This is a genomic window from Streptomyces sp. NPDC037401, from assembly GCF_055602345.1.
Genome location: NZ_JBVJWO010000003.1, coordinates 216,476 through 274,146 on the forward strand (window position 1 = coordinate 216,476; position 57,671 = coordinate 274,146).

At 73.8% G+C, this 57,671-nt stretch carries 34 protein-coding genes (1 of these 34 cut by a window edge); 19 read left to right on the forward strand and 15 right to left on the reverse strand.

Translation table 11 applies throughout. The features are described 5' to 3' along the window. Positions 1–211: 211 nt before the first annotated feature. Positions 212–1,105: a LysR family transcriptional regulator gene (locus ACZ7H1_RS03875; RefSeq protein ID WP_470783452.1), complete on the reverse strand. Its 894-nt coding sequence runs from the start codon at positions 1,103–1,105 to the stop codon at positions 212–214. Between the two features lie 550 nt (positions 1,106–1,655). Here ACZ7H1_RS03875 and ACZ7H1_RS03880 point away from each other — a divergent pair. The 10 genes from ACZ7H1_RS03880 (at position 1,656) to ACZ7H1_RS03925 (ending at position 21,909) form a co-directional block, all read left to right on the forward strand. Then, positions 1,656–8,669, forward strand: a complete 7,014-nt coding sequence (locus ACZ7H1_RS03880) for an SDR family NAD(P)-dependent oxidoreductase (protein WP_470783453.1) — start codon at positions 1,656–1,658, stop codon at positions 8,667–8,669. Further along, complete coding sequence (locus tag ACZ7H1_RS03885) at positions 8,662–13,221, forward strand: beta-ketoacyl synthase N-terminal-like domain-containing protein (RefSeq protein ID WP_470783455.1); 4,560 nt, start codon at positions 8,662–8,664, stop codon at positions 13,219–13,221. Before ACZ7H1_RS03880 ends, ACZ7H1_RS03885 begins: the two co-directional genes overlap by 8 nt. Then, positions 13,211–13,525, forward strand: a complete 315-nt coding sequence (locus ACZ7H1_RS03890; RefSeq protein WP_470783457.1) for an acyl carrier protein — start codon at positions 13,211–13,213, stop codon at positions 13,523–13,525. The genes ACZ7H1_RS03885 and ACZ7H1_RS03890 overlap by 11 nt, the downstream gene beginning before the upstream one ends. 7 nt (positions 13,526–13,532) lie before the next feature. Further along, positions 13,533–14,411 carry an alpha/beta fold hydrolase gene (locus ACZ7H1_RS03895; protein ID WP_470783459.1) on the forward strand — a complete coding sequence of 293 codons (879 nt, stop codon included), beginning with the start codon at positions 13,533–13,535 and terminating at the stop codon, positions 14,409–14,411. Beyond that, on the forward strand, positions 14,408–15,580 hold the full coding sequence (locus ACZ7H1_RS03900; RefSeq protein WP_470783460.1) for a glycosyltransferase: 1,173 nt from the start codon (positions 14,408–14,410) through the stop codon (positions 15,578–15,580). Before ACZ7H1_RS03895 ends, ACZ7H1_RS03900 begins: the two co-directional genes overlap by 4 nt. Next, positions 15,577–17,397 (forward strand): methyltransferase domain-containing protein, encoded by a 1,821-nt coding sequence (locus ACZ7H1_RS03905; RefSeq protein WP_470783462.1) that lies wholly within the window; start codon positions 15,577–15,579, stop codon positions 17,395–17,397. The genes ACZ7H1_RS03900 and ACZ7H1_RS03905 overlap by 4 nt, the downstream gene beginning before the upstream one ends. Next, a complete protein-coding gene (locus tag ACZ7H1_RS03910; RefSeq protein ID WP_470783463.1) occupies positions 17,394–18,302 on the forward strand; it encodes a galactokinase in 909 nt (302 codons plus the stop codon). Before ACZ7H1_RS03905 ends, ACZ7H1_RS03910 begins: the two co-directional genes overlap by 4 nt. A gap of 26 nt (positions 18,303–18,328) precedes the next feature. Then, positions 18,329–19,549, forward strand: coding sequence for an alkaline phosphatase family protein (locus ACZ7H1_RS03915; RefSeq protein ID WP_470783465.1), 1,221 nt, complete (start codon positions 18,329–18,331; stop codon positions 19,547–19,549). Between the two features lie 84 nt (positions 19,550–19,633). After that, the gene (locus ACZ7H1_RS03920; protein WP_470783466.1) at positions 19,634–20,890 is read left to right on the forward strand and encodes an MFS transporter; all 1,257 of its coding nucleotides are present in this window, start codon (positions 19,634–19,636) and stop codon (positions 20,888–20,890) included. Next, positions 20,887–21,909 carry a TolB family protein gene (locus tag ACZ7H1_RS03925; RefSeq protein WP_470783467.1) on the forward strand — a complete coding sequence of 341 codons (1,023 nt, stop codon included), beginning with the start codon at positions 20,887–20,889 and terminating at the stop codon, positions 21,907–21,909. Before ACZ7H1_RS03920 ends, ACZ7H1_RS03925 begins: the two co-directional genes overlap by 4 nt. 31 nt (positions 21,910–21,940) lie before the next feature. Here ACZ7H1_RS03925 and ACZ7H1_RS03930 read toward each other — a convergent pair whose 3' ends face one another. Continuing rightward, on the reverse strand, positions 21,941–23,518 hold the full coding sequence (locus ACZ7H1_RS03930) for an amidohydrolase (protein WP_470783468.1): 1,578 nt from the start codon (positions 23,516–23,518) through the stop codon (positions 21,941–21,943). A gap of 40 nt (positions 23,519–23,558) precedes the next feature. Next, the gene (locus tag ACZ7H1_RS03935; protein WP_470783470.1) at positions 23,559–23,771 is read right to left on the reverse strand and encodes an MbtH family protein; all 213 of its coding nucleotides are present in this window, start codon (positions 23,769–23,771) and stop codon (positions 23,559–23,561) included. A gap of 94 nt (positions 23,772–23,865) precedes the next feature. Here ACZ7H1_RS03935 and ACZ7H1_RS03940 point away from each other — a divergent pair, with 94 nt between their 5' ends. Then, positions 23,866–25,002: an alpha/beta hydrolase-fold protein gene (locus ACZ7H1_RS03940; protein ID WP_470783472.1), complete on the forward strand. Its 1,137-nt coding sequence runs from the start codon at positions 23,866–23,868 to the stop codon at positions 25,000–25,002. A 46-nt stretch (positions 25,003–25,048) separates the two neighbouring features. On the opposite strand, the gene ACZ7H1_RS03945 is transcribed toward ACZ7H1_RS03940, so the two are convergent. From ACZ7H1_RS03945 to ACZ7H1_RS03980, 8 genes are all read right to left on the reverse strand, one after another. Then, positions 25,049–26,749 carry an ABC transporter ATP-binding protein gene (locus tag ACZ7H1_RS03945; protein ID WP_470783475.1) on the reverse strand — a complete coding sequence of 567 codons (1,701 nt, stop codon included), beginning with the start codon at positions 26,747–26,749 and terminating at the stop codon, positions 25,049–25,051. Next, positions 26,736–37,685, reverse strand: coding sequence for a non-ribosomal peptide synthetase (locus ACZ7H1_RS03950; RefSeq protein ID WP_470783477.1), 10,950 nt, complete (start codon positions 37,683–37,685; stop codon positions 26,736–26,738). Before ACZ7H1_RS03950 ends, ACZ7H1_RS03945 begins: the two co-directional genes overlap by 14 nt. Positions 37,686–37,744: 59 nt before the next feature. After that, entirely contained in the window at positions 37,745–39,532 is a 1,788-nt protein-coding gene (locus ACZ7H1_RS03955) for an ABC transporter ATP-binding protein (protein WP_470783479.1), read from the reverse strand. Positions 39,533–39,534: 2 nt separating this feature from the next. Further along, complete coding sequence (locus ACZ7H1_RS03960; protein WP_470783481.1) at positions 39,535–40,593, reverse strand: iron-siderophore ABC transporter substrate-binding protein; 1,059 nt, start codon at positions 40,591–40,593, stop codon at positions 39,535–39,537. Between the two features lie 113 nt (positions 40,594–40,706). Then, a complete protein-coding gene (locus ACZ7H1_RS03965; protein ID WP_470783483.1) occupies positions 40,707–41,546 on the reverse strand; it encodes an ABC transporter ATP-binding protein in 840 nt (279 codons plus the stop codon). A 38-nt stretch (positions 41,547–41,584) separates the two neighbouring features. Next, a complete protein-coding gene (locus tag ACZ7H1_RS03970) occupies positions 41,585–42,646 on the reverse strand; it encodes a FecCD family ABC transporter permease (protein WP_470783485.1) in 1,062 nt (353 codons plus the stop codon). Next, positions 42,643–43,704, reverse strand: a complete 1,062-nt coding sequence (locus tag ACZ7H1_RS03975) for a FecCD family ABC transporter permease (RefSeq protein ID WP_470783487.1) — start codon at positions 43,702–43,704, stop codon at positions 42,643–42,645. Before ACZ7H1_RS03975 ends, ACZ7H1_RS03970 begins: the two co-directional genes overlap by 4 nt. Before the next feature lie 110 nt (positions 43,705–43,814). Next, positions 43,815–45,170 carry a lysine N(6)-hydroxylase/L-ornithine N(5)-oxygenase family protein gene (locus ACZ7H1_RS03980; RefSeq protein WP_470783488.1) on the reverse strand — a complete coding sequence of 452 codons (1,356 nt, stop codon included), beginning with the start codon at positions 45,168–45,170 and terminating at the stop codon, positions 43,815–43,817. 284 nt (positions 45,171–45,454) lie between these two features. Here ACZ7H1_RS03980 and ACZ7H1_RS03985 point away from each other — a divergent pair, with 284 nt between their 5' ends. Continuing rightward, entirely contained in the window at positions 45,455–46,402 is a 948-nt protein-coding gene (locus ACZ7H1_RS03985) for a methionyl-tRNA formyltransferase (protein ID WP_470783489.1), read from the forward strand. 81 nt (positions 46,403–46,483) lie between these two features. On the opposite strand, the gene ACZ7H1_RS03990 is transcribed toward ACZ7H1_RS03985, so the two are convergent. From ACZ7H1_RS03990 to ACZ7H1_RS04000, 3 genes are read right to left on the reverse strand one after another with little or no spacing between them, the layout of a single operon-like run. Continuing rightward, positions 46,484–48,550 (reverse strand): iron ABC transporter permease, encoded by a 2,067-nt coding sequence (locus tag ACZ7H1_RS03990; protein ID WP_470783490.1) that lies wholly within the window; start codon positions 48,548–48,550, stop codon positions 46,484–46,486. Between the two features lie 4 nt (positions 48,551–48,554). Next, complete coding sequence (locus ACZ7H1_RS03995) at positions 48,555–49,541, reverse strand: iron-siderophore ABC transporter substrate-binding protein (protein ID WP_470783491.1); 987 nt, start codon at positions 49,539–49,541, stop codon at positions 48,555–48,557. Beyond that, the gene (locus ACZ7H1_RS04000; RefSeq protein WP_470783492.1) at positions 49,538–50,398 is read right to left on the reverse strand and encodes an ABC transporter ATP-binding protein; all 861 of its coding nucleotides are present in this window, start codon (positions 50,396–50,398) and stop codon (positions 49,538–49,540) included. Before ACZ7H1_RS04000 ends, ACZ7H1_RS03995 begins: the two co-directional genes overlap by 4 nt. A 381-nt stretch (positions 50,399–50,779) precedes the next feature. On the opposite strand from ACZ7H1_RS04000, the gene ACZ7H1_RS04005 reads away from it, so the two are divergent. Together ACZ7H1_RS04005 and ACZ7H1_RS04010 are read left to right on the forward strand one after the other, a co-directional pair. After that, a complete protein-coding gene (locus ACZ7H1_RS04005; protein ID WP_470783493.1) occupies positions 50,780–51,010 on the forward strand; it encodes a hypothetical protein in 231 nt (76 codons plus the stop codon). Then, on the forward strand, positions 50,991–52,463 hold the full coding sequence (locus ACZ7H1_RS04010; protein WP_470783495.1) for an amino acid permease: 1,473 nt from the start codon (positions 50,991–50,993) through the stop codon (positions 52,461–52,463). The genes ACZ7H1_RS04005 and ACZ7H1_RS04010 overlap by 20 nt, the downstream gene beginning before the upstream one ends. 108 nt (positions 52,464–52,571) lie before the next feature. On the opposite strand, the gene recQ is transcribed toward ACZ7H1_RS04010, so the two are convergent. Further along, on the reverse strand, positions 52,572–54,563 hold the full coding sequence (gene recQ / locus ACZ7H1_RS04015) for a DNA helicase RecQ (protein WP_470783496.1): 1,992 nt from the start codon (positions 54,561–54,563) through the stop codon (positions 52,572–52,574). A 468-nt stretch (positions 54,564–55,031) separates the two neighbouring features. Between recQ and ACZ7H1_RS04020 the strand changes: the two genes are divergently transcribed. The 5 genes in view from ACZ7H1_RS04020 to ACZ7H1_RS04040 are tightly spaced (at most 8 nt apart) and all read left to right on the forward strand, a layout consistent with a single transcriptional unit that may run on beyond the window. Continuing rightward, positions 55,032–56,198 carry an ATP-binding protein gene (locus tag ACZ7H1_RS04020; RefSeq protein WP_470783497.1) on the forward strand — a complete coding sequence of 389 codons (1,167 nt, stop codon included), beginning with the start codon at positions 55,032–55,034 and terminating at the stop codon, positions 56,196–56,198. Beyond that, positions 56,195–56,596, forward strand: coding sequence for a roadblock/LC7 domain-containing protein (locus tag ACZ7H1_RS04025; RefSeq protein WP_470783498.1), 402 nt, complete (start codon positions 56,195–56,197; stop codon positions 56,594–56,596). The genes ACZ7H1_RS04020 and ACZ7H1_RS04025 overlap by 4 nt, the downstream gene beginning before the upstream one ends. After that, positions 56,593–56,970 carry a DUF742 domain-containing protein gene (locus tag ACZ7H1_RS04030; RefSeq protein ID WP_470783500.1) on the forward strand — a complete coding sequence of 126 codons (378 nt, stop codon included), beginning with the start codon at positions 56,593–56,595 and terminating at the stop codon, positions 56,968–56,970. Before ACZ7H1_RS04025 ends, ACZ7H1_RS04030 begins: the two co-directional genes overlap by 4 nt. Further along, positions 56,945–57,538 (forward strand): GTP-binding protein, encoded by a 594-nt coding sequence (locus ACZ7H1_RS04035; RefSeq protein WP_470783501.1) that lies wholly within the window; start codon positions 56,945–56,947, stop codon positions 57,536–57,538. The genes ACZ7H1_RS04030 and ACZ7H1_RS04035 overlap by 26 nt, the downstream gene beginning before the upstream one ends. 8 nt (positions 57,539–57,546) lie before the next feature. Continuing rightward, positions 57,547–57,671, forward strand: the beginning of a protein-coding gene (locus ACZ7H1_RS04040) for a cytochrome P450 (RefSeq protein WP_470783502.1). 1,222 nt of this gene lie beyond the right edge of the window; only the first 125 of its 1,347 coding nucleotides appear in the window; its start codon is at positions 57,547–57,549; its stop codon lies beyond the right edge, outside the window.

Below are 57,671 nucleotides of genomic sequence, written 5' to 3' on the forward strand. Positions count from 1 at the left end.
GGGGTGGGGGGTAGTGTTCTGTTCCCTCCCCTCCCCCCCCCCCCCCCCCCCCCCCCCCCCCCCCCCCCCCCCCCCCCCCCCCCCCCCCCCCCGGCGCGGGGGAATGCGAGGAGTCGGGACATGCGCACAATGTGGCGGGGGCGGACTCAGTGTCCAAGCGGCAGACACCCCCGCGTTGGGCATGGATTCGATGCCGGGCGGGCATGGCGGGTCAGCGACTGGGCTCCCGTACGGGCGAGTTGTGTCGCGCGTGGGCCAGGAAGGCCCGTGCGGCGCGGCTCAGGGGGCGCCTGGCGTGCACGATTCCCACGGGTCGCAGCAGCGGCGGGGTGAAGGAGCGGACCTCGGCGCGGCGGCCGAACGCCCTTAAGACGACGTCCCGGTACCAGATGAGCGAGCCCCGGCCGTCGGTCACGCCGGTCACCCAGGCCAGACGTTCGTTGACCTCCAGGGCGGGCACGGGCCGTACCCCCAGGCAGCTGAACATCGCCTCCAGCTCCGTGCGGCGGCCCGTGCCCGGCGCCGGCAGCACCATGTCCAGACCGTCCAGCATCCGGAAGGGCAGCGGGTCGGGCAGCCGCGAGCCGAGCGGCGAGATCAGGACAACCTCCCGCTCCTGGATGTGGTGCGCCGACAGCTCCTTGTCCACCGGCAGGTCGACCAGCCCCAACTCGGCCGTGCCGTCGACGAGTTCCTGCACGAGCACCTCCCGGCTGTCGTGCTGGTGCAGCCGTACGTCGATCCCAGGGCTGCGCGCGGTGAAGGCGGGCACGAGATCCACGGCCAGGTCGAGCGCCAGGGTAGGCGTGGCCACGACGTGCAGGGTGGCCCGGGTGTTCGGCGCGTGCGACGTGCCGACGTCGTCGATCGCGTCCACCGCGTCGAGCACCGTACGGGCGAGCCGTACCACCCGGGTGCCCTCGGGGGTCAGGTCCACGCCGCGCCCGCGGCGGGCGAGCAGTTCCACTCCGAGGTCGCGCTCCATGGCCTGAACGGCCCGGGAGAGGGCGGACTGGGCGACGAACACCGAGGCCGCCGCGCCGGTGATGGAGCGGCAGTCCGCGACGGCGACGAGGTACCGAAGCTGCGCGAGTGTGGGGGTCATGACCGGACGGTAACTCCAGGATCGTCCAGGTGTAAGGGGCAGCAGAGTGAACAACCGACCGATTCCGGAGGGCCTCATACCGGGTCGGCCGCGAGCCATACCGACACGGCATGCCCGGTCGCGCGGCCGGGCCGTGCCGCCGGTCGGAACGGGTTGTTCCGGTGTGGGGAATTGCGCAGGCAGAGGCGGTGGGAGCGGTTCCACGCTGCGGATTTCGCAGCGATCTCCGGGAGTCCGGAAGCGAATGGACCGTGCCTGCACGGCCGTTGACACTCAGAGGCGACCACCGCACGATGCAACGCGTCATGAAGGCGTTACCGGCGGTCACCCCTGGCGGGTGCGCCTCCGGAGCGGCGTGAGCGGACCCTCGCCACCCCCCTTGACCTGCCCGGGCCCGCACTGCGCCGTCCGTCGCCACCCTTCTGCGCCCGCTCTGCGCTCGGTCTGTTCCGTCTGCTCGCGCTGCCGTTCACCAGCACGTTCTCCAGCACGTTGCCGCCGCCAGCTCGCTGCCCGTTCGCCCTGCCCGCTCGGCCTGTCAGGAGCGCCTGTGACCCCCCAGCCGGCCCACCCCGCCGTCCGCGACCTCGTCGTCGCGATCAGCCCCTTCGAGGAGCCCAATCCCAGGATCGTCGTGGCCGCCGAGCGCGCCGGTGCGCTCGGTCTGCTCGACCTCGGCAGAGACGCCGGCCTCGCCCGCCGGGCACTGGCCGAGGCGACACGGACCCTGCGCCGGCCCTACGGCGTACGCGTGCCGGTCGGCTGCCCGGTCTGGCCGGACGAGCTGCCGCCCGAGGTGGACACCGTCCTCCTGGCCGATCCCGCCCAGCAGCCACGCCCGGCCGCCTGGGCGGACGGCGGCTCCCGCCGGGTGTGGGCCGAGGTGACCAGCCCCCGGGAGGCGGCGGCCGCCGTGGCCGCCGGAGCGGACGCGGTCGTCGCGAAGGGACACGAGGCGGGCGGGCGGGTCGGCGAACTGACGGCGTTCGTCCTGCTGCAGCGGCTGCTGGCCGACCCGGACGTGACGGTCCCGGTCCTCGCCCAGGGCGGCATCGGCCCGCACACCGCGGCCGCCGCCGTCGCGGGCGGCGCCGCCGGGGTGGTGCTCGACGCCCAACTCGCCCTCACCACCGAGGGCGAGGCCGCCCTCCCCGGGGAGGTCGCCGCCGCCCTCCGCGCGATGGACGGCAGCGAGACCCGAATCGTCGCGGACCACCGGATCTACACGCGCCCCGACCTCGACCCGCCGGACCCCGCAGACCTGGTCCACCGGCTCGGCGCCCGCGGACTGCGCACGCACGCCCTGCCCCTCGGCCAGGACGCCGCCTTCGCCGCCCGGCTCGCGGCCCGCCACCGCACCACGGGCGGCGTGGTGCAGGCCGTGCGCGAGGCGGTCGCGGCCCATCTCGACGCGGCCGTGGAGAGCGCTGCGCTCCGGCCGCGGGCCCAGGCCCCGCACCTCCCCGTGGCCCAGGGCCCGATGACCCGGGTCAGCGACCAGGCGGCGTTCGCCGAGGCCGTCGCGGCCGCGAGCGGGGTCCCGTACCTGGCGCTCGCGGTCATGCCCGGCGAGGAGGTCCGCACCCTGCTCGCCGAGACCGCACGGCGCCTGGGCGACCGGCCCTGGGGCGTGGGCCTGCTCGGCTTCGCGCCGCCGGAGCTGCGGACCGAGCAGCTGGCCGCCGTGGCCGCGGTCCGCCCGCCGTACGCAATCATCGCGGGCGGACAGCCGGCCCAGGCGGCCCCGCTGGAGGCCGGGGGCACGCGCACGTACCTGCACGTCCCCTCCCCCGGGCTGCTCGAGCGGTACCTCTCCGAGGGCGCCCGGCGGTTCGTCTTCGAGGGCCTGGAATGCGGCGGCCACATCGGTCCCCGCACCTCCTTCGCCCTGTGGGAGGAGCAGATCGACCGGCTGCTGGCCTGCGAGGACGTACCTGCCCTCGACGTGCTCTTCGCCGGCGGCATCCACGACGAGCGGTCCGCCGCCATGGCCGCCGTCGCCGCCGCGCCGCTCGCCGCGCGCGGGGCCCGGATCGGCGTCCTGATGGGCACCGCCTACCTGTTCACCACGGAGGCGGTGACCGCCGGGGCCGTACTGCCCGGCTTCCAGGCCGCGGCCCTCGACTGCGAGAGCACCGTCCTGCTGCGGACCGCGCCCGGACACGCCACGCGCTGCGCGGCGACGGAGTACGCCGGGACCTTCGAGACGGCCCGGCTGCGCCTCGCGGAGGACGGAGCGAGCCCGCGCGAGGTGTGGGAGGAGCTGGAGCGGCTCAATCTCGGGCGGCTGCGTATCGCCAGCAAGGGGCTGCGGCACGGGAGTTCGGGCCCGGTGCCGGCGACCGAGGAGGAGCAGCGGCGCGACGGCCTCTTCATGCTCGGCCAGGCCGCGACCGCACGGTCCGCCACGACCACGGTCGCCGCCCTGCACGCACAGGTGACGGAGGGGGCGAGCGCCTTCCTGGAGCGCCGGGCGCGGGAGCTCGCCCCGGCCGCGCCGCGCGTGGCGGAGCCCGCCGAACCGCTGGACATCGCGATCGTCGGCATGGCCTGCGCGTATCCGGGTGCGGAGGACCTGGCCGCCTTCTGGGCGAACGTCGTCGCGGGCCGGGACGCCGTCACCGAGGTGCCGGCCGACCGGTGGGACCCGGCGCTCTACTACGACGCCGACCCGGCGCGGGCCGGGGAGCGCACGCCCTCGCGGTGGGGCGGCTTCCTGTCCCCGGTCCCCTTCGACGCGCTCGCCCACGGCATCCCGCCGGCCTCGCTGTCCGGGATCGAACCGGTGCAGCTGCTCGCCCTGGAGATCGCCGCCCGCGCCCTGGCGGACGCCGGCTACGGCAGCGGACGCGCGTACGACCGCTCGCGCACGTCGGTGGTCTTCGGAGCGGAGGCGGGCACGGACCTGGCGGGCGCCTACGGCTTCCGCGCCCTCTACCCCGGCTACCTCGGCGAACTGCCCCCGGAGCTGGACGGCCAACTGCCGAAGCTGACCGAGGACTCCTTCCCGGGCGTGCTGGCCAATGTCATCGCCGGCCGGATCGCCAACCGGCTCGACCTCGGCGGCGCGAACTGCACGGTCGACGCCGCCTGCGCCTCGTCGCTCGCCGCACTGGACCTGGCGTGCCGCCAACTGCGCTCCGGGGACAGCGACATGGTGCTGTGCGGCGGGGCCGACGTACACAACGGCATCAACGACTACCTGATGTTCGCCTCCGTGCGGGCCCTGTCGCCCACCGGCCGGTGCCGCCCCTTCGACGCGGCCGCCGACGGCATCGCGCTGGGCGAGGGGGTCGCCGCGGTCGTCCTCAAGCGGCTGGAGGACGCGCAGCGGGACGGCGACCGGGTGTACGCGGTCGTCAAGGCCGTCGGCGCCGCCGGCGACGGGCGCTCCCTCGGGCTGACCGCGCCCCGGCCCGACGGCCAGCGGCGCGCGCTGGAGCGGGCGTACGAGCGGGCGGGCATCGCACCGGCCGAGGTGGGGCTCGTCGAGGCGCACGGCACCGGCACGGTGGTCGGAGACGGCACCGAACTGGCCGTGCTGACCGCGCTGTTCGACGCCTCCGGCAGTGCCGGGTGCTCCCTCGGCTCGGTCAAGTCCCAGATCGGCCACACCAAGTGCGCGGCCGGGCTGGCGGGGCTGATCAAGGCCGCGCGGGCGGTGCACTCCGGCGTGCGGCCGCCGACGCTGCACCTGGAGCGCCCGCACCCGGACTGGCGGGCGGGGGCGGGCCCGTTCGTCTTCGACACCGAGGCCAGGCCGTGGGCGGCGCCCGTGCGGCAGCGGATCGCCGGTGTGAGCGCCTTCGGCTTCGGCGGGACGAACTACCACGCCGTGCTGGCGGGTTGCGAGGAAGAGCCCGCGCACGGGCTCGACGCCTGGCCCGCGGAGCTGTTCTGCTTCCGGGGCGCCGACCACCGTGCGGCGGCGAGGGCGATGGACCGGCTGGCCGCCCGACTGGAGGAGAACGACGGCGCGGGACGGCCCTGGCCGCTGCGCGACCTCGCCGCCGAGACGGCCGCCTCGGCAGCCGGCCCCGTACAGGTCTCGGTGATCGCCGGGGACCTGGACGACCTCGCCGCCAAGCTGGAGCGGGCCCGCGGCTTCACCGCGGGCGACGGGGTGCACGTACGGGCCCCGGAGGCGGACCCGGGGCAGGTGGCGTTCCTCTTCCCCGGACAGGGCAGCCAGCGCCCGGGGATGCTGGGGGACCTCTACGTCGCCTTCCCGCGGCTGCGGAGCCTGCTGGACGAGGCTCCGGCGCAGGTGGTGGCGGCGATGTTCCCGCCGGCCGCCTTCACCCCGCAGGAGCGGACGCAGCAGCGGGCCGCGGTCACCGACACCCGCGTCGCACAGCCCGCGCTGGGCCTGGCGGGCGCGGCCGCGCACCTGCTGCTCGGCTCGCTCGGCGTCCGGCCGGACTGCACCGCCGGACACTCGTACGGCGAGCTGACCGCGCTCTGGGCCGCCGGCTCCCTCGACACCGCGGCGCTGCTGCGGCTGAGCGGCCGCCGGGCGTCGGCCATCCTGGAGGCCGCCGGGGAGGACCCCGGGGCGATGGCCGCCGTGACGGCCGCCCCCGAGCAGGTCCGGGAGATCGCGGCGCGGGCGGGCTGCGTGATCGCCAACCACAACGCGCCGTCCCAGTGCGTGGTTTCGGGTCCGGCACCGGCCGTCGAGGCCGTTCTGGCCGACCTGGCCGCAGCCGGGCTGCACGGCGAGCGCATCCCGGTGGCCTGCGCCTTCCACAGCGGGATCGTGGCCGGCGCCGTGGACGCCCTCGCCGCCGAGCTGGCCGGGACGGCGGTGGTGGGGCCCGCCGTCCCGGTCTGGTCCACGGCCACGGCCCGGCCGTACCCCGCGGATCCCGCCGGGGTGCGCGAGGTGCTCGCCCGGCAGGTCGCCGAGCCCGTGCGCTTCGTGGACCAGATCGAGGCCATGTACGCCTCCGGGGTACGGACGTTCGTCGAGGCGGGGCCCGGCCGGGTGCTGACGGGGCTGATCGGCAGGATCCTGGGCGACCGCCCGCACACGGCCGTCGCCTGCGACGTTCCCGGGGAGCCGGGGCTGCCGCGGCTGCTGGCCGCGCTAGCCGAACTGGCCGCGGCGGGGGTGCCGGTCGATCCGGAGGCGCTCTTCAAGGGGCGTACGGCCCTGCTGCCCGAGCGGGCGCCCCGGCGGCCCGGCTGGCTGGTCGACGGCCATCTCGTGCGGACGGCGGACGGCTCGCCGGTGGCGGGCGGGCTGCGGCCGGCCCGGCGCGTCGCCCTGCCGCAACCCGCCGGTGCGGCGGACCGCCGCGAGGAAGCGGTACTGGAGTACCTGCGCGGCGCGCGGGAGCTGGTGGCGGCCCAACGCGAGGTCCTGCTCGGCTACCTGGGCACGGCTGCCTGCGCCGCCGCGGCGCCCGGGGGGCCCGCGGAGCTGCCGTCCGCGCCGCCGCAGCGCGCCGCCGCGCACGCGTCCGCGGCCGAAGTGCCCGCCGGGCGGGCGGAGGCCGCCGCGGCTCCCGCCGCCCGGGGGCCGCTCACCGCGGACGAGGTCATGGACGCCGTCCTGGAGATCGTCCACACCCGCACCGGCTACCCGCGGGACATGCTGGACCCCGACCTCGACCTGGAGGCGGACCTCTCGGTCGACTCGATCAAGCGCGTGGAGATCGTCGGAGCCCTGGCCGACCGCATCGGCCTGCCGCGGCAGCTCGGCGCCGCGGGGGCCGGCGCGGGATCGGCCGCCGAGTCGGCCGTCGAGGAGCTGTCCCGGATCAAGACGCTCCGCGGGATCGTGGACTGGATCGCCGCCCGGGAACCGGCAGCGCCGGCCGCTGCGCCGGCTTCCCCTTCCGCTCCCCCGTCCGGGCCGGCCGCGCTCCCGGACCCGCACCCGGTCCCGCACCCGGTCCCGGCCCCGGCCGGGACCGGCGGGGCGCTCGTACGCCGCCCGGTCCGGCTCCGCGTCGAGGCGGCGCCCGCCGGGCCGCCCGTCGCGGGCGACCCCGGAGAGGTCCTGGCCGGGCGGACGTTCGCCGTGGTGGAGGACGGGCTCGGGGTGGCGCCCGCGCTCGCCGCGCTGCTGGAGTCCCACGGCGCCCGGGTGCACACCGTCCCGGCCGACCGGCCGGAGGCCGGCTCGGCGGCGGACGGCCTCGTCGATCTCAGCGCCCTGCGCCCCGGGCCGGATCCGGTGCTGCCCGGAGCGTTCGCACGGCTGCGGTCGGCCCTGGTCGGTGGAGCCCGGTGGCTGGTGGTCGCCACCCCGGGGGGCGGGGCGTTCGGACACGGTCCGGCCGCGCCCGACCCGGTTCCGGGTCTCGGGCTGGGCGGGTTCGCCCGCAGCGCCGCGCTCGAGTGCCCGGGTGCCGTCGTGCGGGCCGTGGACGTCGATCCCAAGGACCGCCCGGAGCGCATCGCCGCCCACCTGCTCGCCGAACTGTGCTCCCCGGACGGGCCGGTGGCCGTCGGGTACGCCAACGGCACCCGCACCACCGTGCGCACCGTGCCCGCGCCGCTCCCGGACTCCTCGCCCCCGCGGGTGCACCTGGACCGCGACTGCGTGGTCCTGGTCACCGGCGGGGCCCGCGGCATCACCGCCCGCGCCGCCCTCGCCCTGGCCCGCGCCACGGGCTGCCACATCGAGCTGATCGGCCGTACTCCCCTGCCCGAGGACGCCGGGAACGCCGAGGACCCCGCGCTCGCCTCGGCACACGACCGGGTCGCGCTGCGCGCCGCACTGATCGCCACAGGGCTGCGCACCCCGGCGGAGATCGAGGCGGCCGCGTCCGGGATCCTGGCCGCCCGGGAGGTACGGGCCACCCTGCGCGCCCTCGACGGCGCGGCGGCGTCGGTCCGCTACCACTGCGCCGACGTCACCGACGAGGCCGCCGTGCGCACGGTCGTGGCCGGCGTCCGGGCCCGTCACGGCCGGCTCGACGGGATCGTGCACGGCGCGGGCCTGCTCCGCGACTCCCTCCTGCGCGACAAGGACCCGGAGGCGTTCGCCGCGGTCTTCGCCACCAAGGTGGACGGCGCCCGCCACCTCGCCGCAGCCGTCGCCGCCACCGACGGGTCGTCGGCGGCGTCGCCCGCGCCGGCCTTCCTGGTCCTCTTCGGCAGCGTCGCCGGCGTGTACGGCAACCGCGGCCAGAGCGACTACGCGGCCGCCAACGACGCCCTGGACACCCTGGCCCACACCTGGGCCGCGGCCTCCCCGGGCCGCGTCCTCGCCATCGACTGGGGTCCGTGGGCCGCGGAGGCGGGCGGGATGGTCACCCCGGAGCTGGAGCGCGCGTACGCACGACGCGGAATCGCGCTGATCGGGCCGGACGCGGGCGCCGACGCCTTCCTGGCGGAACTGCTCCACGGCACGGACCCGCAGGTCGTCCTGATGGCGGACGGCACGGACGGCACGGACAGTGCGGACAGTGCGGACGGAGCGGACAGCGCCGACGGCCCGGAGGGCGCAGACGGAGCAGACGGAGCGGACGCAGCCGGGCCGGAGGGGACGGACGCACGGCCCGTTCCGCAGCGGGCCGGCGCGGCGCACCGGGAGGCCCGCCATGGGTGACCCCCGTCCGACCGATGCCGCGATCGTCGGCATGGGCGCCGTGTTCCCCGGCGCCGGCGACCTCGCCGCCTACCGGCACAACCTGTTCGCCGGCGTCGACGCGATCACCGACGTGCCGCCCGGGCGCTGGGATCCGCAGGTGTATTACGCCCCCGGCGGGCCTCCCGGGAGCGACCGCTTCTACTGCCGGCGCGGCGGCTTCGTCGACGACCTCGCCGCCTTCGACCCCACCCGCTTCGGCATCATGCCCGCCGCCGTTTCCGGGGCCGAGCCCGACCAGCTGCTGGCCCTGCACGCGACCGCCGAGGCCATCGCCGATGCGGGCGGCGAGGACCGGCTCCCCGCCGACCGGTCCCGGATCGGCGTGGTGCTGGGCCGGGGTGGATTCATGGGCGTGGCGACCGCCCGCCTCGACCAACGGGTCCGTACGGCACACCAGTTGAGCACCACGCTGCGCGAGCTGGCACCGGAGCTGGGCGACGACCGGATCGCCGCGATCCGGCAGGCCTTCCAGGGCGCCCTGGGCCCGGAGCAGCCGGAGGCGTCCATCGGCCTGGTCCCGAGCTTCACCGCCGCCCGTACCGCCAACCGGCTCGATCTGCGCGGCCCCGCCTACACCCTGGACGCGGCCTGCGCGTCCTCGCTGCTGGCCGTGGACCAGGCGGTCGCGCTGCTGGCCGCCGACCGGTGCGACATGGTCGTCGCGGGCGCCGTCCACCACTGCCACATCGCCACGCTCTGGAGCGTGTTCACCCAGCTGGGCGCGCTCAGCCCCAGCGAGGCCATCCGCCCCTTCGACCGGCGGGCCGACGGCACGCTCCTGTCCGAGGGGACCGGCGTGGTCCTGCTCAAGCGGCTCGCGGACGCGAGGCGGGACGGCGACCGGGTGTACGCGGTGATCCGCGGGGTCGGCGTGGCGGGCGACGGGCGCGCGGCGAGCCTGATGAGCCCGCTGGTGGACGGCCAGGTCCAGGCGCTGGAGCGGGCCTGGACGATGGCGGGCCTCGAGCCGGCGGCCGCCGGCTCGATCGGCCTCCTGGAGGCCCACGGAACCGGCACCCCGGTGGGTGACGCGGCAGAACTGACCACCCTGGCCCGGGTCTTCGGACCGCCCGACATCCCCGGCCCCATCGCGCTGGGCTCGGTCAAGTCCATGCTCGGGCACACCATGCAGGCCTCCGGCATGGCCGGGCTGATCAAGGCGGCGCTCGCCGTGCACGAGGGCGTGCTGCCCCCGACCCTCCACCTCGACGATCCCCACGAGGGCCTGGCCCGGACCCGGATGCGCCCGGTCCGCACGGCCGAGCCGTGGGAGGCCGGCGGCGTACCCCGCCGGGCCGCGGTGAACGCCTTCGGATTCGGCGGCATCAACGCCCACGTGATCCTGGAGGAGGCTCCCCGCGCCCGCGTGGCCCGGCTTCCCGTACGCCGCTTCCTGCCGCTGCCGCCCGCGCGCGGCCCGGTCCGCACCCGGGAGAGCGCCGATCCCGCGTCCGTGCTCCTGCTGTCGGCCGAGACCCCCGAGGCCCTGGCCGGGCTGCTGGCCGCGCCCGACCCGGCGGGCACGGCGGGCACAACAGACGGGACGGGCACGGCGGGCACGGCGCACGCTGCGGGTGCCGAGCACGGCGGCCCCTGCCGGCTGGCGATCGCCGGCCCGACCGCGGAGCGCCTGGCACTCGCCGCGAAGGTCCTGGCGCGCGGCCGCCCCTGGCGCGGGCGGGGCGGGGTGTGGTTCACGCCCCGGCCGCTGCTGGGACCGTACGCCGCCGGGCCGGGCGGCCGGCTCGCGCTCCTCTTCCCGGGCCTGGAGCCGGAGTTCGCGCCCGCCCTGGACGACGTGGCCGCCCGCCTGGGGCTCGCGGCCCCCGTGCTCACGGGCGGCGGCGAGCTCGTCGAGCGCGCCCTCGACGCCCTCGCGACCGGCCGGTTCTTCGCCCGGGTCCTGGCCGAACTGGACCTCCTGCCGGACCTGTTGGCGGGGCACAGTCTCGGCGAGTGGGCCGCCATGGTGACCGCCGGGATGTACCCGACGGAAGCGGTCGACACCTTCCTCGGGTCGCTGCGCCCCGGCTCGCTCGCGGTGCCGGACCTCGTGTACGCGGCCCTGGGCTGCGGCGCACCGCAGGCGTCCGCGGCCCTGCACGGCCTGGAGGGCGTGGCCGTCAGCCACGACAACTGCCCCCACCAGTCGGTGGTCTGCGGGCCGCCGGAGCAGATCGCGTCGGTGCTGCGCCGGCTGGCCGACGAGGGCGTGGTGGGGCAGGAGTTGCCCTTCCGGTCCGGTTTCCACACTCCCATGTGGGAGCCGTACCTCGGCCAGGTGCGGGCCGCCTTCGCGCGCCTGCCGCTCCAGGCGGCCGGGCTCCCCGTCTGGTCGGCCACCACGGCCGCTCCGTACCCGTCCGACGCGGACGGCGTCCGGGAGCTGGTGGTCCGGCACCTGCTGGAGCCGGTGGACTTCCGCGCCCTGACGCTGCGCCTGCACGAGGAAGGCGTACGGGCCTTCGTCTCGGCCGGGCCGGGCAGCCTGACCGGCTTCGTGGACGACACCCTGCGCGGGTCCCGGTCCGGGCACCTCGCCGTCGCCGCCACCACCCCGCGACTGCCGGGCATGGAGGCCCTGCGCCACCTGGCGGCGGCGCTGTGGACGGAGGGCCTGCAACCGCGCTGGGACCGGCTCACCGGCCGGACCGCACCGGACCGCGCCCGGCCCGCCGGGCCCACCCGGCCCGCCCGGCCCGCCATCCGGCTCGACCTCGGATCCCCGCTGGTGCACCTGAACGGCGCCGTCGAGCCGCTCCGCACGCGCGGCCCCCTCCCCGCCCCGGGCCGCCCTGTGGCCTCCGGACGGCCGGTGCTCCTGTCGGCGCTGGACGCCGTCCTCGACGAGACCCGGGAGAGCGCCCGCGCCGTCACCGAAGCCCTGGCCGCCACCCCTTCGGGCTCCGCCCCGCCGCCGTCCGCCGCCGGGGCGCCGCGCACTCACCCCCGCACACACACGCGCCGGCTCTCCCTCGACACCCTCCCGTCCGTCCGCGACCACTGCGTCTACCTGCAGCCCGACGACTGGCCGGAGGACTCCGACCGCTTCCCCGTCGTCCCCATGACCACCATGCTGGAGCTGGCCGCCGAGGCCGCCCTCGCCGCCGGACCCGGGCAGCTCGTCACCGGCTTCGACGACATGCGCGCCCTGCGCTGGCTCCCCGTCGCGCCCGCCGCCGACGTCGGGTTCACCACCCACCCGGCCGGCGACGGCCGCGTCCGGGTGGACATCGGCGACTGCGCTTCGGTCACCGTGCTCCTCGGGGCGGGCCACGGCGCACCGCCCGCACCCGACCCGGCGCCCCTCACCGCCGAACGCCCCGCGCCGGTCTCCGCCGAGGCGCTCTACCGGGACCGCTGGATGTTCCACGGACCCCGCTTCGCCGGCGTCCACGAGGTCACCGCCGTCGCCGACGACGGGATCCGCGGAGTGCTCCGTGCCCTGCCCGCCCCGGGCGCCCTCCTCGACGCCGCCGGGCAGCTCCTCGGCCACTGGATGCAGCTGCGCCTGGACGCGGACCGCCTGGTGTTCCCGGCCGTCCTCGGACGGATCCGCCTGTACGGGCCCCCGCCCGCGGCGGGCACGCTGCTCGCGGCGACCGCCCGCATCCGCGAGGTGCGGCACACGTCCGTACGCGGAGACGTCGAGCTCCGTACCCCCGACGGCGCGGTCTGGGCGCGGCTGGAGGACTGGACGTACCGCCGGTTCGCCGCCGACGAGCGGGTATGGCCGATGAAGTTCACCCCGGAGGTGTCCGGGATCGGCGAGCCGCAGTCCGGGGGCTGGTGCTCGGCCACGCGCCGCTGGAGCGATCCCGCCTCGCAGGAACTGGTCATGCGCCGCTACCTGGGCGCCGCCGAACGCGAGGCGTACGAGCAGCTCGCGCCGCGCGCCCGCGCCCCCTGGCTGCTGGGCCGGATCGCGGCCAAGGACGCGCTGCGGCAGCTGCTGTGGGACCGGGGCGCCGGGCCGGTCTTCCCCGCGGAGGTCACCGTCGGCCGCGACGAGACCGGCCGCCCGGTGCCCGGCGGGCTGGCGGCCGGCCTGCACGTGTCCCTGGCCCACAAGGACCGGATCGCCGTCGCCTTCGCGCACGCCGGAGCCCCCGTGGGCATCGACGTCGAGCCGGTGACCGGGGACCCCGGCGCCCTGCTCCGCATCGCGCTCACCGCCGGCGAACACCGCCTCGCCGAGCGGCTCGCGGCCCGGGACGGCACCGGCCTCGCCGCGGCCGTCACCACGCTGTGGTGTGCCAAGGAGGCCGCGGCGAAGGCGGAGGGCACGGGGCTCGGCGGCCGGCTCGTGCGCTGGCAGGTGAGCGAGGACCCCGCCGGCGGGCTGCGGGTCCTGTCCCCTGCGGGCCGGACCCACCACGTGCGCACGACGGCGTACGAGGGCCACGAGGTCGCCTGGACCGTCCCGGACGCCCCTCGCAGCCCGACCGTTCCGAACGACACGCTCCCGACCGCGACCCCGACCCCGACGGAGACCAGCCATGGCATCTGACATCCTCGCCGAGATCACCGACATGCTCGTCCGGATCGTCGGCGACGACTTCCTCCTCGCCGACGAGGTCACCATGAAGACCACGTTCAACGAGGACCTGGCGCTGGAGAGCATCGAGTTCGTCGCTCTCGCCGAGCAGCTGCACGAGCGCTACGGATCCCGGGTCGACCTCATGGGCTTCCTCGCGGAGAAGGACATGGACGCCATCCTGGCGATGTCGGTCGGCGAGCTGGTCGACCACATCGCGCGGATCACCCGTACCGAACTCGCCTCCCGGCCCGTGCGCCGTGCCCCGGCGGCCTGAGTCCGCCATGGCCGAGATCCTCGCCAACGCGCTGCGGTTCCACGTACAGCGGCTGCCCGCGGCCGAAATCCCCTCGTCCGACGGCCCCGCACCCGGCGGCCCCGCACCCGACGGCCCCGCGTCCGGCATTCCGCGGGGCGGCTGCGGCACCCCGGTCGTCTTCCTGCACGGGCTCGTCGTCGACAACCTCTCCAGCTTCTACTGCCCGCTGGGCGTGCCGCTGGCCCGGGCCGGGCACGAGGTGGTCCTCTACGACCTGCGCGGCCACGGCCTCAGCGAGCGTCCGCCGGACGGGTACGACAGCCGCAGCGCCGTCCGGGACCTGGTCGCCCTCCTGTCCGCCCTGGGGCTCGACGGCCGGCCGGTCCACCTGGTCGGCAACAGCTACGGCGGCACGCTCGCCCTGCACGCCGCCCTCGCCCGCCCCGACCTCGTCGCGGGCCTGACCCTGCTCGAACCGCCGCTCAGCGGCCCCTGGGTGGAGAACATGGTCGACACCCTGTCGGTCGCCGCGCTCAGCCTGGAGGACAGCGGGGTGCCCGCCGAACTGTCCTCGCTGCGGCTGCGCAAGGCGGCGAAGCTGACGCTCATCGCCGACGCGCTCCTGAACCGCACCACCCTCATCGACGACATCGCGGCCGGCCGCGTCTTCACGCCCGCCGACTACGCCGCGATCGCCTGTCCGGTCCTGGTCGTCTGCGGGGAGCACTCCGAACTGGTCCCGGGCGCCGCGGAACTGGCCCGGCACGCGCCGTGCTGCACGCTGCGGATCCTGCCCGGCCTGGGCCACGACGTGCTCAAGGAGGCGAGCGGAGTGCTGCGCGGGGCCGTGCTGGCCCATGCGGCGGCCGTCCGCCGGGCCGGGACGGGAGCGCTGATCGCATGAGGGTCCTGTTCGTCGTCCCCCCGCTCGCCGGGCACGTCAATCCGACGGTCGCCGTCGCCGCCGAACTGGCCGCCCGCGGGCACGAGACCGCCTGGACCGGGCCCGCCGGGGTGCTGTCCGGGCTGCTGCCCGCGCACGCCCGGCTGTACCCCTCCGGGGACGCCGCGGGTGCGGACTCCGGCGGGTACGCCGCGCTGCACGGGCGGTGGCGGGACCTGCGGGGTGTCGCCGCGCTGCGGTTCCTGTGGGCGGAGGCGCTGCTGCCGCTGGCCCGGGCGATGGTGCCGGGCGTCGAGAAGGCAGCGGCGGAGTTCGCCCCGGACGTGGTGGTCGCCGACCAGCAGGCGCTGGCCGGGGCGCTGGTCGCCCGCCGGCTCGGCATCCCGTGGGCCACCTCGGCGAGCACGTCGGCGGAGTTCACCCGGCCGTTCGCCGGGTTCCCCAAGGTCGGCGAGTGGGTGGCGGAGCAGCTGGCCGCACTGCTCGCCGAGTACGGGGCGCCGCCCGGCTGGGATCCGCGGTTCTCTGACCGGCTGGTGCTGGTCTTCTCCACGCCGGAGCTCATCGGGGGCGCCGGGCCGTTCCCCGGCCACTACGCCTGCGTGGGACCGGCGTTCGGTGCCCGCCCGCCGGGCACGGACTTCCCCTGGCAGCGGCTCGACCCCGGCCGCCGCCGGGTGCTGGTCTCGCTCGGCACGCTCAACCAGGAGGCCGGTTCGCGGTTCTACGCCGCGGTCCTGGCCGCCGGGGAACAGCTCGCGGACCGGGTGCAGCTGATCGTCGCCGCGCCCCCGCACCTCGTCGGCCCGGTGCCCGCGCACGCCGTGCTCCGGGAGGCGGTGCCGCAGCTGCGCCTGCTGCCCCACCTCGACGCGGTCGTCAGCCACGGCGGCCACAACACCGTGTGCGAGGCGCTCGCACACGGCCTCCCGCTGGTCGTGGCCCCGATCCGGGACGACCAGCCGATCGTCGCGCAGCAGGTCGCCGACGCCGGCGCGGGGATCCGGGTGCGCTTCGGCCGGGCCAGACCGGCGGACCTGCGCGAGGCGCTCGCGGCCGTACTGGACGACTTCGGCCCGCACCGCCGTGCGGCCCGGCGGATCCAGGCGTCCTTCGCCGCTGCGGGAGGCGCAGCCACCGCAGCCGACAGGTTGGAGAAGCTGTCATGAGCCCTTGGGTTTCCGCCGTGATCGCCGCGGCACTCGGCGCGGGGACGGTACGGGCGCGCCGCCGGCTGCACGCGCTGCCGGTCCTGGTCCCCGGCGCACAGCCCGCCCCGGAGCCGCGCCGGCGGCTGCTCACCGCGCGGGGCGTCGCAGCGGACGGGGAGGTCTTCGCGGCCGCCTGCGCCCACGCCGACCGGGAGGGCCTGGACGTACTGGACCTGCTGCCGCCGGACCTGCCCGCGGAGGACGCGCTCGGGCTGCTGCGGCTGGTCGACCCGGCCGGGTACCGGCGGGACCGACTGGCCGCCGGGCGCGGGGCGGGTTACGCCGTACTCGTCGGCGAGGACGTCCTGGAGCGGGCCGGGGTGGATCCGGACCGTCCCCGGGACCGGGCGGAACTCCTGGAGCTCACCCGCCGTTTGAAGGAGTACGCCACCGCCTCGACGGACCTGGCCGTCGCCCCGGGTCTCAGCGCCCGCGGCGCTCCCGCCGGGCCGGGGAGCCGGGCTGCCGAGCTCCGGGCGCAGGGCCTGCCGCCGGGCCTGCTGTCCGCGGCCCAGCTGGCCGGTCTCGCGCTGCTGGCGGCAGCCGTCGTGCGGGACGGCCGCTGGGGCGCTGCCGCGGCCGGGCTGTACTGGCTCCAGCCCGCGCTGGTGCTGGGGGGTTCCGGTCCGCTGCGGCCCGCGGACCTGGCCGGTGCGAGCGCGGCCCGCCCGCTGCAGTCGCTGGGCGCCGGACTGCGTACGGCCGCCGTGGCCCGGTCTTCGCGGTCGGCCGGGGCGCCGGACCGCAGGGCGGAGTACGCCGCCGAACTCGCGGGAGGCACGGGCCGGTTCTTCGAGCCGCGGCGCGGTGACTGCCCGTGGTGCGGCTCCGCGCAGCTCGCGGTGCGGGTGCGCATGCCGGACCTGCTCCAGGGAAAGCCGGGCCGGTTCACGCTGGAGGAGTGCGGGTCCTGCGGACACGTCTTCCAGAACCCCCGGCTGACGGTGGAGGGACTGGACTTCTACTACCGCGACTTCTACGACGGCCGGGGCGGCGAGGCCGCCGGGACGGTCTTCGGGCGGCTCGGCGCACACTACCGGGCGCGGGCCGCGATGCTCGTCCCGTACGCCCGTCCCGGCTCCTGGCTCGACGTCGGCACCGGCCACGGGCACTTCTGCGACGTCGCCCGCGAGGTGTGGCCGGACACCCGCTTCGACGGGCTCGACATGGGCGACGGGATCCGGGAGGCCGAGCGGCGGGGCTGGGTCGCGACCGGCTACCAGGGCCAGTTCCCCGAACTGGCCGGCAAGCTCGCCGGCCAGTACGAGGCGGTCAGCATGTACCACTACCTGGAGCACACCCGCGATCCGTTCGCGGAGCTGGACGCGGCCGCGCAGGTGCTGGTGCCGGGCGGGCACCTGCTGATCGAACTGCCCGATCCGCAGTCGCGGATGGCGCGCCTGCTGGGCTCGCACTGGCTGCCGTGGTTCCAGCCGCAGCACCAGCACCTGATCCCGGCGGCCAACCTCCGCGCGGCGCTGGCCGCGCGCGGCTTCACCGTGCTGGACGAGCAGCACGGGCCCGCCCACCAGCACAACGACTTCGTGGGGGCCGTCGCCCTCACAGCGAACCGGCTCGCCCCCGACCCGCACAGCCCGTGGGCCGGACCGGCCGCGGCCCGCCCGGCCCGGCGCGCGGCCCGCCAGGCGGTACGGGCCGCGCTCGTGCCGTGCCTGGTGGCGGCCGGTGCCCTGGACACCGTGCGCACCGCCGTGGCCCGGCGCACGGACGGCGGGAACGCCTACCGGATGCTGGCCCGCAAGGAGTCGGGGTGAGCGCCCCGGCCGCGGGCGGGGCCGGGGTTCCGCTGCCGCTGGCCCTCCGGGCCACCGCCGACCCGCTGTTCCGGCTGGTCGCCCATGCGCTGGAGGTCGCGCACGGCCGGCCGCCGGCGGCGGTGTGGAGCGCCCCGCACGCCTTCCATCTCGGCTCGCCGGGCCTGGTGGCCGCCGCCGGCTGGCCGGTCGCGGCCGCGGCCGCCGCGCGCGAGGACGGCACGGTGCGGCTGAGCTCGCTCGGCCATCCCGCGCAGAGCTGCGCTTTCGCGCTGACCGGCCCGTACCCGGACACCCCTGCGTGGGCGGCCCGTCCCTACGCCCTGCTGCGGGCCCTCGCCGGGGCCGGGTACGGCCGCGCGGGCACGGACCTGCACGTCCAGGGGACCCTGACCGAGGCGGCCGGGCTGAGCCTCGCGGAACCCCGCGACTGCGCGGTCGCGCTCGCCGTGGCCGACGTACACGGCGGGGCGGGCGAGCCGCCGCGGGAGCTGCTCGCCGGGCTGATGCGCGAAGTGGCGCCGCAGGACGACGACGCCCTGCGCAGCGCCGTGCTGTTCGCGCGGCCCGGCACCGCCCTGCCCGCCGGGCCGGGCCGCGCCGGGCGGACCGTGCCCTTCGACCCGCCCGCCTCGGGGACGCACCTGGTGCTCATGGCCCTGCGGGGCTCCGGGGAGGACCGCAGGACCGGCCTGGCACGGGCCGTGGAGTGCGCCCGGCGCGCGGGCGCGCTCAGTGCGTGGCCGCCGGGCACCCGGGAGGGCCGCAGCGTGCTGGTGCTGCTGCCCCGGGACCGGCTTGCCGCGGTGCGTGCGGCGGTCGCGGACGACTTCCGCGGCCACGGCCGGCCCGTGCCGCGCTTCGTGAACGTCGCCGTGGCCGGAGCGGCCCGGCGAGAGGAATGACCGAGAACACAGGAGGCATCAAGCCCATGCGAACCAGACATCCGGCACCGGACGCCCCGGTGACACCCCTGCGCGGGCGGGGCAGGAGGTGGCGGGCCGCCGCGTCCGGCATCGCCTGCTCCCTCGGCCTGGTCACCGCCATGACCATCGGCAGCTCCGAGGCCGCCGACGCCCCTTCGGCGCCGGCATCCGCCGCCGCGGCCCTGCCGAGCTACGACCACGTGGTGGTCGTCGTCTTCGAGAACAAGCAGTACGGCGAGATCATCGGCAGCGCCAACGCCCCGTACGTCAACCAGCTGGCCAACGCCGGCGCGAGCCTCACGGCGATGAAGGCGCTGACCCATCCCAGTCAGCCGAACTACTTCAACCTCTTCTCCGGCGGCACCCAGGGCATCACGGGCGACGGCTGCTACACCCCGCAGTCGATGACCGCGCCGAACCTCGGCCAGGAACTCATCGCGGCGGGCAAGACGTTCGCCACGTACAACGAGGACCTGCCGAGCGAGGGGTCCACGGTCTGCACCAACGGCCAGTACGCGCAGAAGCACAACCCCTGGTTCGCGTTCAAGAACGTGCCGCTCAACACCGGCAAGACCTGGGCACAGTTCCCGCGGAGCGATTTCTCCGCGCTGCCGCACCTGTCGTTCATCGTGCCGAACCAGTGCAACGACATGCACTCGTGCCCGGTGAGCACGGGCGACACGTGGGTCAGGAACAACCTCGACGCGTACGCGCAGTGGGCGAAGGCCAACAACAGCCTGCTGGTGCTCACCTGGGACGAGGACAACTTCCTGGGGTCGAACCAGATCGCCACGGTCTTCTACGGCGCGCACGTCAAGCAGGGCCGGTACGGCACCGCGTACAACCACTTCAACCTGCTTCGGACCTTCGAGGACCTGTTCGGGACGGGTCACGCGGGCAACGCCGCGAACGCCCAGCCGATCGCCGAGGTCTTCGGGACGGGTGGCGAGGAGCCGCCGCCGGGCGGTCCGGCCGTCGTCAACCCGGGCGCACAGACGTGCAAGTTCAACCAGTCCTGCACGATCCAGCTGACGGCCACCGGCGGCGCGCCGCCGCTGCGGTGGGCCGCGACCGGTCTGCCGTGGGGTCTGTCCATGGACGCCTCGACCGGCCGGATCAGCGGCAAGCCGTGGGCGGCCGGGACGCTCCAGATCACCGCCTCGGTGACCGACGGCGCGGGCAAGTCGGCGAGCACCACCTTCCCGCTCACCCTCAACTGGTTCTGACGAAACCGGAAGCAGAACCGGAACCAGAAGGCAGAACCAGAAGCAGAACCCCAGCCAGATCCAACCGAACCGAAGGAGGCATCCGTGTACCTGTCGGCCAGTCGCGCCGCCGATGCCGTCGGCGCAGCGAACCCTCCCGGGGGAGTACCCCGTCCGGCGGCCGGCCCGGCCGTCGCGGGGAACGTGCTCGTGCTCGGCCTGGTCAGCCTGGTCACGGATGTCTCCGCCGAGATGGTCACCGCCGTCCTGCCGCTCTACCTCGTCGTGGGCCTCGGCATGTCGCCGCTGGCCTTCGGCGCACTCGACGGGCTGTACCAGGGCGCGACCGCCCTCCTGCGGCTGGCCGGCGGCCACATCGCCGACCGGACCGAGCGCCACAAGCTCGTGGCGGGTACGGGCTACGCCGTGTCCGCCGCCTGCAAGCTGGCGCTGCTCGCGGCCGCCACGCCGTGGGCGGTGGGGGCGGTCCTGGCCGCGGACCGGACCGGCAAGGGTCTGCGTACGGCGCCGCGAGACGCACTGATCTCCCTGTCCGCCACGCCGGAGGGGCAGGGCCGGGCGTTCGGGGTGCACCGGGCCATGGACACGGCGGGCGCGCTGCTCGGCCCGCTCGTGGCCTTCGGCGTGCTGTGGGCGGCGCACGACGCCTACGACGCCGTGTTCACGGTGAGCTTCTGCGCGGCGGCCTTCGCGGTGCTGCTGCTCGCGCTGTTCGTACGGGACGTCCGCACCCGGCCCTCCCGGACCCCCGCACCGCCCGGCGAGCGGGGCCTCGGCACCGTCCTGCGCGCCCGCGGGGTGCGGCGCCTCGCGCTGGCGGCGGCCCTGCTCGGCCTGTTCACGGTCGGGGACTCGTTCGTCTACCTGCTGCTGCAGCGGCGCCTCGACCTTCCCACCGCCGCCTTCCCGCTGCTGCCGGTGGCGACGGCGGCCGGCTTCCTGCTGCTCGCCGTCCCGCTGGGCAGGCTCGCGGACCGGGCCGGGCGCGGCCGGGTGTTCCTCGCGGGCCATGCCGCGCTGGCGGCCGCGTACCTGCTGCTCCTGTCCCCGCTGGGCGGCCCGGCCCCGGCCGTCATCGTGCTGTTCCTCCTCGGCGCCTTCTACGCCGCCACCGACGGCGTCCTGATGGCGGCCGCGGGACCGCTGCTGCCCGCGCGGCTGCGGGCGAGCGGCATGGCCCTGGTCCAGACGGCGCAGGCGCTGGCCCGCTTCGCCGGGGCGGTGCTCTTCGGCGCCGGCTGGACGTACGCGGGCCCCGGCGCCGCGCTGGCCGGCGCGGCCGCCGGTCTCCTCCTGTCCCTGGTGGCGGCCCGGATGCTCGGCAAGGGAGTTCTGCGATGACGCACACGCTGCGCAAGGTCCTCGTCCTGGTCCTGTTCTCCGCGCTGCTGGCCGCGGTGGCCGTGGTCTCGGTGGTCCGGGCCGCGGACCGGGCCGGGGAGCGCGAGGAGGCCCGTCCGGGCGAGCCGCGCGCGCAGGCGGGCGCGGTGAGCCTGGAGCAGCCGGGCCGGCTGCTGTTCCGCAATCTGGCCTGGGGGCCGGGCCGGGACAAGGTCGCCTCGGTGCCGCTGGCCGCGCCCGCGGGTGCGCGCACCACGGCGCCCCTGGACTGCCTGCGGTTCCACGCGGCGGCGGGCAGGGGCGTGTGCCTGCGCCGGACGGGCGGGGTCGTCCCGCGCTACGAGGCGCTGGTCCTCGACTCCGCGCTCCGGCCGGTGCGTTCGTTCGGCGTCCCGGGTACGCCGACCCGCGCGCGGGTCTCCCCCAGCGGGCGGCTGCTCGCCTGGACGGTCTTCGTCAGCGGGGACTCGTACGCCGGCGGCAGCTTCTCCACCCGCACCGCCCTCTACGACACCCGGTCGGGGGCGCTCGTCCCGAGCCTGGAGGAGTTCGCGGTCCTCGACGGGGGCCGGCGCCGCCGGGCGGCCGACCACAACTTCTGGGGCGTGACCTTCGCCGCCGACGACAACCGCTTCTACGCGACCCTCGCCACGGGAGGCCGGACCCACCTGGTCGAGGGCGACCTCCGGGCCCGTGAACTGCGCGTGCTGCGCGGCAACGTGGAGTGCCCGTCCCTCTCCCCCGACGGCACCCGGATCGCGTTCAAGAAGCGGGTGGCCGGCCTTCCGGCCGACGCCCCGTGGCGCCTGTACGTCCTGGATCTGCGCACCGGCGCCGAAACCGCGCTGGCGGAGCGGCGCAGCGTCGACGACCAGGCCTTCTGGTACGACGACCGCACGGTCCTGTACTCCCTGCCGGGCGACTTCGGCGGTGACCTGTGGTCCCTGCCGACGAGTGGCCGGGGATCCCCCCGTCTGCTCCTGAAGTCCGCCGTCTCCCCGGCGCTCCGGCCGTCCTGACGGCTGGTCAGGCGGCCGGGCACGCGGCCGGTCAGGCCGTCGGCTTGCCGGTGTCGAGGCCGTCGACGTAGGTCGCCACCACCTCGATGTCGCCGATGCGCGAGACGCCGACGCGGCGCGGGTCGTCGCCGAGCACCACGAGGTCGGCGCGTTTGCCCGGGGTGAGGGTGCCCGCGGCCTTCTCCCAGTGGCAGGCGTAGGCGCCGGCGACGGTGTAGGCGTGGAGGGCCTCGTCGACGGTGACGGACTCGTCCGGGCCGATCAGCCGGCCGGACGCGGAGGCGCGTTCGGCCATGAACTGGACGGCCTTCAGCGGAGCGCCGTCCGTCACCGGCCGGTCGGAGCTGCCGACCAGGGTGATGCCGTGGTCGAGGAACCCCCTGCCCCGGTACAGCCACGGCGCCCGCTCCTCGCCCATGATCGCGGCGTAGTCGTCGCCGAAGTAGCGCAGGAAGCTCGGCTGGACGACCGCACTGAGGCCCAGCCGCGCGAAGCGCGGGAGCTGGTCGGGGCGGATCAGGCCCGCGTGCTCGATGCGGTGCCGGGCTCCGGGGCGGGGCCGCAGGCTCTGGGCCCGTTCCAGGGCGTCCAGGGCCAGGTCGGCCGCGCGGTCGCCGATAGCGTGCACGGCGAGTTGCCATCCGGCGAGGTGGCCGTCCACGATCGTCTGCGCGAGCGCCTCGGGGTCGTCCTGCAACTGCCCGGCGTGCTCCAGTCCTTCGTAGGGCGCGCTCAGGGCCGCCGTACGGGCCATCATGCCGCCGTCGGTGTAGATCTTGAGCGCGCCCACGGAGAGCCAGTCGTCGCCGAAGCCGGTGCGCAGGCCGAGGTCGAGGGCCCTGGGGATGCCGTCGGCGGCGTGCGCGGCGACCGGGCGCAGCCGGTCGGCGGAGACCATGAGCTGTACGCGCAGCGGCAACAGGCCCTTTTCCCGGGCGAGTTGGTACGCGCCCAGTTCGACCGGGCTGTGGCCGAAGAGGCTGCCGCCGATGCCGGCCTCCGCGCAGGCGGTGACCCCTTCGGCCAGGCAGGTCCGGGCGGCGCGCCCGATCGCCTCGGCCAGCTCTTCCTGGGAGTAGGGGAGCTGGAGTGCGCGGGCGGCGCCCATCGCGCCCTCGGCGAGGAAGCCGTTCTCGTGCGGGACGTCCGCGGGGAGCCGTTCCAGGACGGCGGTGTTGACGACGCAGCCGTGCCCGGATTCGTGCATCACGAAGACCTTGTGGCCCCGGCTGACCCGGTCCAGTTCGGCGGCGGTCAGGTGGCGCCCGAGGGCCCGCTGGTCGTACCCGGCGATGTTCACCCAGGAGCCGGGCGAGCCCTTCCGGGCGACGGCCTCGGCCACGACGGCGAGTACGTCGTCGATGCACGTGCGGCCGGCGATGCTCGCGGTGTTCTGCTTGAGGCCGGTCCAGGACAGGTGTACGTGGGCGTCGATGAACCCGGGGAGCACCGTGGCCCCCTGAAGGTCGATCACCTCGCGCGCGGGCAGGGAGGCCACGGCGTCGTCCAGCCCGGCGATCCGGCCCTGCCAGATGCCCAGTTCGTGGGCGACCGGGTGGTCCGGGTCCATGGTGAGGAAGCGGGCGTTCGTCAGCCTGGTGCAGAGCATGGGCGGTGTGTCGTCCCCTGTGCGTGTCGGGCGGGGTGGGTCAGGCGTCCGCGGAGTCCGCGAGGGAACGGGGGCGCAGATCTGTCCAGTTGGCCTCGACGAAGTCCACGCACGCGTCCCTGGTGTTCTCGTCGAAGGCGACCGTCCAGCCGCCGGGGACCGGGGCGAAGGAAGGCCAGAGCGAGTGCTGGCCTTCGCCGTTCACCAGGACGCGGAATCGCCCTTCGGGATCGTCGAAGGGGTTGGTGCTCACAGCCGGTACCTCCCCGGGCACGTCATGATTAGGTTAGGCTCGCCTAATTGCGACGAGCTTAGTCTTTCCCCTTGCTGCTCACAAGGAGACCTGCATGCGCCCGACCGATCCCGTCTCCGGCCGCGGGGCCGCCACGGAGACCCCCTTCGCCGCGTACGGACTGCCCGGCGAACCCGGCACCGAAGCCTTCTGGGCGGCGGCGGGTACACCCGCCTCCGTGCCGGCGGACGGCGGTGGCTGGGTGACGCTCTTCCTGTGGCGCGGCTCCGCGGCGAGCGTCGTCTTCGAGAGCTGGTCGCAGCCGGTGCCCCTGCGCCGGTGGGGCGGTACGGACTGCTGGTACGCCGAGGTCCCGATGCCCGCCCGGCTCCGGGTGACGTACCAGTTCCTCGTGAGCGGCACGGACGGCACGGACGGCGACGCGTGTGCCGACCCGTTCAACCCGGCCGGTGCGGGCGGCGACCGGTCCATCGCCGCGACGCCGGACGCCCCGGCCCAGCCGCACTGGCCCGCCACCGGCGCCGACTCCGTCCTGCCCCTCCCCCGCACCCGCGTCCGCTGGGCCAGCGAACGGCTCGGCGGGCGGCGCACCGTGCGGGTCCACGCGGCGGGCGGCGGCGGACCGGTGGTCCTGCTGCTCGACGGGGACGACTGGCTTTACCTGCACCCGGCCATGACGGCGTTCGACTCGGCCGTCGCGAACGGCGAGATGCCCCCGGTGACCCTCGTCTTCCTGCCGACCCGGGACAGGGAGTCGGAGTTCGGGTGCAGGCCCGAGCTGTGGGAGGCGGTCCGGGACGAGCTGCTGCCGCTGGTGGCGGACACCGGCCTGCCCGCGGACCGGGACCGGCTGGTGGTCGCCGGGCAGAGCCTCGGCGGACTGAGCGCGATGTACGCGGCGCTGGAGTTCCCGGACCTGGTGTCCCGGGTCGCCTGCCAGTCGGCGTCGTTCTGGTGGGCACCCGGCGCCGCGGACCTGGCGGACCCGCTGGGCGGCCCGGTCGGCGGCGCCATCGCCGCGCGCCTGCGGGAGCGCCCCGACCTGTCCGGCCTCCGGGTCGCCTTCGACGTCGGGGAGCACGAGACCCGGATGCTGCCCCACTGCGGGCTGGCCGAGACCCTGGCCGAGGAGGCCGGCGCGACCGTACGGGTCTCCAGGTCGCCGTCGGACCACGACCGGGCGGGCTGGCGGCACGCCCTCCTCCGGGACGTCGCCTGGGCGCTCGGCTAGGGACGGCCGAGCGCCGCGCGGCTCACCGGGTCACCGGGTCACCGGGTCACCGGGTCACCGCCTGGCAGTAGGCCGCGTCGGTGGCGAGCAGGTTGCGGTGGGTGTCCTCGGCGGTGATGACGCCGTCGTCCACGACGAGGACCCGGTCCGCGGCGTCCAGGAGCGCGGGGCTGCTGGTGATCACGACGGTGGTGCGGCCGCGGCGCAGCTTCGCGATGTTGCGCGCGATGAGCTGTTCGGTGACCGCGTCGACGGCCGTCGTCGGGTCGTGCAGGACGAGGATGTCGGTGTCGGCGGCGAGGGCGCGGGCCAGGGAGAGCCGCTGGCGCTGCCCGCCGGAGAGGTTCGCGCCGCGGTCGCGGACGCCGTAGTCCAGTCCTTCGCGGTGGAGGGCGACGACGTCGGTCAGCATGGACGCCTCGACGGCCTCGGGAACCGAACGGCTGGTGCCCGACGGGTCGATGTTCGTGCGGAGGGTGCCCGCGAAGATCTCCCCTTCGTACGGGTTCACGAGCAGGTGCTCGCGGACCGCCTCGACCGACAGGTCCGCGATGTCCTGCCCGCTGACCCGCACGATTCCTTCGTACGCGTCCGGCGGGACCTTGACGGCCAGGACGGAGGCGAGGTCCGCCGCCGCGCGCGGCTGGTAGGCGGCGACCGCCACGAACTCGCCCGCGGGCACCTGGAACTTCAGTGCGCGCAGTGCGCCGTACCGGACGCAGTCGATGTCCAGGTCCCCGCCCGGGGCCGGGCGCTCCGGTCCGGTGGCCGCCACCGGCGGCGCGGTCAGCACCAGCGCCATCCGCTCGGCCGAAGCGCGGGCCATCATCACGTACTTCGGCATGTCCGAGAACATCTTGAGCGGTTCCATGATGAACTGCGCCAGCCCCACGGCCATGACCAGTTCGCCGATGGTGATGTGGTTCTCGAAGGCCAGCCAGCCCGCCGTCAGGGTCACGGCGACGGCGAGGCCGGCGTTGAGGGCCAGCGCGGTGCCGGCGTACGCGCCGTTCGCCACGGCCACGGTGATCGACTGCTGCTTCGCCTCCGTGCTGACCCTCCGGTAGGAGCCGAACGCCGCGTGGTTGCCGCCGAATCCGTGCAGCGGGCGCAGGCCGGAGATCAGGTCGGCCACCTTCGCGCCGGCCCGCGCCACCCGGGCCTGCTGTTCGCGGGTGCTGGAGCCGATCCGCTTGGACATCACGCTCAGGACCGACAGGATCAGGGCGGTTCCCACGATCACCAGCAGGCCGAGCCGGATGTCGGCCAGCCCCAGCGCGACCGCGGCGACCACCACCGCGACCAGCGAACTGATCAGCAGCGGCACCACCTCGATGATGTCGGCGGTCTGGTCGGCGTCCTCGGTGGCGATGGTCAGCACCTCGCCGGACTTGAGGTCGACGTCCCTGGCCACGGGCTGGAGCCCGCAGTCCGCGACCTGCACCCGCCAGCGGTGCGCCTCGGTGGTGTTGGCCTTCTGCAGGATGCGCATGCCGAACCGCCACGACAGCGACACGGTCGTGATGATCACGGCCAGCGCGCCGATCGACACGGCGAGCGCGCCGGGGCTGCGGTCCTGCATCGTGTGCTCGACGATCAGGCCGAGCGCGATGGGGAAGGCGGTCTCACCGGCCTGGTACAGGCCCATGAGGACGGTGCCCCAGGCCATGGCGCCGCGGTTGCGGCGCAGGGCGGTGCGGAGGATGTCGGACCCCGGGCGGGGCCGCTGCGTGTCAGGAGTTTTCATCGAGGTGGCGCGCAATCGCTTCCGGGGTCCGCAGGGTGAACAGATCACGAACCGTGATCACTGGACCGTACTCCCGGCGGAGCAGCCCGATCAGCCGCACCGCCAGCATCGAGTGCCCTCCGAGGGACACGAAGTCGCTCACTGCGCTCACCTCGTCGTCGTCCAGGTCCAGTGCCTCGGCGTAGAACTCGCACACCACGGTCTCGGTCTCGGTCTCCGGGCGGCGCTCCCCCGCCGTGGTGAGCGCACCGAGCGGCTTGGCCTCCGGCAGCGCCTTGGTGTCTGCTTTCCCGTTCACCGTCAGCGGGATGCCGTCGACCTGCGCGTAGTGCGTCGGCCGCAGGAAGTCCGGCAGCGCGGCGCCCACTTCGGCGGCGACGGCGGCCAGGTCGCCGCCGTCCAGCACCAGGTACGCGGCCAGCCGGTACGCGCCGTCGACCTGCGGGTCGGGCTGGGCCACCGCGGCGGCGAACCGCACCGCCGGGTGCGCGGCGAACGCCGCTTCGACCTCGCCCAGTTCGACCCGGTGCCCCCGGATCTTGACCTGCTGGTCGGTGCGGCCCAGGTACATGAGGTTTCCGTCGGGCCGGCGGACCACCAGGTCTCCGGTGCGGTACATCCGCTCGCCCGGTGCCCCGAAGGGGCAGGCGACGAACCGGTCCGCGGTCTGGGCGGGCTGGCCGAGGTAGCCGCGGGCGATGCCGATGCCCGCCACGTACAGCTCACCGGGGACCCCGTCCGGCAGCGGGCGCAGCCACGGGTCCAGGACGTACACGTCGGTGTTGTCGATCGGCACGCCCACCACCGGGTCCTGGCACTCGAAGGTGCCGACGCCGAGGGTGTTGATGGTGTACTCGGTGGGCCCGTACAGGTTGTAGCCGGCCGTCCCCTCGGTCTCGGCGAGCCGCTGCCACAGCGTCGGGGTGACGGCCTCGCCGCCCAGCAGGACCAGCGCGGGCCGCCGCGCCGGGTTGTCGAGCAGGCCCTCGGCCACGAGCTGCTGCGCGTAGGTCGGGGTCACGTTGATGACGTCGATGCCGAACTCGAGGCAGTACTCGACCAGGCGGGGGGCGTCCCGGCGCAGTTCCTCGTCGCAGATGTGCACCTCGTGGCCGTCGGCGAGCCAGAGCAGCTCCTCCCACGACATGTCGAACGCGAACGACACGGTGTGCGCGATGCGGAAGAGCCGGTGGCCGTGCTCCGCCAGGACCGGTTCGAAGATCCGGCGCTGGTGGTTGACCAGCATGTTGGTCAGCCCGGCGTACTCGGTCACCACGCCCTTCGGCCGTCCGGTCGATCCGGAGGTGTAGATCGTGTACGCGGGGTGCCGGAGCCGGTCCGGGTCGTCCGGCGCGAACGTCGTGAACGGCTCCGCCTCGGGGAGGGGCCGGTCCATTTCGATCAGGTCGCCGATCAGCCGGGGCGAGACGGCGCTCACGGTGAGGATGACGTCCGGCCGGGCGTCCGCGACGATCGCGGCGATCCGCTCGTCCGGGTGGTCCAGCTCGAGCGGCACGTACGCCGCTCCGGCCCGCAGCACGGCGAACAGCGCCACGATCGAGTCGAGGGAGCGCGGGAGCGCGAGGCCCACCGTCGAGCCGGGTCCGATGCCGCGCCCGGCGAGGACGCCCGCCACCGCACGGCTGCGGTCCCGCAGCACGCCGAAGGTCATGGTCAGGCCGTGGGCGACGAGCGCGACGCGCTCCGGGTCGCGGTCCGCCGCCCGGTCGAACCGGTCGACGACGGTATCCGTGCCGACGTCGGTCCGTTCGGCGGGCTCGGGCAGGGTCCCGAGGCCGGGCAGCGCGCCGACCGGCCCGGCCGACCGGGCCAGGTCGTCGAGGACGCGCAGGTAGTCGTCGAGGAGCCGGCGGGCGGCCTCCGTGTCGTGGTCGCGGTACTCCAGCTTGACCGTGAGCCGGTCGCCGGGCGTGACGACCCAGGTGAACGGGTAGTGCGTGGAGTCGTCCGCCCGCACCGCGGTGATGCCGTGGCGGGCGTTCATCTCGGCGAAGGCGTCCATGTCCAGGAAGTTCTGGAGCACGAACAGGTTGTCGAAGAGCGTGTCGTGTCCGCTGGCCCGCTGGATCTCGCCGAGCCCGAGGTGCTCGTGCTCCATCGCCTCGACCCGGGCCGCCTGGACGGCCGAGAGGTATCCGCGGACCGTGTCCCCGGCGCGTGCCTGCGTCCACATGGGCACGGTGTTCAGGAGCACGCCGACGATGTCGGAGAGGCCCTCGCCCTCGCGCCCGGAGACGGTCACGCCGAACACGGCGTCGCTGCGGCCCGTACGGGCGCCCAGCAGGAGGCCGAACGCGCCGGTCAGGACCGAGTTCAGGGTCACGCCGTGCGCCCTGGCCGCCTCCCGCAGCAGGTCCGACTGCTCCTCGGAGAGCCGGTGCACGAGGCTGCGCGGCAGGCCGTCGGCGAGGGCCGGAGCCGGTCCGGCGAGCAGCGTCGGGCCCGGGAGGCCGGCCAGGTGCTGCGCCCAGAAGCGTTCCGAGACGGCGGCGTCCTTGGCGTCGAGCGCCCGTGCGTAGTCCTCGAAGCCCGGGGTGGCCGGGGCCGGGGCCGGCAGCTCGCCCGCGAGGACGGCGCTGTAGGCGTCGAACAGGTCCCGCAGCACGATCTCGCGGGACCAGCCGTCCCACAGCAGCAGGTGGTAGCTCAGCAGCAGGCCGTCGCGGCCGTCGGGCCGGCGCACCACGGTCAGCCGGATCAGCGGCGGCTCGCCCGGGTCGAACCCGGTGTCGCGGTCCCGGGCGAGCAGGGCGTCGACGTCCTCGTCCGTCGCGAGGTCGACCGTACGGACGCCGATCCGCCGGCCGGCCGAGAGGACCTGGACGGCGTTGCCGTCGTCGTCGGTGGTGAAGCCGGCGCCGACGACCGGGTGCCGGGCGATCACCCACTCCATCGCCTGCGCCAGCGCGCCGGTGTCCAGGCGCCGGTCGAAGGCGAACCAGCTCTGCGCGACGTACCGTCCGGCCGCTCCGGCCATCTGGGCCTGGAAGAACAGGCCCCGCTGGAGGGGGGTGACCGGCGCGGTGCGCTCGGCCGTCGCCGAGGCGTCCGCGAGGCGCTCCAGCGCGCCGAGCCAGTGCTCGGTGATCTCGTCGGGGACGCCCTCGGCGAGGGTGAAGGCCGCGTGCAGGCTTCCGGTGGCCGCGTCGGTCCACGCGTTGACCTCGACGGCGTACGGACTGCCCTGATCGCCGCCGGTGATGTGCAGCGCCTGTGACTCGCTGCCCCGGCCGAGGTAGTTGAACAGCACCTGCGGTCGGGCGTCCAGCAGCGGGGCCGTCTGCGGGTTGAGGTACCTGAGCTGGCCGTACGCGACGTGTGCGCGCTCGTCCGGCTGGCGTGCGGCGACCTCGCGGGCCGCCGCGACGGGGTCGGTGTGCGCCGTCAGCCGCACGGGCGCGATGGCGGTGAACCAGCCGACCGTGCGGGTGTAGTCGTGGTGTGCCAGTGCCGGGACCCGGCCGTGCCGCTCCAGGTCGATCGCGAGATCGGTGGGCGTGGCCTGGACGTGGGTCAGCGCGGTGCGCAGCGCGCCGCACAGCAGCTCGGTGAGACCGACGCCGAGGGCGGCGGGCGCGGTGCGCGTCACGCGGTCGCTCACGGCGGGCGGGAGCACGACCGTGGTCTCGCGCAGCCCTGCGGCCGCATACGGCAGGGGCGGCGCCTGGAGCGTGGTGATCCAGTGCCCAAGCTCGTCGGTCACGTGGGCCGACTGGTGGGCCAGTGCCTCCGCGTACTCGGCGTAGGACGTGGTCGGGGGCGCCAGGGGCGCCCCGCGCAGGGCGGCGGTCAGGTCGTCCAGCAGGACCAGCCAGGACACGGCGTCGACGGCGAGGTGGTGCACGGTGACCACGAGGGTCCGGCTCGCCTCCAGCCACGAGAACGCGACGACATCCCCTGCCTCGGGATCGAGGCGTCCGGCGGCGTCGTTCGCCGCGGCCGTGGCGTCGGCCGCCTGCGTCCGCACGACGGTGGCCTCGCGGGCGGGTTCGGTGGCGAGGGCCCACACGCCGTGCTCGGTGCGCAGCCGCATCCGCAGGGCCGGGTGGGCGGCCACGACGGCGTTCGCGGCGCGCAGGGCGTCGGCGTAGCCGGTGCCCTCGGCCGCCGTCAATGCCCTGGCCTGGGCGAACCGGGCGAGGGAGCCGCCCAGTTGCCGCTGGCGCAGGATGACCGGCGTCGGCGTCAGCGGGCCGTCCTCGCGGACGGCGGGTGCGGACGGCGCGGCAGGCGCAGACGACGGAACGCTCGTCGCGAGGTGCTCGGCGAGCGCGCGCGGTGTCCTGAGCAGGAAGATGTCCCGCGGAGCGATCGCGAGGCCGAGGGCCCTGGCCCGGTTGACCACGGTGATGGCGAGGATGCTGTCGCCGCCCGCCCGGAAGAAGTCGCTGTCGGCGTCGACGGCGGTGCCGGGCAGGGTCTCGGTGAAGATGCCGACCAGTGCGCCGAGGGCGGAGCCGGCCGCGGCCTGCGGCGAATCCTGCGGGGCCTCCTGCCGAGCGGCGGCGCTCTCGGTCAGGGCCTTGCGGTCCAGCTTGCCGTTGACCGTCAGCGGCAGCGCGTCGACCTGCAGCACCCGGCCGGGCACCATGTGCACGGGCAGCTTCGCGGACAGGGGCCCGGTCACGGCGGACACGTCGGCGGGGACCCGGCCCACGACGTGCGCGACGAGGTGGTCGCCGGTGTCCGCCACGGTGACGGCCGCATCGATGACGCCGTCGAGTTCCCTGAGTGCGGACTCCACCTCGCCCAGCTCGATCCGGAAGCCCTTGAGCTGGACCTGGTCATCTGCGCGACCGGTGAACTCCAGTTCGCCGTCGAGCGTACGGCGGGCGAGGTCGCCCGTGTGGTACATCCGGGAGCCGCCGCCCGCGAAGGGATCCGCCACGAACCGGCCCGCGGTGAGCGAGGCCCGGCCCAGGTAGCCCAGCGACACCTGGTCGCCGGCGACGTAGATGGCGCCCACCCGGCCCGGCGGCACGGGCCGCAGCCGGTCGTCGAGCAGGTAGGTGACGAGGCCGGGGATCGGGCCGCCGATGGGGCTGACGCCGTCTCCTCCGTGGCCGAAGTCCTCGTCGGTCAGGACCCGGTGGGTGACGTGGACGGTGGTCTCGGTGATGCCGTACATGTTGACCAGCTCGGGCGAGGCGGCGCCGTGCCGCTCGACCCAGCCGCGCAGCCGCCCGAGGTCCAGCGCCTCGCCGCCGAAGATGATCCGGCGCAGGGCGGGCAGCGGCTCGCCGGCGTGCCGGTCGGCTTCGGCGAACTGGTAGAACGCCGACGGGGTCTGGTTGAGCACGGTCACACCGCGTTCGCGCACCAGCCGGTGGAAGTCGACCGGGGAGCGGGTCAGCCCGTACTCGGGCACGAGCAGCTCACCGCCGTGCACCAGCGCGCCCCACAGCTCCCAGACCGCGAAGTCGAAGGAGTACGAGTGGAACTGGACCCAGACGTCCTGCGGGCCGAAGTCCATGTCGGACCGGGTGTTCGCGAGCAGCGCCACCACGCTGGAGTGCGGGACGACGACGCCCTTGGGCCTGCCGGTCGAACCGGACGTGTAGATCACGTAGGCGGGGTCGTGCCAGTCCGGTCCTGGCGCGGCGGCCTGCCGGACGTCCCCGGCGGTGTCCCGGGCGGCGTCCGGTTCCGGCTCGTCGCCCTGGACGAGCACGCGGGCCGGCACGCCCGCCCGGGCCAGCAGCCGCGTGAAGCGCTCCCGCTGCTCGCGGTCGACCAGCACGACCTGCGGTGCGGCGTCGGCGAGGATGTACTCCAGCCGGTCGTCCGGGTACGCCAGGTCCAGCGGTACGTACGCGCCGCCCGCGGTGACGATCGCGACCAGGGCGACGACCTGCTCGAGGGAGCGCGGCACGGCGACGGCGACCCGTTCGCCCGGGCCGACACCGGCCGCGCGCAGGGCCGGGACCAGCTCGTCGCGCGCGCCGGCCAGTTCGCCGTAGGTCAGCGACCGGGTACCGCCGTCGAGCGCGCACTGGGTGACGGCGGTGGCGGCCGGGTCGCGGCGCGCGGCGGCGTCGAACAGCGCGCCCAGGGTCGTCGGCTCGGTCCGCGCGGGGCTCCGGGTGCCCTCGGGCGCCACCTCGTCCACCGGGGTGTCCGGCCGGGCGAGCAGACCGGTGAGCGTACGGATGAAGGTGTGCAGGATCTCCCGGGCGCTGCTCTCGCGCAGCAGGGCGCCGTCGTAGATCAGGTTGAAGCGCGGACGGCCGTCGGGTGCGCGCTCCACCACCAGCGTCAGCGGGTAGTGCGGGGCGCCCTCGTTGACGATCCCGGATATGGACAGCGTGTCGTCCGGTCCCCGCAGGCCGGCCACGTCGGTCGCGACGTCGAACACCACGAGGGTGTCGAACAGCGGCCCGGCTCCGGCCTGGCGGGCGATGCGCGCCAGCGAGACGTGCTGGTGCGGCAGGACCGCGCTCTGGTGGTCCCGTACGGAGGCGAGCAGCTCGCGTGCCGTGGTGGTGGCGGTCCACCGGGCGCGCACGGGGATCGTGTTGATGAACAGGCCCACCATGTCCCCGATACCGGGCACGTCCGCGTCGCGGCCCGACACCGTGGATCCGAACACGACGTCCCTGCCGTGCAGGAGGCCGCCCAGCACCACCGCCCAGGCGCTGTGCACGGCCACGCTGAGCGGCACACCGGCCGTACGGACGGCCTCGTCGAGGTCGTCCGCCGGCTCGGCGGCGGTGTCGGCGAACCGGTCGGACGGCGTGTGCCCCTCGGCGACCAGCGACGGGCCGGGCAGACCGGCGAGCTCCTCGCTCCACACGCGGTCGCTCTCGTCCGCGTCGCGCTCGGCGAGCCGGCGCACGTAGTCGGCGAAGCCGCCGAGCGGGTGCACGGTCCCCGGCGCGTGGTACTCGGCGAGCAGCGCGCGGAGCATCGGCGGTACCGACCAGCCGTCGGCGATGATGTGGTGCACGGTCTGCACCAGGACGTTGCGGCCGGCGCCGGCGCGGACGAGCGTGTACCGCATCAGCGGGCCGGTGGCGAGGTCGAAGCCTGCACGGCGGTCCCGCTCGGCGTGCTCGCGGATCTCCTCGTCGGTGATGCCGGGCCGGTCCAGCACGGTGAACGGCGCCTGTGCACCGCTTTCCAGTACGGAGACGACGCGGCCGTCGGCGAGGGCCGTGAACCGCGCGGCGAGGTTGGGGAAGAGCGCCAGCACCCGCGTGGCCGCCGCCGCGAGCCGGTCGGCGTCGACCTCGCCCTCCAGCGTGAGCAGCTGCTGCTCGACGTAGCTGCCCGCGGAGTCGTCGTCGAAGACCGAGTGGAAGTACAGGCCCTCCTGCAGCGGGGTCAGCGGCAGGATGTCCCGCAGCTCCGGGCCGTCCAGTTCGTCGACGTCGGCCTGGGTGAGCGCCACGAGGCCGAAGTCGCTGGGAGAGTGGCCGCCGCCGTCGAGGGCGGCCAGAGCGGCCAGCGTCTCGCGGAAGTACCCGCCGAGGGTCGCGACGTCCGCGTCGGTGAGCAGCCCGTCGGGCCAGGAGACGGTGGTGACCAGCTCGTACGCGCCGCTCGCGGCGGGTTCGGCGATCGCGTTGAACTCGAGGGCGCGCGGCAGGCGCATCCTCGGGTCGCGCTTCTCGCCCAGCTGCTCGGTGGCGCCGGCGAGTTCCCAGTCCCCGGACGCTCCGGCGTCGAAGCGGCCCAGGTAGTTGAACAGCACCTGGGGTGCGGGCGCGTCGAAGCGGGCGCCGGTCAGGTAGCGCAGGGCGCCGTAGGAGAGGCCGTTGCCCGGGACCCGGGCGAGGTCCTCCTTGACGGCCTTGAGGGCGGCGGCCAGGTACTCGGGATCGGTCAGGTCGGCGGCAGCGCCCGGGTCCACGGTCACCGGGAAAAGGGTGGTGAACCAGCCCACGGTCCGCGACAGCTCCGGTTCGAAGCCGGCGGAGTCCGCCACGAACCGCCCTTCACGGCCGTGGCCTTCCAGTTCGATGTGCGCGAACGTCTGGTCCTGCCCGAGGTCGCGGCGCCACCGGGCGAGCGTGACGGCGAGCGCGGTCAGCAGCACGTCGTTGACGCCCGCGTGGAACTTCGCGGGGATCTCTCCCAGGAGCGCGGCGGTGACCTCGGGGCCGACCGTGACGGTCGTGACCCGCTCCCGCGCCACGGTGTCGGCCCCGGACAGAGCGCGCCGGCCCAGCGGCGCGTCCGCGCCGGGCAGAGGGCGCCGGTAGCAGGCCTGGTCCGCGTCGAAGTCCGCGCGCTCCAGCAGCTGGGTCCAGCGCCGGAAGGACGTGCCCACCGGGGGCAGTTCGACCGGCTCGCCCGAGGTGTACTGCCGCCACGCCGTGGCGAGGTCCTCGCGCAGGATCCGCCAGGACACGCCGTCGACGACCACGTGGTGGACGACGACGACCAGCTGGCGGGCCCCGGGGCGCCAGACGGCGTGCAGCATGGCGCCGCCGTCCGGGTCGAGCCCGGCGGTGGCGAGCGCGACGCACTCGTCGAGCGGCCGGTCGCTCTCCTGCCAGCCCGCGACGGTCCGGTCGGCGTCCGGGATGTCGAAGCTCCAGCGGTCGCCGCGCACCAGCTTGGCGCGCAGCATGTCGTGCCGGGCGACGAGTGCGGTGAGGATCGTGTCGAGGGCGTCGGCGGTCAGGTCCGCCGGGGTGTTCAGCACCACCGACTGCACGAAGCCGTCGATCGCGTCCGTGGTCTCGCCGAGCCAGCGCACGATGGGCGACCCGGAGACCTCTCCGGTCGCGACGTCGGCGTGGTCGACGGCGAGTTCGCCGGCAGGGCTCGCCACCGCCGCCAGCGCCCCGACGACGCTGTGGGTGAAGATCTGCCGTGCCGTGACGTGGAGACCCGCCTCGCGCAGCGCGCTCAGCAGCGAGATGGCCAGGATGCTGTCCCCGCCGAGCTGGAAGAAGTCCTGGTCGACACCGACCTCGTCCAGGCGCAGGAGTCCGGCGACCGCCGCGCAGACCACGCGTTCGTTCTCGGTGGCGGGCGGGACGAGGGAACCCGCCCCGATCACGGGCTCCGGGAGCGCGCCGCGGTCGAGCTTGCCGTTGGCGGTGAGCGGGAACTCCTTCATCACGACGACGTGGGCGGGCACCATGTACTCCACCATGTGCCCGGCGGCCCACGCCTTGACCTCGTCGGCGTGCAGGTCCTCGCTGCCGGCGGCCGGGATCACGTACCCGGCCAGGTAGGTGCCGCCCGCGGCGTTCTTCCTGGCGACGACGCAGGTGTGGCGTACCGCGGGGTGTTCCGCGAGGCCGGCCTCGACGTCCTCGAGCTCCAGCCGCATGCCGCGGATCTTGATCTGGTTGTCGGCCCGGCCGAGGAAGTCCAGCGAGCCGTCCGGGGCGAACCGTGCGAGGTCACCGGTCCGGTACAGCCGGGACCCGTCCGCGGCGAAGGGGTTCGCGACGAAGCGGGAGGCCGTCAGGCCGGGCGCGTTCACGTATCCGCGTCCCAGGAGGAAGCCGCCGACGTACAGCTCGCCGCCGACCCCGACCGGGACCGGGCGCAGTTCGTCGTCGAGGACGTACAGCTGGGTGTTGGGGTTGGCCTTGCCGATCGACGTCGACAGGCGTTCCGCCGCCCCGCGGTAGATGACGTGGGAAACGCCGATCGTCGTCTCCGCAGGGCCGTAGCCGTGGTACATGGGGATGTCGAGCCTGGTGCGGAACCGCTCGTACAGTTCCGGGGTCAGGACCTCGCCGCCGCACCACACGTGCCGCAGGCTGTCCAGCCGGCCGGAGTCGCCCGCGATCTCGAGCAGCACGTCCAGCATGGACGAGACCAGGTACGTGAAGGTGACGCGCTGCTCAGCGATCACGCTCAGCAGGTGGTGCGGGTCGCGTTCGCCGCCGGGCCGCAAGACCACCAGGCGGCCCCCGCACACCAGCGGCAGGAAGATCTCGTTGATGGAGATGTCGAACGACAGCGGCGCCTTGAACAGCGAGGCGTCGTCGTGTCCGAACCCGAGAATCTCGTCGACCTGCCACAGCAGGCGCTCGCTGATCGCCTCGTGCCGGATCATCGCGCCCTTGGGCCGGCCGGTCGAACCGGACGTGAAGATCACGTAGGCGAGGGCGTCGCCCGGTGTGGTCACCCCGGTCCCCTCGGCGGGGTAGGAGCCGAACCGCCAGTCGCCGAGGTCGACGGCCACGGCGTCCGGTTCGCCCGGGTCGTTCGTGCCCGAGTGGTTGAGCTGAAGGACGACGCGGGCGTCGTCGATGACGACGGCCCGGCGCGCGACCGGCCACTGCGGGTCGAGCGGCACGAACGCCGCGCCCGCCTGGAGCACTCCCAGCAGGCCGATCACCATGTCGGCGGAGCGGCCCAGCGAGATGCCGACGACTTGTTCGGCGGTGAGGCCGCGCTCGATCAGGTGGTGCGCCAACTGGCTGGACATCTCGGCTGCTTGACGGTACGTCAGTGAACGGCGCTCGTCGACGACGGCGATGGCGTCGGGCCGGGTCCGGGCCTGCTCGCGGAACATCTCCACGATGGTCGGGCGGACCCGGTCGGCCCCGTTGTCGTTCCACTGGGCGAGCAGCTCGAGCCTCGCCTCGATGCCGGACGGGCCGATGGTGCCGAGGGACCGGTCCGGGAAGTCGGCGAGGTCGTCCAGCGCGAGCTGCGCGTCGGCCGGTACGACGCCCTCGGGGACGGCGATGCTCCGGCCGTCCGCGCCGACCTCCCAGCCGGCCGCTCCGGCGCCGCCGTTGTCGACCCATCCGAGCACGTCCGCGAAGAGCGTGCCGGCGGTGAGCTCCATGCCCTCGGGGTTGCGGCCCGTCGCCCAGTACGACAGTCCGATGGAACACGCCTCGGCGATGGTCCTGTCGGAGTAGTCACCGGTCCGGCGGCGCACGCCGTCCAGGCGCGTGGGAGAAAGCCGCACGCGACGAGCGGTCGATTCCGTCATGGAAGACTCAACGCCCCTTCAAGTTCTCGTACTTCGGCCCCGATCCGAATCGGGGTCACCTAACTGCCTTCGCGCCAGGCCCGCCACAGCCGCGCGTACCGGCCGCCCAGGGCGACCAGCTCCTCGTGCGTGCCCCGCTCGACCACGCGTCCCGCGTCCAGCACGGCGATCCGGTCGGCCGCCATCGCCTGCGTGAGCCGGTGCGCCACGAACAGCGTGGTCCGGCCCGCGCACGCGGCCAGCACCGCGCGTTCCAGCTCGGCCGCGCCCTCGCTGCCCGCCTCCGCGGTCGACTCGTCGAGCACCACGACCGGCGACCGGGCGAGCACCAGCCGGGCCAGCGCGATCTGGGCGTTCTTGGTGACGTCCAGCCGCTCGCCGCCCTCGCCCACCGTCGTCCGCGGCCCGTCGGGCAGCGCCTCGACCCATCCGTCGGCGCCGACGGTGCGCAGGGCGTCCGCCAGCTCCTCGTCGGTCGCGTCCGGCGCGGCCAGCCGCAGGTCGTCGGCGAGCGGGCCGGAGAACACGTGCGTCTCCTGCGTCAGGATGCTCACCAGGGCGCGTGCCCCGGCCTCGTCCAGGTCCGCGAGGTCGTTCGGCCCGATGCGCACCGACCCGGCCTGCGGGGTTCCGATGCCGGCGATCAGCGCGGCCAGCGTGGATTTGCCGGCTCCGGTGGCCCCCACCAGCGCGAGCGAACCGCCCGCGGGGATCGAGAGGCTGACGTCCCGCAGGACCGGCTCGTCGGTGTCGGGATAGCTGAAGGTCAGCCCCTCCACCGTCACCGGGTACGGCACGTCGGCCGCCCGTGCGACGCCCGGGGCGCCCACCAGCCGGTCCTCCGCGGCCTCCCCCAGCACTCCGACCAGCCGGGTCAGGCTCGCGCCCGACTTCTGCGCCTCGTCGAAGGTGAACATGATCGAGCCCAGCGGGGTGAACAGGCGGTGGAACAGCAGCGGGGCCGCCGACACCTCGCCCAGGGTCGCGGCATCGGCCTCGAGCAGGGCGTACCCCACCACGATGATCAGCACGAGCCCGATGAACTCGGCGCGGTTCTCCCGGCCGACGAACCGGCCGAAGAGCCGGAACACCTCGATGCCGAGCTCCCGGACCCGCCACGACTCGGTGGTGACCTTCTCGCGGACGGCGCCCTCGAGGCGGTACGCCCGGACCGTATCGATGCCGTTCAAGCCGCTGATCAAGGCCTGGGCGCGCTCGGCCTGGACCGCCCGCTGCCTGCGGTAGAGCGGGGCGGACCGTGGGAGGTACCAGCGCAGGGCCAGACCGTACGCGGGCAGTGCGCCCGCGCCGGCCAGGCCGAGCCGCCAGTCCAGGCCGAACATCCCGATGGTGGCGATGACGACCAGCACTCCCGCGGAGAACACCGTGGGGACGGCCGCCCGGATACCCCGGGACAGCACGGCCACGTCGTCGCCGACCCGGGAGAGCACGTCTCCCCGGCCGACCTGCTCGACGCGTGCGCTCGGCATTCCGAGCACCGCCCGGACGGCGCCTTCCCGCAGTTGCGCGAGCAGGTCCGCGCCCAGCCGCCCGATCAGGTAGGTCGACAGGGCGGTGGCCGCCGCGCCGAGCAGCGCGGCGGCCACCATCAGCACGCCCGTCGTGACCAGGACCGAGCGCGGTCCGCCGTCGACCACTGCGTCGACGACCCTGCCGAGCAGCAGCAGGGGGAGTACCTGGAGCGCCGCCCCGGCGACCGTGGTGAACACGGTGGCGAACGTCAGCCACGGCTTCTCGCGGCAGTGCGCCGCGACCCAGCGGGTGGCCTCGCGTCCGGTCGTCGTGTGCAGGGTCGACGGGGCGACGCGCGTGTCGGTGGTGCTCACACTTAGCCGACCGACTTGACGAGTTCGTCGATGGCGTACGGCAGGGAGAGCAGGGTGCCCTGCGACATGGCCGCGCCGACCGCCGGTCCCTCGCTGTCCAGGAGGTACGAGACCTTCCCGTTCTTGACCGCGGAGAGGTTGGCGAACAGCTTGGACTTCTTCAGGGCTTCCGTGTCGGCCTTGTCGTTGATGACGAAGATCCGGTCGACGTCGAGCAGGTCCATGCGCTCGGGGGAGAGCGTGGTGTAGAACTTGCCGCCGGCGATCTTGTCGATCTCCGTCTGGTACTTGAAGCCGGTGCCCGTCACGAGGCGGCCGCGCACGTCGGTGCTGGTGAACGGCGCCGCCGCGTCCTTGTACCAGGACAGCGCGACGGCGGTCTGGTTCGCGAATTCGGGGTGCGCCTTCTTGGCCGCGTCGAGCTTGTCCTGGATGCCCTTGACCAGCTCGGTGCCCTTGGCCTCCTGGCCCAGCGCCTTGGCGATGTGGACGGCGTTGTCCTGCCACGGAGCGCTGAACGGCTCCTTCTCGGCCTTGGTGCGGCCCACGGTCGGCGCGATCTTGGAGAGCTTGTCGTAGGCGGCCTGGTCGATCTCGGAGTAGACCGCGATGATCAGGTCCGGCCGCAGGGAAGCGATCTTTTCGTAGTTCGGGCCGGTGTCGCCGTTCTTCATGACGACCTCGGGGCGGGCGTCGCCCCACTTGTCCTTCGTCCAGGGCCACTGGGTGTTGATGTCGGGGGTCGTGCCCGGCGGGTTCGGGTACTGGTCGACCATGCCGACCGGCTTGATGCCGAAGGCCAGGATGGCCTGGTCGTCGGTGTAGCCGACGGAGACGACCCGCTGGGGCGTCTTCTCGACCTTCGTGGATCCGAAGGCGTGCTCCACGGTGACCGGGAACGCTCCGCCGGAGGCGGCCGGAGCCTTGTCGGCCTTCTTCTCGGCCTTGTCTTCCGTGTCGGATCCGCATCCGGCAAGGAGGCCGACCCCGAGCGTCGCGGCGGACACTGCCGCCGCCGTCCGCTGCCAGGTCTTCGTACGTGCTGATCGATGGAGGAGCATCCGAAATCCCTTGCTTTCGTGCCGTCCACTGCCGTCCCGCCCGAGGGCGTGCACACAGTATCGCGCTCAAGTGAGGCTAGCCTAGCCTTACTTGAGTCGTATCTTTGTCCGATCTAATCAAGCCGCACGTGCGTGCGACCTATGGGCACGATGAGCGGCCGGTCACCCACCGGGTCTTCGATCACCTTGGCACGCAACCCGAAGGCCTCATCAAGGAGTTCAGCGGTTATCACGTCCCGCGGGTGCCCCTGCGCCAGGACCTTCCCCGCCCTCATGACGATGAGGTTGTCGCTGTAACGCGTGGCCAGATTCAGATCGTGCAGCACCATCACCACGGTGCATCCCGACTCGTGCAGGTCGTCCACGAGGTCGAGTACGTCGATCGCGTGTGCCAGGTCCAGATAGGTGGTCGGCTCGTCCAGCAGCAGCAGATCGGTGCCCTGGGCCAGCGTCATCGAGATCCAGACGCGCTGGCGCTGCCCGCCCGACAGCGCGTCGACCGGGCGGTCGGCCAGGTCGGACACCCCGGTCATCGCCAGCGCCCGCTCCACGACGTCCGCGTCGTCCGACGACCACTGGCGCAGCCAGCTCTGGTGCGGATGGCGTCCCCTGGCGACCAGGTCGGCCACCGTGAGCCCGTCCGGCGCGACCGGCGACTGCGGCAGCAGGCCGAGTTTCCTGGCCACGTCCCTGGTCCTGAGCCCGGCGATGTCCTCGCCGTCCAGTACGACCGACCCCTTGGCCGGCTTGAGCAGCCGCGACAGGGTCCTCAGCAGGGTCGACTTTCCGCAGCCGTTGGCGCCGATGATCGTGGTGATCACCCCCGGCGGGATCGCCACGTGGAGGTCGTCGATGACCATCCGGCCGCCGTAGCCGACCGTGACACCCCTGGCTGCCAGCCGTGCGGCGTCATCGGTCCCGGCCTCCGGCCCGGTGATGTCCTGTACGGCCACAAGTCCCCCTGATCTAGATGTGCCTGAATGCATATCGGCTAGCGGCGGTTCGCCCGCACCAGCAGATAGACGAGGAAGGGGCCGCCGATCGCGGCGGTGACCACGCCGACCGGGAGGCTGATCGGCAGCGCCGCGCGCGCGACCAGGTCCGAGCCGATCAGCAGCAGCGCTCCCACCAGCCCGGAAGCCGCCATGGGCGGTGTCGGGCACCGCGTCAGACGCATCGCCACCTGCGGCGCCACCAGGGCGACGAACGGCACGGGCCCCGCCGCGCTCACCGCCCCGCCGGCCAGCAGGACCGCGCACAGGAGCAGCACCGCCCGGACCCGCGCATACCGCACGCCCAGGCCCGCGGCCACGTCGTCACCGAGGTGCAGCGGCCTGAACTCGAACGCCACAAGGGCCACGACGGCCAGCAGGACGAGCGTGCACCAGAACACCACCCGGATGTCGTCCCACGAGCGGTTCTCCAGCGAGCCGATCAGCCACGCCTGGGCGCGGGCCACGTCCCTGATGTCGGCCCGGACCAGCAGCCAGGTGGCGATGGCCTCCATCACGGCGCTCACCGAGATGCCGATGAGGATGAGCCGGAAGCCGTCGATCCCGCGCCGCCACGCCAGGAAGTAGACGAGCAGGCCCGTACCGAGGCCGCCCGCGAGCGCCGCCCCGGACAGGCCCACGGAGTTGACGACCGCCGTGGCGGTCCCGCCCGACACGGTCACCAGGAACACCGCGACCACGCCCGCGCCGCCGGTGATCCCCAGGATGTCCGGGCTGGCCAGCGGATTGCGTGCGACGGACTGGGTGATGGCCCCGGAGACGCCCAGCGCCACGCCGACGACGCACCCGGCCAGGGCGCGGGGCATCCGCAGGTCCATGATGACGAACTCGTCGACCTGCTCGCCCCGGCCGAGCAGCGTGGCGACGACCCGGGGCAGGGCGATGTCGAAGTCGCCGATGCCGATGGACAGGCAGAACACCAGGAAGGTCGCCGCGGCCAGCAGCAGGGTGACGCACACCATCCACGGGCGCCACACGAACGACACGCGGCCGAGCCGCACGCCCGGCGCCATCGCCGGCTTCGTCTCGGTCCCGGTCATGCGTTCTTGAACTTTCCGCGCCACACCAGGACCGCGAAGAACGGCGCGCCGAGGAGAGCCACGACGACACCGGCGTCCAGCTCGCCCGGCCGCACCAGCAGGCGTCCCGCGATATCGCAGACCAGCAGGACGATCGCGCCGAGCAGACCCGCGTACGGCACCAGCCAGCGGTAGTCCGGGCCGGTCAGGTAGCGGGCCACGTGGGCCACCATGAGGCCGAGGAAGGCAATGGGGCCGCACGCCGCCGTCGCCGCTCCCGCGAGCAGCGTGATGGCGACGATGCCGACGGTCCGGCTGAGCGCGATGTTCACGCCGAGCCCCCGCGCCACGTCGTCGCCCAGGTTGAGCAGGTTGACGGCGGGCAGCGTGGTCAGCGCGAGGAACAGCCCGACCGCCGCGAACCCGGTCACCGGCCAGATGACGTCGAAGCCGACGCCCGCCACCGAGCCCGCGTTCCAGAAGCGCAGTGCGTTCAGCGACGCCTGGTCCGACAGTGCGACCGCCGTGGTCATGGCCGCCAGGAACACCGTGACGCCCTGTCCGGCCAGGGCGAGGGTCAGCGGGCTGCCGGCTCCCCGGCCGATGCTCGCCAGCCCGAAGACGACGACACCGGCGACGGCCGCGCCCAGGAACGCGAACCAGACGTACTGGAACGGGTCGGCGAAGCCGAACACGGCGATCACCGTCACCACGGCGAACGAGGCACCGGAGTTCACCCCGAGCAGACCCGTGTCGGCGATCGGGTTGCGCGTGTACCCCTGGATCAGCGCCCCGCCGACCCCCAGGGCCACGCCGGCCACGACCGCGAGCACCGTCCGCGGCACCCGTACGGTCTGCACGATGAGCCGGATCTCGGTGAGCCGCCGGTCGGGGTCCGGATCCGCCGTCAGCCCGTGCCACACCTCGGCCGGACTCAGCGCGCGCGCACCCACGGCCAGCGACACCACCGCTGCCGCGAGGAGGACCGACACGAGCGTCACCGAACCGACAACTCTTCGCCGACGGGCGTCCGTTGCACCCTTCGGCGCGGAGCGCTCCACCACTGCAGTCGTGCCCATGTCGCTGTACGCTATCCCTTCGCATCCCTTCGCTCCACCGGCGGAACATCGCAGGTGGCGCTGCCGCCGAGCGGCAGCGTGAGTCCTCAGACCGGTAGGCGCGCCCAGCGCTACCGGGCCGTCCTGCCCGTCCCGTCGGCGACCGTCCTGACCTCGTCGGCATCGGACTTGAGGCCACGGTCGAGCAGCGAGTCCAGGATCTCGCCGACCCTGATGGCGGTGTTGGAGAGCAGGGACGACGTGATGCCGTGCGTGTGCTCGGTGCCGCCCTGTACGTAGATGCCGCAGTGCAGTGCGGGGTCGGTCGCGATGCGGTAGTCGCGCTCGACGCGGACTCGGCCCTCGTCGTCGCGCAGGCAGCGGTCGGCGACCTCGCCGAGGAGGCCGAGCGGGTCGGCGGGGCGGTAGCCGGTGGCGAAGACCACGACGTCCGCGTCCAGAGGAGTCTCCTCCCCGGTGACGAGGGACTGCACGGTCGCGCGGACCCGGTCGGGGGTCTCGCTGACGTCCGTCAGCCGGGAGACGTTGAGGAAGCGCAGGCGCTCGGTGCCGAGCACCTTCTCCTGGTACATCTGCCGGTACAGGTCGTCGATCAGGTCGATGTCGACCACGGAGTAGTTGGTGTTGCCGTGGTAGTCCATCAGCCGTCGCTTGACGTCCTCCGGTGCGGTGAAGAACTCGCCCACCGCGTCGGGGTCGAAGATCCGGTTGGCGAAGGCGCTGTCGTCGGCGGGGCTGTACCCGTACCGGGAGAAGACGGCGCAGACCTCGGCCGCCGGGAAGCGCCGGTGCAGGTAGGCGACGTTCTCGGCGGCGCTCTGCCCGGCACCGACGACCACGAACCGGGAGGGGGCGGCCCCTTCCAGAGCGTCGACCTTCGCCAGCAGGTCGGAGTTGTGCCAGACGCGGTCGGTGCGCTCCACGCCGTCCGGCATCTGGGGGCGCAGGCCGGTGCCTATGACGAGGTTGCGGGTGCGGCGGAGCGCGAGCCCCTCCCCCGACCGCACCGTCACGTCCAGGTACTCCACCACTCCGTCGCGGACGACGGGGGTGACCCCGACGACCTCGTGGCCGTACGAGACCGTGTCGTCGACCTGGCCCGCGGCCCACTCGAAGTAGTCGTGGAACTCCACCCGCAGCGGGAACAGGTTCTTGTGGTTGATGAAGTCGACCAGCCGACCCCTGCTCTTCAGGTAGCACAGGAAGCTGAACTCGCTGGCCGGGTTCCGGAGCGTCACCAGGTCCTTGAGGAAGGACACCTGCATGGTCGCGTCGTCGATGAGCATGCCGCGGTGCCAGCCGAAGCGCGGCTGCTGTTCGAAGAAGTGGGCGTTGATCGCTTCCTGCCGGCCCACGCGCGCGTTGTGCTCGCTGACCGCGATCGCCATGGCCACGTTGGACGGCCCGAAGCCGATGCCAATGAGGTCGTGAATCAACGGGACGTCGCCAGGACGATCCTGTGCCATGTCACTCCCATCGTGCGAGGGCAGCCGCCGCGCCGGGCAGGCGGGCAGCCGTCGGTCGGGCAGCGGACGCGGACGCGGAGGAACACGGAATTCGGGCGCAGCGACGGGTCGCGACCCGGAACTTAGGCAAGGCTAACCTGATCCCAACAGGCCTGTCGATAGACAAACCGGGCGGGCGGGATCCGAGGGGTCGTCAACTTGCTTGTGGAGGGGCACCATTGCGAAGTTAGGCAAGCCTTGCTTTACTCGACGTTGCCAAACCCCCTGCTCTGAGGAGGAACCCCATGCGGGTCGTCATGTTCGGTTACCAGACCTGGGGGCACCGGACCTTGCAAGCCCTCCTGGACTCCGAGCACGACGTGGTGCTGGTCGTGACACACCCCAAGAGCGAGCACGCCTACGAAAAGATCTGGAGCGACTCCGTCGCCGATCTCGCCGAGGAGCACGGCGTCCCGGTGCTCATCCGCAACCGCCCCGACGACGACGAGCTGTTCGAGCGCCTCAAGGAGGCCGACCCGGACATCATCGTCGCCAACAACTGGCGGACCTGGCTCCCCCCGCGCGTCTTCGGGCTCCCGCGCCACGGCACGCTCAACATCCACGACGCGCTGCTGCCGAAGTACGCCGGCTTCTCGCCGCTGATCTGGGCCCTGATCAACGGCGAGACCGAAGTGGGCGTCACCGCCCACGTGATGAACGACGAGCTGGACGCCGGCGACATCGTGCTCCAGCAGGCGGTGCCGGTGGGACCGAAGGACACCGCCACCGATCTCTTCCACCGGACCGTGGACCTCATCGCCCCGGTCACCGTGGGCGCGCTGGACCTGATCGCCTCCGGGCAGGCGCAGTACACCAAGCAGGACCGGTCCCAGGCGAGCTTCTACCACAAGCGGTCCGTCGAGGACAGCCGCATCGACTGGAGCTGGCCCGCGGAGGACCTGGACCGCCTGGTCCGCGCCCAGTCCGAGCCGTACCCGAGCGCCTTCACCTTCCACAAGGGCAAGCGGATCGAGGTCCTGGCCGCCTTCGTGTCCGAGGGCCGGTACGGCGGCACGCCGGGCCGGATCTTCTACTGCGAGGGCGAGGGCGTGGTGATCGTCGCGGGCGCCGACGCCCGCACCGGCCGCAACCACGGGCTGGCCATCACCCGGGTGCGGACCGAGGACGGCCGGGAGCTGCCCGCGACCGAGTACTTCACGTCCATGGGCGGGTACCTGACCCAGCGCCCGTGACCGCGCGCCCCTGACCTCACGGGAGATGCCCGGGACCCGCTTGCGGGTCCCGGGCATCTCCCGTGCGCGTGCGGCCGGCGGCTAGCGGCGGCTGCGGACGAGCAGGTAGAGGAAGTACGGCGTGCCGATCACGGCGGTCATGAGGCCGGCGCCGAGCTGCGCCGGGGCGATGACCGTCCGGCCCACCAGGTCGGCGGTGCAGACGAGGATCGCACCGAGGAGCACCGCGACCGGGACCACCCGGGTGTGCTGACGGCCCACCAGGGCACGGGCCGCGTGCGGGGCCACGAGCCCGACGAAGCCGATGGTGCCGGCGGCGGCCACGGCGGTGGCGCTGAGCAGCACGCTGAGGGTGAGGAAGCCGAGGCGTCCCCGTCCGAGGTTCAGGCCGAGCAGCCTCGGGGTGTCCTCGTCGAGGGACACGAGGTCGAGTTCGGCGCGCCGCAGGACCGCGGCGGCCAGGCCGACGACGAGGACGGCCGCGAGCGGCACGACGTCGGGCAGCGTCCGCCCGTACGTGGAACCCGACAGCCAGGTCAGCGCCTTCGTCGCGTTGAACGGGTCGGTCAGGATGATCAGGAGGGCGACGAGGGCGGCCGCCGCGGTGGCGATGCCGAACCCGACGAGGACCAGCCGGTTCTGCTGGAACCCGCCGCGCGCGGCGAGTCCGAACACGATGACGGAGGCGGCCGCTGCACCGGCGAACGCCGCGCCGGCCACGCTCCACGACCCGGCGAGCGGGACCGTCGTCACGAGGAGGACGGCGCCCAGCGCGGCGCCGCCGGAGATGCCCAGGATGCTCGGTTCGGCGAGCGGGTTGCGGGTCACGGCCTGGACCAGCGTGCCGGCGAGCGCGAGGGCGGCGCCCGCGAGGAGCGCGGCGAGGACCCGGGGCACGCGGGAGTCCAGCACGAAGGTGACGGTCCGGCCGGCCCGCCCCTGCGCCCAGTTCACCACGTCGCCCAGCAGCAGCTTGCTGTCTCCGACCAGGACGGCGGTGACGATCAGGCCGATGAGCACCGCCACCAGGACGGCCGTCGTGGTGAGGAAGACGGTCCGGCTCCTGATGCGGAGCCGGTCGGCCGGCGCGGCCCCGGCCGTGTCCCGGACCCGGATGGCCATGACGATCAGGAAGACGGCGCCGACGAGGCTGGTGACGACGCCGGTCGGCACCGCGACCGCCACGTCCGGCGGCACGAAGGCGCGCAGCAGCACGTCGGAACCGAGCACCAGCGCGGCACCGATCAGTGCGGCGACGGGCAGGCTCGTACGCGTCCGGGCGAACGCACGGAACCTGCGGCCGAGCGGGCGGACGAGCGCGGGGGCGCACAGCCCGACGAAGCCGATGGGGCCGGCCAGGGTCACGGCGGCCGTGGAGAGCAGGGCGGCGAGGACGACGGAGACGACACGGGTGGAGCGCACGGGGACGCCCAGGCCTCGGGCCGCGTCGTCGCCGAGGGCCAGGGTGTCGATCCGGCGGGCGAGGAGCAGCAGTCCGACGAGGCCGGCGATGCCGACGGGGGCCATCTGCAGTACGGCGGAGAAGCCGCTCTGGGAGATGCTGCCCTGGTTCCACCGGAAGAGGCCCTCGGTGTCCTGGGGGAACAGCAGTTGCAGGCCCTCGGTGACGGCGGTGAGGCCGAGGGTGAGGGCGCTGCCGGCGAGGACGAGCCGGACGGTGCCGGCGCCCAGACCGGACAGGGAGAGGACGACGGCAGCCGCGGCGAGTCCGCCGGCGAAGGCGATGCCGGAGGAGAGCAGCAGCGGGAGCGAGAAGCCGGAGACCGCGGCGATGCCGAGGGCGAGGTAGGAGCCGGCGTTGACGGCGAGGGTGTCGGGCGAGGCCAGGACGTTGCGGCTGACGGCCTGGAGGGCGGCGCCCGCCGTGCCGAGCAGGGCGCCGACGACCAGGCCCGCGGTCATCCGCGGCAGCCGGGAGGCGATGACGACGGACGCGTCGGCAGGGTCGGCCCGGCCGGTGAGCGCCTTCCACACCTCGGGCGCGCCGACGGCGGCCGTGCCCTGGGTGATGTCCACGGCCGCGAGGCCGGCGACGAGGAGGACCAGTGCGGCCGCCACCGCGGCCGCGCCCGTCCGGGACGTGAACGCCGACGGAGGGGCGGCGGGAGTGGTTGCGGTGACGGCCATGGTGTTACTTCTTCAGCGCGGTGACGACGGAGTCGATGTACTTGTTCATCGACTCGGGACCGCCGAACATCCAGATGCCGTCGGGCAGCCGGTGCACGTTGCCCTTCTTCACGAAGGGCAGCGAGGTCCACACCTTGTCCTTGGCCAGGACGCCGGAGAACGGCGTGCTGGACTCGTCGCCCTCGTTGGCGATGTAGGCGAACTGCACGTCGCCGAGCTTGGTGAGGCCCTCGACGTCGGTGGTGGCCAGGCCGTACGCCGGGTCGCCCTTGACGGTCCAGGCGTTCTTCAGCCCGAGCTTCTCGTTGACTGCGCCGATGAGCGAGCCGCTGGTGTACGGGCGGATCGAGACCTGGCCCGAGACGACGTAGCCGTCGGCGAAGGCGTACTGAGCCCCTGCGTGACCGGCGTCGGCGAGGGCCTTCTTGCCCTCGTCGAGCTTCGCCTGGAACTGCTGCTTGAGCGTTGCGGCCTTCGCGGTCGTGCCGGTGGCCCGGGCGATGAGGTCGAGGTTCTCGGTCATCTGGCCGACCGGGTCGGCGGCGTCGCCGGGGCGCACCTCCAGGACCGTCACGACCTTGCGCAGCTGCTTGAGGGCGGCGGGCGGCAGGTCGGATGTGGCGATGACGAGGTCCGGCTTGAGCGCGGCGATGGTGTCCATGCTCGGCTCACCGCGCGTGCCGATGTCCTTGGGCTCGTTCTTCAGGGGAACGGCCGTGTTCCAGGTCTTGTAGCCCTTGACGTCGGCGACGCCGACCGGGGCGACGCCCAGCGAAACGAGGCTCTCGACGACGTTCCACTCGGTCCCGACGACCTTCTTCGCGGGGCCGTCGAGCTCCACCTTCGCGCCCGAGGCGTCGGTGAGCGTGATGCGCTCGGTGGTGGTCTTCTTGGCGGCGGCGTCGTCGGCGGCGGGCTCGGTGGTCCCGCACGCGGTCAGGGTGACGGCTGCGGCGGTGGCGGCCGCGGCGGTGAGGAGAAGGCGTCTCATGAGGTGGTGCTGAGCCTTTCGCTTCGCGAGTGGTGCCGGCCGATCGCGCGGGTGCGCAGCCGGCCGGTGAGGGGGTCGGTTTCGACGTCGATGCGGATGCCGTAGGTGTCGGTCAGCCGCTGCGGCGTCAGTACGTCTGCGGGCTCGCCGTCGGCGATGACGCGTCCCGCGTGGAGCAGGACGATCCGGTCGGCCACGGCGGCGGCCTGGTCGAGGTCGTGCAGGACGGCGCCCACGGCGATGCCGTGGTCGTCCGCCAGATCGCGCATGAGGTCGAGGAGTTCGACCTGGTACCGCAGATCGAGGTAGGTCGTCGGTTCGTCGAGCAGCAGCACGCCCGTCTCCTGCGCGAGGCAGCCGGCCAGCCAGACGCGCTGGAGCTGGCCGCCGGACAGGTGCTCGGCGCCGCGGCCGGCGAGCTCGGCGACTCCGGTCAGGGCGAGCGCGCGGTCCACCGCGTCCCGGCCGCCCGGGTCGTCCCGGCCCCAGCGGCCCCGGTAGGGGTAGCGGCCGAACTCGACGAGGTCGCGTACGGTCAGCCCGCTCGGCGTGGGGCGCCCTTGGGTGAGCAGGGCGACCCGGCGCGAGAATTCACGGGGGCCCAGCGCGAGTCCGTCGGTGTCGCCGTCGATGACGAGGGTGCCCGTCCGGGGGCGCTGGAGCCGCGCTACGGTGCGCAGCAGTGTGGATTTGCCACTGCCGTTGGGCCCCACGAGGACGGTCACCCGCCCGGGCCGCAGCGTCAACGAAGCATCGTGTACGACGTCAACGGCGTCGTAGGCCACGGTGACGCCCGTGGCCGCCAGTTCATGGCCGCGGGGACGCAACGCCGCGGTGGTCTCTTCAGCTACCTGCACGCTGGGAAGGTTAGCCTAACCTTACGAGATGACAAAGGGTCGCCCGGAGGCCACCCGCAAGAGCGGAACCGGCCAAGCCCTGCCGGATCGGCCCCTCTTGCCGGTCCGCGCCCCGGTGCACATCCCGCGCCCCCGCCAACCCCACCTCGCCCGGGGCGAGTTGCCGGCCGCAGGCCGCCGCGCCGGGCGGGCGGCGGTCCGGCGCCGCCTCGGGCGCGCCCTTTGATCACGCTTCGGTCACGCCGCGTGTCCGGCCGACCGCGCGAGCAACCCGCACGGCACACATTGCCGTGCTGTCACTGCACGCTCGCTCAGCGGAGCCTCAGATCCGGATAACGATCCCGTGACCGTACGAGGGCCTTTGGGCCCGATCACTGGCGAATGACTGATTTGCCGGTGATGTACGCCACGGTTCTGCGCCGGATGCCGTGGTACATCTTCACGACCGCCTGCCGGACCACCCATGTCCGCGCAGAGGCGCTGGAGCCGGCCGACCGTCGGCAGCAACTCCATCAGCATCCGGGGGATCGGAACCCGATCCGCAGCCGAGCACGGCCGCGGATCGCCATGGAGCGGAAAGGCGCACCACAGCATGACCTCGACGCAGGTTGAACAGCACCGCGGCGACGACGACGGCACGACCGCGGGCGGCACGCCCGAGGAGGGCTACGAGCGCGGGCTCGGCAGCCGCCAGGTCCAGATGATCGCCATCGGCGGCGCCATCGGTGTCGGCCTCTTCCTGGGCGCCGGCGCGAACATCGCGAAGGCCGGGCCCAGCCTCATCCTCATGTACGCCCTCGCCGGCGTCATCGTCTTCTTCATCATGCGGGCGCTCGGCGAACTGCTCCTGTACCGGCCCGTCTCGGGTTCGTTCGCGGAGTACGCCCGTGAATTCCTCGGCCCGTTCTTCGGATTCGCGACCGGCTGGACGTACTGGCTCATGTGGGTGGTCACCGGCATGGCCGAGCTGACCGCCGCGGCGATCTACGTGCACTACTGGTTCCCGCAGGTCCCGCAGTGGGTGACCGCCCTGGTCTTCCTGGTGGTCCTCTACGTCGCCAACCTCATCTCGGTGAAGATCTTCGGCGAGATCGAGTTCTGGTTCTCGATGGTCAAGGTCACCGCCCTGATCGGCATGATCGTGATCGGCATCGGCGTCGTGACCTTCGGGTTCAGCGCGGCCGGTGACACCGCCGCGGTGTCCAACCTCTGGGCCTTCGACGGCATCTTCCCCAAGGGCGTCGGCTCCAGCCTGATGACCCTGCAGGGCGTCATGTTCGCCTACCTCGCCGTCGAGCTCGTCGGCGTCACCGCGGGCGAGTCCGAGAACCCGGAGAAGACCCTCCCCAAGGCGATCAACACCCTGCCGTGGCGCATCATCGTCTTCTACGTCGGCGCCCTCAGCGTGATCCTGATGGTCGTGAAGTGGACCGAGTTCGAGCCGGGCGTCAGCCCCTTCGTGGCGGCCTTCGCGAAGATCGGCATTCCCGCCGGTGCGGCGATCGTCAACTTCGTGGTCCTCACCGCGGCCCTGTCGTCCTGCAACTCCGGCATGTACTCCACCGGCCGCATGCTGCGCGACCTCGCCGCCAACTCCGAGGCCCCCAAGATCCTCGGCAAGCTGAGCTCCACCAAGACCCCGGCCCTCGGCATCACCCTCTCCGCCGCCCTCATGGGCATCGGAGTGGTCCTGAACTACGTGGTCCCCGAGAAGGCGTTCGGGTACGTCATGTCGGTCGCGACGGCGGCCGGCATCTGGACCTGGCTGATGATCCTGGTCAGCCACATCCGCTACCGCCGCGCGGTGGTGGCCGGCCGCCTCCCGGCGTCGTCCTTCCCCGCGCCGGGCGGCACGCTGTGCAGCTGGATCGCCGTGGCCTTCCTGCTCATGGTCACCGTGCTGATCGCCATCGACCCCGACAGCCGCGTCTCGCTGTACGTGGGTGCCGGCTGGGCGGTCTGCCTGGGGATCGGCTGGGCCGTGCTGAAGTCCCGCACGCCGCAGGCCGGGACCCAGGGAGCCGGACCGGCCGACCGCGAGCCGGAGCTCACGGGCCGGTCCTGACCCGACCCGCACCCCCCGACGGGTGCGCACCGGCCTCCCCCGCCGGTGCGCACCCGTCGGCGTCTTCCCGGACCCGGCCCCCGGCCCCGCGGCCACGCCGGGACCGCCTCACTGCCAGTCGTCCCAGGGCGGGTCCTCTTCCTCCGGTTCCTCCGGCCCGAAGGGCGGCTCCTCCCCGTGCGCCGCCGCGGGGTCCGCCACCGGGGCGCCCGCTGCGGGGCCCGGCCCGGCAGGGGCCGCAGCCGCGGCGCCGCACTCCGCCAGGGTGTCGAGGACGCCCTGGGCGTACTTGGCGAGCTTGGCCTCGCCGACCCCGCCGACCCCGCCCAGCTCCTCCACCGTCGCGGGCAGGCGCGTCGCGATCTCCCGCAGCGTCGCGTCGTGGAAGACGACGTACGCCGGTACTCCCTGCTCGCGCGCGGTCGCGGCGCGCCAGGCCCGGAGGGCCAGGAAGACCGGCTCGGCCGCGGCCGGCAGGTCGACCGGCACGCGCGCGCCCTTGCCCGAGCGCGACCCGGACTCCTTGCGGGACGGCGCGGCGGCGGCCTTCTCCTTCCGCATCGGGACGCTGCGGCGCCCGCCGAGCACCTCGCCGCTGTCGTCCGTCAGCACGAGGGTGCCGTAGTCGCCCTCCACCGCCAGCAGCCGCAGCGCCAGCAGCTGGCGCACCACCCCGCGCCACTCCGCGGTGCTCAGGTCCGACCCGACGCCGAAGACCGAGAGCCCGTCGTGGTCGAACTGGATGACCTTGGCGGTCTTCTTGCCCTGCAGGATGTCGATGATCTGGCCGGCGCCGAACTTCTGGCGGCGTTCCTTCGCCAGCCTCCACACCGTGGACAGGAGCTTCTGCGCCGCGACCGTCCCGTCCCAGGACTCGGCCGGCGTCAGGCACGTGTCGCAGTTGCCGCACGGCCCGCCGGACTGCCCGAAGTACTCCAGCAGCCGCATCCGGCGGCAGTCGACCGTCTCGCACAGCGCGAGCATGGCGTCCAGGTGCATGCCCAGCGACCGGCGGTGCGCCTCGTCGCCCTCGGAGCCCTCGATGAGCTTGCGCTGCTGGACCACGTCCTGCAGGCCGTACGCCAGCCATGCCGTGGCCGGCTCGCCGTCGCGGCCGGCCCGGCCCGTCTCCTGGTAGTAGCCCTCGACCGACTTCGGCAGGTCGAGGTGGGCGACGAAGCGCACGTCCGGCTTGTCGATGCCCATGCCGAAGGCGATCGTGGCCACCACCACGACCCCGTCCTCCCGCAGGAACCGCGCCTGGTTGGCCGCGCGCGTACGGGCGTCCATTCCGGCGTGGTACGCCACGGCGTCGACGCCCTGCTCCACCAGGAAGGCCGCCGTCTTCTCCACCGAGGCCCGGGAGAGGCAGTAGACGACTCCGGCGTCCCCGTCGTGCTCGGTCCGGATCAGCTCCAGCACCTGCTTGAGGGGGTTGTTCTTCGGGGCGATGCGGTACTGGATGTTCGGCCGGTCGAAGCTGGCGACGAAGTGCCGGGCGTCCTCCAGGCCGAGCCGCGCCACGATCTCGCCGTGGGTCGCCTTCGTGGCCGTCGCGGTCAGCGCGATCCGGGGCACCTTCGGCCAGCGCTCGTGCAGCATGGACAGCGCGAGGTAGTCGGGGCGGAAGTCGTGGCCCCACTGGGCGACGCAGTGCGCCTCGTCGATCGCGAACAGCGACACCCTGCCCCGGTCGAGCAGCCGCTGCGTCCCCTCGGAGCGCAGCCGCTCGGGGGCCAGGTAGAGCAGGTCCAGCTCGTCGGCGAGGAAGGCCTGCTCGACGGCCTGCCGCTCGTAGGGGTCCTGCGTCGAATTGAGGAAGCCGGCCCGCACCCCGAGGGCGGTGAGCGCGTTCACCTGGTCCTGCATCAGTGCGATGAGCGGCGAGATCACGACGCCCGTGCCTTCTCTGACGAGTGCCGGGATCTGGTAGCAGAGCGACTTGCCGCCGCCGGTCGGCATCAGCACGAGGGCGTCACCGCCGCCGACGACCTGCTCGATGATCTCCTGCTGCTCGCCGCGGAAGGAGTTGTAGCCGAAGACGCGGTGCAGGACCTGCAGCGCGTCGGAGAGCTCGGGGGAAGGGTCCGAAGGGGCCATTCGGGAAGCCTAACGGGCCCCGCCGACACCCCGGGCCGGCCGGCGCGGCCGACGCCCCGCACGCCGGCTCCCCCGCGCAATTCCACGCCATCCGGGGAATGTCCGTAACTGCTCGCGCTGCGGCGTCCCACTCGGCCGCCGGCAAGCCCCGAAAGCCATAGATTGCCTTTAATCGGACACCTCGCCGGGCGGGGCGCAAGCCGAGTTGCGAGAGGCCTCGCGCACTCCATTACGTTCTCGTGAAGTGGGCCGGAACGGGCCAATGCCCACCAGGGAACGGCGCATTGACGGTCGGTCACCTGCTCACGCCCAGTGATACGATCATCGCGCTTGCGGAGCGGCGGATGGGCGCAAAACGACATCTCCGACCACGGCGGCCATCCGGAGGTGCCCCTGTTCGGACGGTCGCCGGTCCACCCGCATTGACGGGATTCAGCAACTGGCCGTCAGTCGCCTGAAGAGAGTCTTATGACGCATTACATACAGAACCCAGTGGTCTGGGCCCTGCTCGTCTCCACCGTCGGCGCGGTCGCCGTCATCGTTCGCCAGCGCAGGGCGGCACGGGCTCTCCAGCACGAGATCGAAGACATAAAGACCCACTACGCCGAGCTGGAGAGCAGCTTCTCGAAGTCCGTCGAGGCCGAGAAGGAGCAGGCCCAGGACGCGACGAAGTCGGTCCTGAAGTCCGCGATGCGGACCCTTCAGGGTCTTGCCGCCGAGCAGCAGTCGGTCATTTCCGGACTCCAGAGCAAGTACGGCGAATCCGTCATTCTCCAGGACCTTCTGGAAATCGACCACACGAACTCCCAGTTCGGGCGGCGCGCCCAGTCCATTGCCGTGTTGTGCGACGGCTGGCTGGGGCGCCAGCGCGAGGTCGCCTCGGTTTATGACGTGGTCCGCAGCGCGCAGGGAAGAATCCGTCACTTCCGTCGCGTGGAAATTCTCTCGCAGGTCGACTTCGGTATCACCAATCGGACCGTCGAACCGGTGGCACTGGCTCTCGCCGAGCTGCTCGACAATGCCACCAGCTATTCCAGCCCCGACACCGTGGTCGAAATCAACATTCGTACCGTACCCAAGGGCATCTGCATCGTCGTCGACGACGCCGGTGTCGGCATGAACGACGAGGAGAGGGCCCGGGCGGAAAAGCTCCTGTCGACCGAGCGGGTTTCCGGCGTTTCCGGACTCGGGAGTCCCCCGCAGTTCGGTTTCGCGGTGATCGGCGTGCTCTGCGAGCGCTTCGGCTTCGAGGTGTCCGTGGACTCGAGCTCGCCGTACGGCGGCGTCCGCGCGGTCCTCCTCCTGCCGCACGACCTGCTCACCGCCATGCCGGAGAAGAAGGTCCCGGCGCCGGCCGCCCCCGTCTCCGCGACGGACCCGCGCGGTCCCGAACCCGCGGTGAGCACGTCCTCGACCGTCGACGGCCTGCCGCGGCGCAGCCGCAAGCGCCCGATGGCCATCGTGCCCGGCGGCACGTCGGCCGCGCCCGCCACGGGCCGCTCCGAGGTGGAAGCCGCGGCGATCATGGGGGCGTTCCAGCGGGGCACGGTGTCCGGACGGGCCACCCGCCCGGGCCCGGCGGACCAAACGAGCAGCACACGTGATGCGAGCAGCGAAGGGCATGAGATCTCGTGAACAACGATCTGTCATGGATGCTTGACAGCGCCTTGGAGATTCCCGGGGCGCTGCACGCGGTCCTGGTCTCCGCCGACGGTCTGCTGATGGCCCGGACGAAGGACTTCGACAAGGACAACGCCGACACGGTCGCCGCCGCAATGAGCGGCGTGCAGTCGCTCAGCCGCTCGCTCGGGTTCTTCATCGAGGCGGGCCACCTTCAGTGGCGGCAGACGCTCGTCGAATTCGACGGCGGCTGGGTCTTCCTGATTTCCGCCGGGGAGGGCGCATATCTCGGCGTCTCCGCCTCGCCGGACGTCGACATGCAGGACATCACCTTCCGGATGCAGCAGCTCGTCGGCCAGCTGGGCAAGGTCCTGACGACTCCGCCGCGCGAGAACCTCGGCATCCGCTCATGAGGGGCTTCGACGAACTGGAACCCGAGGCCGCGGAATTAGTTCGTCCGTACGTCATCACCAAGGGGCGCGGCCTGCCCGACGAAAAACAGCTGTCCCTGATCACGCTGGTCACCGCGGCGGGCGACGGACAGCAGCGTCCCACCCAGCTCTCCCCCGAAGAGCAGGCACTGCTGGAGTTGTGCACCGCCGGCTATCTCTCGGTCGCCGAGATAGCGGGGCACATGCGGCTGCCCATGGGTGTGGTGAAGATCCTCCTCTCCGCCCTCACCGAGCGCGGCTACCTCATCACCCGCCCGCCCGTGCAGCGCGCCCCGCTCGCGGACAGGCACATCCTGGAGGAGGTGCTGAATGGGCTCCGCGCCAAGTTTGGATAAACAGGCGTACGTCCGCGAGGGTGCGACGCAGACCGCCGTGAAGATCCTCGTCGTCGGTCACTTCGCCGTCGGCAAGACCACCTTCATCGGTGCGATATCGGAGATCCCTCCGCTGTCCACCGAGGAGACGATGACCCGCGCCGGCGAGTCGTTCGACGACCTCAAGGGCGTCCGGAGCAAGACCACCACCACGGTGGCCATGGACTTCGGCCGTCTGACCATCAGCGACCGCGTCGTGCTGTACCTGTTCGGAACGCCCGGTCAGCAGCGGTTCGTTCAGATGTGGGAGGACATGGCTCGCGGCGCGCTCGGCGCCCTGGTGCTCGTCGACCCCGAGCGGCTGGCGGACTCGTTCGCCGTGATCGACCTGATCGAGCAGTACGGTCTCGACTACGCGATCGCCGTCAACCGCTTCGACGGCACGCCGGACCGGACGGAACGGGCGCTGCGCGAGGCGCTGGACCTCCTCGACGACACCCCCGTCGTCACCATCGACGCACGTGACGAGAGGTCGTCGGCCGACGCGCTGATCACACTCGTCCGCTTTTTGCTGGACCGCGCTCACTAGGAGCAGACATGGACGCTCATCCCACCGCCCCCGCACCCCCGCCAGGGTGCCCTGCCCACGACGCCGGCGGCCGGGTGCCGCTGTACGGACCGGGGTTCGCGGCCGATCCCCAGGCGTACTACGCCTACCTGCG

Excerpts from the sequence above, each read along its gene's own strand:
- ACZ7H1_RS03875 (WP_470783452.1), bottom strand. The coding sequence starts at position 1,105 with ATGACCCCCACACTCGCGCAGCTTCGGTACCTCGTCGCCGTCGCGGAC.
- ACZ7H1_RS03885 (WP_470783455.1), top strand. The coding sequence starts at position 8,662 with ATGGGTGACCCCCGTCCGACCGATGCCGCGATCGTCGGCATGGGCGCC.
- ACZ7H1_RS03890 (WP_470783457.1), top strand. The coding sequence starts at position 13,211 with ATGGCATCTGACATCCTCGCCGAGATCACCGACATGCTCGTCCGGATC.
- ACZ7H1_RS03895 (WP_470783459.1), top strand. The coding sequence starts at position 13,533 with ATGGCCGAGATCCTCGCCAACGCGCTGCGGTTCCACGTACAGCGGCTG.
- ACZ7H1_RS03900 (WP_470783460.1), top strand. The coding sequence starts at position 14,408 with ATGAGGGTCCTGTTCGTCGTCCCCCCGCTCGCCGGGCACGTCAATCCG.
- ACZ7H1_RS03905 (WP_470783462.1), top strand. The coding sequence starts at position 15,577 with ATGAGCCCTTGGGTTTCCGCCGTGATCGCCGCGGCACTCGGCGCGGGG.
- ACZ7H1_RS03915 (WP_470783465.1), top strand. The coding sequence starts at position 18,329 with ATGCGAACCAGACATCCGGCACCGGACGCCCCGGTGACACCCCTGCGC.
- ACZ7H1_RS03925 (WP_470783467.1), top strand. The coding sequence starts at position 20,887 with ATGACGCACACGCTGCGCAAGGTCCTCGTCCTGGTCCTGTTCTCCGCG.
- ACZ7H1_RS03930 (WP_470783468.1), bottom strand. The coding sequence starts at position 23,518 with ATGCTCTGCACCAGGCTGACGAACGCCCGCTTCCTCACCATGGACCCG.
- ACZ7H1_RS03940 (WP_470783472.1), top strand. The coding sequence starts at position 23,866 with ATGCGCCCGACCGATCCCGTCTCCGGCCGCGGGGCCGCCACGGAGACC.
- ACZ7H1_RS03945 (WP_470783475.1), bottom strand. The coding sequence starts at position 26,749 with ATGAAAACTCCTGACACGCAGCGGCCCCGCCCGGGGTCCGACATCCTC.
- ACZ7H1_RS03950 (WP_470783477.1), bottom strand. The coding sequence starts at position 37,685 with ATGACGGAATCGACCGCTCGTCGCGTGCGGCTTTCTCCCACGCGCCTG.
- ACZ7H1_RS03960 (WP_470783481.1), bottom strand. The coding sequence starts at position 40,593 with ATGCTCCTCCATCGATCAGCACGTACGAAGACCTGGCAGCGGACGGCG.
- ACZ7H1_RS03970 (WP_470783485.1), bottom strand. The coding sequence starts at position 42,646 with ATGACCGGGACCGAGACGAAGCCGGCGATGGCGCCGGGCGTGCGGCTC.
- ACZ7H1_RS03975 (WP_470783487.1), bottom strand. The coding sequence starts at position 43,704 with ATGGGCACGACTGCAGTGGTGGAGCGCTCCGCGCCGAAGGGTGCAACG.
- ACZ7H1_RS03980 (WP_470783488.1), bottom strand. The coding sequence starts at position 45,170 with ATGGCACAGGATCGTCCTGGCGACGTCCCGTTGATTCACGACCTCATT.
- ACZ7H1_RS03985 (WP_470783489.1), top strand. The coding sequence starts at position 45,455 with ATGCGGGTCGTCATGTTCGGTTACCAGACCTGGGGGCACCGGACCTTG.
- ACZ7H1_RS03990 (WP_470783490.1), bottom strand. The coding sequence starts at position 48,550 with ATGGCCGTCACCGCAACCACTCCCGCCGCCCCTCCGTCGGCGTTCACG.
- ACZ7H1_RS03995 (WP_470783491.1), bottom strand. The coding sequence starts at position 49,541 with ATGAGACGCCTTCTCCTCACCGCCGCGGCCGCCACCGCCGCAGCCGTC.
- ACZ7H1_RS04005 (WP_470783493.1), top strand. The coding sequence starts at position 50,780 with ATGACTGATTTGCCGGTGATGTACGCCACGGTTCTGCGCCGGATGCCG.
- ACZ7H1_RS04010 (WP_470783495.1), top strand. The coding sequence starts at position 50,991 with ATGACCTCGACGCAGGTTGAACAGCACCGCGGCGACGACGACGGCACG.
- recQ (WP_470783496.1), bottom strand. The coding sequence starts at position 54,563 with ATGGCCCCTTCGGACCCTTCCCCCGAGCTCTCCGACGCGCTGCAGGTC.
- ACZ7H1_RS04020 (WP_470783497.1), top strand. The coding sequence starts at position 55,032 with ATGACGCATTACATACAGAACCCAGTGGTCTGGGCCCTGCTCGTCTCC.
- ACZ7H1_RS04030 (WP_470783500.1), top strand. The coding sequence starts at position 56,593 with ATGAGGGGCTTCGACGAACTGGAACCCGAGGCCGCGGAATTAGTTCGT.
- ACZ7H1_RS04035 (WP_470783501.1), top strand. The coding sequence starts at position 56,945 with ATGGGCTCCGCGCCAAGTTTGGATAAACAGGCGTACGTCCGCGAGGGT.